The organism is Listeria farberi (genome assembly GCF_014229295.1).
Classification (GTDB): Bacteria; Bacillota; Bacilli; order Lactobacillales; family Listeriaceae; genus Listeria; species Listeria farberi.
The window spans coordinates 115343-170540 of sequence record NZ_JAARZL010000006.1 but is presented as its reverse complement, the minus strand read 5'-3'; the positions used below and the strand labels follow the sequence as shown (position 1 = coordinate 170540).

General features: G+C 37.7%; 67 protein-coding genes and 1 CRISPR repeat array (1 of these 68 only partly in view). Of the genes, 8 read left to right on the top strand and 59 right to left on the bottom strand.

What is annotated here, in order from left to right; translation table 11 throughout:
* Nucleotides 1–135: 135 nt before the first annotated feature.
* Nucleotides 136–1164 carry an Mrp/NBP35 family ATP-binding protein gene (locus tag HCB38_RS13985; protein WP_185319809.1) on the bottom strand — a complete coding sequence of 343 codons (1029 nt, stop codon included), beginning with the start codon at nucleotides 1162–1164 and terminating at the stop codon, nucleotides 136–138.
* Nucleotides 1165–1434: 270 nt separating this feature from the next.
* Here HCB38_RS13985 and HCB38_RS13980 point away from each other — a divergent pair, with 270 nt between their 5' ends.
* Nucleotides 1435–2961 carry a GW domain-containing glycosaminoglycan-binding protein gene (locus tag HCB38_RS13980; protein WP_185319808.1) on the top strand — a complete coding sequence of 509 codons (1527 nt, stop codon included), beginning with the start codon at nucleotides 1435–1437 and terminating at the stop codon, nucleotides 2959–2961.
* A 41-nt stretch (nucleotides 2962–3002) separates the two neighbouring features.
* On the opposite strand, the gene HCB38_RS13975 is transcribed toward HCB38_RS13980, so the two are convergent.
* The 13 genes from HCB38_RS13975 to HCB38_RS13915 all read right to left on the bottom strand — a co-directional run bounded on the left by HCB38_RS13975 (nucleotide 3003) and on the right by HCB38_RS13915 (nucleotide 16686).
* Complete coding sequence (locus HCB38_RS13975; protein WP_185638820.1) at nucleotides 3003–3854, bottom strand: aldo/keto reductase; 852 nt, start codon at nucleotides 3852–3854, stop codon at nucleotides 3003–3005.
* Between the two features lie 21 nt (nucleotides 3855–3875).
* The gene (locus HCB38_RS13970) at nucleotides 3876–4298 is read right to left on the bottom strand and encodes a MerR family transcriptional regulator (protein WP_185638818.1); all 423 of its coding nucleotides are present in this window, start codon (nucleotides 4296–4298) and stop codon (nucleotides 3876–3878) included.
* A gap of 120 nt (nucleotides 4299–4418) precedes the next feature.
* Nucleotides 4419–4775, bottom strand: a complete 357-nt coding sequence (locus HCB38_RS13965; protein ID WP_185638816.1) for an outer membrane protein assembly factor BamD — start codon at nucleotides 4773–4775, stop codon at nucleotides 4419–4421.
* Between the two features lie 378 nt (nucleotides 4776–5153).
* Nucleotides 5154–5980: a CRISPR direct-repeat array (repeat unit 36 nt; unit sequence GTTTTGTTAGCATTCAAAATAACATAGCTCTAAAAC).
* Nucleotides 5981–6106: 126 nt separating this feature from the next.
* Nucleotides 6107–6769 carry a type II-A CRISPR-associated protein Csn2 gene (csn2, locus tag HCB38_RS13960; protein WP_185638814.1) on the bottom strand — a complete coding sequence of 221 codons (663 nt, stop codon included), beginning with the start codon at nucleotides 6767–6769 and terminating at the stop codon, nucleotides 6107–6109.
* Entirely contained in the window at nucleotides 6759–7100 is a 342-nt protein-coding gene (gene cas2, locus HCB38_RS13955) for a CRISPR-associated endonuclease Cas2 (protein WP_045554502.1), read from the bottom strand. The genes csn2 and cas2 overlap by 11 nt, the downstream gene beginning before the upstream one ends.
* Nucleotides 7097–7963 (bottom strand): type II CRISPR-associated endonuclease Cas1, encoded by an 867-nt coding sequence (gene cas1, locus HCB38_RS13950; protein WP_185638812.1) that lies wholly within the window; start codon nucleotides 7961–7963, stop codon nucleotides 7097–7099. The genes cas2 and cas1 overlap by 4 nt, the downstream gene beginning before the upstream one ends.
* A complete protein-coding gene (gene cas9 / locus HCB38_RS13945; RefSeq protein ID WP_185638810.1) occupies nucleotides 7964–11968 on the bottom strand; it encodes a type II CRISPR RNA-guided endonuclease Cas9 in 4005 nt (1334 codons plus the stop codon). It lies immediately after the preceding gene.
* Between the two features lie 438 nt (nucleotides 11969–12406).
* A complete protein-coding gene (rpsI, locus tag HCB38_RS13940) occupies nucleotides 12407–12799 on the bottom strand; it encodes a 30S ribosomal protein S9 (RefSeq protein ID WP_003726075.1) in 393 nt (130 codons plus the stop codon).
* Between the two features lie 21 nt (nucleotides 12800–12820).
* Nucleotides 12821–13258 carry a 50S ribosomal protein L13 gene (rplM, locus tag HCB38_RS13935; RefSeq protein ID WP_003764106.1) on the bottom strand — a complete coding sequence of 146 codons (438 nt, stop codon included), beginning with the start codon at nucleotides 13256–13258 and terminating at the stop codon, nucleotides 12821–12823.
* A 194-nt stretch (nucleotides 13259–13452) separates the two neighbouring features.
* The gene (truA, locus tag HCB38_RS13930) at nucleotides 13453–14199 is read right to left on the bottom strand and encodes a tRNA pseudouridine(38-40) synthase TruA (protein WP_185638808.1); all 747 of its coding nucleotides are present in this window, start codon (nucleotides 14197–14199) and stop codon (nucleotides 13453–13455) included.
* Nucleotides 14200–14204: 5 nt separating this feature from the next.
* Nucleotides 14205–15002: an energy-coupling factor transporter transmembrane component T family protein gene (locus tag HCB38_RS13925; RefSeq protein WP_185619621.1), complete on the bottom strand. Its 798-nt coding sequence runs from the start codon at nucleotides 15000–15002 to the stop codon at nucleotides 14205–14207.
* A gap of 2 nt (nucleotides 15003–15004) precedes the next feature.
* Nucleotides 15005–15871 carry an energy-coupling factor ABC transporter ATP-binding protein gene (locus HCB38_RS13920; protein ID WP_185319802.1) on the bottom strand — a complete coding sequence of 289 codons (867 nt, stop codon included), beginning with the start codon at nucleotides 15869–15871 and terminating at the stop codon, nucleotides 15005–15007.
* Complete coding sequence (locus HCB38_RS13915; RefSeq protein WP_185638806.1) at nucleotides 15847–16686, bottom strand: energy-coupling factor ABC transporter ATP-binding protein; 840 nt, start codon at nucleotides 16684–16686, stop codon at nucleotides 15847–15849. Before HCB38_RS13915 ends, HCB38_RS13920 begins: the two co-directional genes overlap by 25 nt.
* A 132-nt stretch (nucleotides 16687–16818) precedes the next feature.
* On the opposite strand from HCB38_RS13915, the gene HCB38_RS13910 reads away from it, so the two are divergent.
* Together HCB38_RS13910 and HCB38_RS13905 are read left to right on the top strand one after the other, a co-directional pair.
* Nucleotides 16819–17481 carry an MgtC/SapB family protein gene (locus tag HCB38_RS13910; protein ID WP_185319800.1) on the top strand — a complete coding sequence of 221 codons (663 nt, stop codon included), beginning with the start codon at nucleotides 16819–16821 and terminating at the stop codon, nucleotides 17479–17481.
* Between the two features lie 117 nt (nucleotides 17482–17598).
* Nucleotides 17599–18498 (top strand): acetamidase/formamidase family protein, encoded by a 900-nt coding sequence (locus HCB38_RS13905; protein ID WP_185619617.1) that lies wholly within the window; start codon nucleotides 17599–17601, stop codon nucleotides 18496–18498.
* Nucleotides 18499–18538: 40 nt separating this feature from the next.
* Here the strand turns inward: HCB38_RS13905 and HCB38_RS13900 are convergent, their stop codons facing one another.
* The 34 genes from HCB38_RS13900 to pplA all read right to left on the bottom strand — a co-directional run bounded on the left by HCB38_RS13900 (nucleotide 18539) and on the right by pplA (nucleotide 38623).
* Entirely contained in the window at nucleotides 18539–19633 is a 1095-nt protein-coding gene (locus HCB38_RS13900) for a winged helix DNA-binding domain-containing protein (protein WP_185638804.1), read from the bottom strand.
* A 242-nt stretch (nucleotides 19634–19875) separates the two neighbouring features.
* On the bottom strand, nucleotides 19876–20283 hold the full coding sequence (rplQ, locus tag HCB38_RS13895) for a 50S ribosomal protein L17 (RefSeq protein WP_003768456.1): 408 nt from the start codon (nucleotides 20281–20283) through the stop codon (nucleotides 19876–19878).
* Between the two features lie 16 nt (nucleotides 20284–20299).
* Nucleotides 20300–21244: a DNA-directed RNA polymerase subunit alpha gene (locus HCB38_RS13890; protein ID WP_003723676.1), complete on the bottom strand. Its 945-nt coding sequence runs from the start codon at nucleotides 21242–21244 to the stop codon at nucleotides 20300–20302.
* 109 nt (nucleotides 21245–21353) lie between these two features.
* Nucleotides 21354–21743, bottom strand: a complete 390-nt coding sequence (gene rpsK / locus HCB38_RS13885) for a 30S ribosomal protein S11 (protein ID WP_003720926.1) — start codon at nucleotides 21741–21743, stop codon at nucleotides 21354–21356.
* Between the two features lie 22 nt (nucleotides 21744–21765).
* Nucleotides 21766–22131, bottom strand: coding sequence for a 30S ribosomal protein S13 (gene rpsM, locus HCB38_RS13880; RefSeq protein WP_003723677.1), 366 nt, complete (start codon nucleotides 22129–22131; stop codon nucleotides 21766–21768).
* Nucleotides 22132–22149: 18 nt separating this feature from the next.
* Nucleotides 22150–22263 carry a 50S ribosomal protein L36 gene (gene rpmJ, locus HCB38_RS13875; RefSeq protein ID WP_003720928.1) on the bottom strand — a complete coding sequence of 38 codons (114 nt, stop codon included), beginning with the start codon at nucleotides 22261–22263 and terminating at the stop codon, nucleotides 22150–22152.
* A gap of 103 nt (nucleotides 22264–22366) precedes the next feature.
* Complete coding sequence (gene infA / locus HCB38_RS13870) at nucleotides 22367–22585, bottom strand: translation initiation factor IF-1 (protein ID WP_003720929.1); 219 nt, start codon at nucleotides 22583–22585, stop codon at nucleotides 22367–22369.
* 387 nt (nucleotides 22586–22972) lie between these two features.
* The gene (locus HCB38_RS13865) at nucleotides 22973–23620 is read right to left on the bottom strand and encodes an adenylate kinase (protein ID WP_185638803.1); all 648 of its coding nucleotides are present in this window, start codon (nucleotides 23618–23620) and stop codon (nucleotides 22973–22975) included.
* A gap of 59 nt (nucleotides 23621–23679) precedes the next feature.
* Nucleotides 23680–24975: a preprotein translocase subunit SecY gene (gene secY / locus HCB38_RS13860; protein WP_185319797.1), complete on the bottom strand. Its 1296-nt coding sequence runs from the start codon at nucleotides 24973–24975 to the stop codon at nucleotides 23680–23682.
* A complete protein-coding gene (gene rplO / locus HCB38_RS13855) occupies nucleotides 24975–25415 on the bottom strand; it encodes a 50S ribosomal protein L15 (RefSeq protein WP_003764125.1) in 441 nt (146 codons plus the stop codon). The genes secY and rplO overlap by 1 nt, the downstream gene beginning before the upstream one ends.
* A gap of 57 nt (nucleotides 25416–25472) precedes the next feature.
* A complete protein-coding gene (rpmD, locus tag HCB38_RS13850; protein ID WP_003720933.1) occupies nucleotides 25473–25652 on the bottom strand; it encodes a 50S ribosomal protein L30 in 180 nt (59 codons plus the stop codon).
* A 16-nt stretch (nucleotides 25653–25668) separates the two neighbouring features.
* Complete coding sequence (rpsE, locus tag HCB38_RS13845) at nucleotides 25669–26172, bottom strand: 30S ribosomal protein S5 (RefSeq protein WP_003723681.1); 504 nt, start codon at nucleotides 26170–26172, stop codon at nucleotides 25669–25671.
* 21 nt (nucleotides 26173–26193) lie between these two features.
* Complete coding sequence (gene rplR, locus HCB38_RS13840; RefSeq protein WP_003739848.1) at nucleotides 26194–26553, bottom strand: 50S ribosomal protein L18; 360 nt, start codon at nucleotides 26551–26553, stop codon at nucleotides 26194–26196.
* Nucleotides 26554–26592: 39 nt separating this feature from the next.
* Complete coding sequence (gene rplF / locus HCB38_RS13835; RefSeq protein ID WP_003726442.1) at nucleotides 26593–27129, bottom strand: 50S ribosomal protein L6; 537 nt, start codon at nucleotides 27127–27129, stop codon at nucleotides 26593–26595.
* Between the two features lie 30 nt (nucleotides 27130–27159).
* A complete protein-coding gene (gene rpsH / locus HCB38_RS13830; protein ID WP_185319796.1) occupies nucleotides 27160–27558 on the bottom strand; it encodes a 30S ribosomal protein S8 in 399 nt (132 codons plus the stop codon).
* A gap of 30 nt (nucleotides 27559–27588) precedes the next feature.
* Complete coding sequence (locus tag HCB38_RS13825; protein WP_003723684.1) at nucleotides 27589–27774, bottom strand: type Z 30S ribosomal protein S14; 186 nt, start codon at nucleotides 27772–27774, stop codon at nucleotides 27589–27591.
* A 31-nt stretch (nucleotides 27775–27805) separates the two neighbouring features.
* A complete protein-coding gene (rplE, locus tag HCB38_RS13820; protein WP_003720938.1) occupies nucleotides 27806–28345 on the bottom strand; it encodes a 50S ribosomal protein L5 in 540 nt (179 codons plus the stop codon).
* A 26-nt stretch (nucleotides 28346–28371) separates the two neighbouring features.
* On the bottom strand, nucleotides 28372–28683 hold the full coding sequence (gene rplX, locus HCB38_RS13815) for a 50S ribosomal protein L24 (protein ID WP_003720939.1): 312 nt from the start codon (nucleotides 28681–28683) through the stop codon (nucleotides 28372–28374).
* A gap of 37 nt (nucleotides 28684–28720) precedes the next feature.
* Nucleotides 28721–29089: a 50S ribosomal protein L14 gene (gene rplN, locus HCB38_RS13810; RefSeq protein ID WP_003723686.1), complete on the bottom strand. Its 369-nt coding sequence runs from the start codon at nucleotides 29087–29089 to the stop codon at nucleotides 28721–28723.
* Between the two features lie 79 nt (nucleotides 29090–29168).
* The gene (gene rpsQ / locus HCB38_RS13805) at nucleotides 29169–29432 is read right to left on the bottom strand and encodes a 30S ribosomal protein S17 (RefSeq protein WP_003720941.1); all 264 of its coding nucleotides are present in this window, start codon (nucleotides 29430–29432) and stop codon (nucleotides 29169–29171) included.
* A gap of 27 nt (nucleotides 29433–29459) precedes the next feature.
* Entirely contained in the window at nucleotides 29460–29651 is a 192-nt protein-coding gene (gene rpmC, locus HCB38_RS13800) for a 50S ribosomal protein L29 (protein WP_003720942.1), read from the bottom strand.
* Complete coding sequence (gene rplP, locus HCB38_RS13795) at nucleotides 29641–30075, bottom strand: 50S ribosomal protein L16 (protein WP_003720943.1); 435 nt, start codon at nucleotides 30073–30075, stop codon at nucleotides 29641–29643. Before rplP ends, rpmC begins: the two co-directional genes overlap by 11 nt.
* Nucleotides 30076–30077: 2 nt before the next feature.
* Nucleotides 30078–30734, bottom strand: a complete 657-nt coding sequence (rpsC, locus tag HCB38_RS13790; protein ID WP_003720944.1) for a 30S ribosomal protein S3 — start codon at nucleotides 30732–30734, stop codon at nucleotides 30078–30080.
* Nucleotides 30735–30737: 3 nt separating this feature from the next.
* A complete protein-coding gene (gene rplV, locus HCB38_RS13785; RefSeq protein ID WP_003727697.1) occupies nucleotides 30738–31094 on the bottom strand; it encodes a 50S ribosomal protein L22 in 357 nt (118 codons plus the stop codon).
* Nucleotides 31095–31114: 20 nt separating this feature from the next.
* A complete protein-coding gene (gene rpsS / locus HCB38_RS13780) occupies nucleotides 31115–31393 on the bottom strand; it encodes a 30S ribosomal protein S19 (protein WP_003720946.1) in 279 nt (92 codons plus the stop codon).
* An 87-nt stretch (nucleotides 31394–31480) separates the two neighbouring features.
* The gene (gene rplB / locus HCB38_RS13775; protein ID WP_003739849.1) at nucleotides 31481–32314 is read right to left on the bottom strand and encodes a 50S ribosomal protein L2; all 834 of its coding nucleotides are present in this window, start codon (nucleotides 32312–32314) and stop codon (nucleotides 31481–31483) included.
* A gap of 40 nt (nucleotides 32315–32354) precedes the next feature.
* On the bottom strand, nucleotides 32355–32639 hold the full coding sequence (rplW, locus tag HCB38_RS13770; RefSeq protein WP_003728540.1) for a 50S ribosomal protein L23: 285 nt from the start codon (nucleotides 32637–32639) through the stop codon (nucleotides 32355–32357).
* Nucleotides 32639–33262, bottom strand: a complete 624-nt coding sequence (gene rplD / locus HCB38_RS13765) for a 50S ribosomal protein L4 (protein ID WP_003727695.1) — start codon at nucleotides 33260–33262, stop codon at nucleotides 32639–32641. Before rplD ends, rplW begins: the two co-directional genes overlap by 1 nt.
* A gap of 25 nt (nucleotides 33263–33287) precedes the next feature.
* Nucleotides 33288–33917 (bottom strand): 50S ribosomal protein L3, encoded by a 630-nt coding sequence (gene rplC, locus HCB38_RS13760; protein WP_012986496.1) that lies wholly within the window; start codon nucleotides 33915–33917, stop codon nucleotides 33288–33290.
* A 34-nt stretch (nucleotides 33918–33951) separates the two neighbouring features.
* The gene (gene rpsJ / locus HCB38_RS13755) at nucleotides 33952–34260 is read right to left on the bottom strand and encodes a 30S ribosomal protein S10 (RefSeq protein ID WP_003720954.1); all 309 of its coding nucleotides are present in this window, start codon (nucleotides 34258–34260) and stop codon (nucleotides 33952–33954) included.
* A 359-nt stretch (nucleotides 34261–34619) separates the two neighbouring features.
* Nucleotides 34620–35420 (bottom strand): FAD export ECF transporter transmembrane subunit FmnA, encoded by an 801-nt coding sequence (gene fmnA, locus HCB38_RS13750; protein WP_185319795.1) that lies wholly within the window; start codon nucleotides 35418–35420, stop codon nucleotides 34620–34622.
* Between the two features lie 19 nt (nucleotides 35421–35439).
* Entirely contained in the window at nucleotides 35440–36399 is a 960-nt protein-coding gene (gene menA, locus HCB38_RS13745) for a 1,4-dihydroxy-2-naphthoate polyprenyltransferase (RefSeq protein WP_185319794.1), read from the bottom strand.
* An 80-nt stretch (nucleotides 36400–36479) separates the two neighbouring features.
* Nucleotides 36480–37562, bottom strand: a complete 1083-nt coding sequence (locus HCB38_RS13740; protein WP_185319793.1) for an FAD:protein FMN transferase — start codon at nucleotides 37560–37562, stop codon at nucleotides 36480–36482.
* A gap of 161 nt (nucleotides 37563–37723) precedes the next feature.
* Nucleotides 37724–38623, bottom strand: a complete 900-nt coding sequence (gene pplA, locus HCB38_RS13735) for an extracellular electron transfer flavoprotein PplA (RefSeq protein WP_185638801.1) — start codon at nucleotides 38621–38623, stop codon at nucleotides 37724–37726.
* Nucleotides 38624–39068: 445 nt separating this feature from the next.
* Here pplA and HCB38_RS13730 point away from each other — a divergent pair, with 445 nt between their 5' ends.
* From HCB38_RS13730 to HCB38_RS13710, 5 genes are all read left to right on the top strand, one after another.
* Nucleotides 39069–40955: an FAD-dependent oxidoreductase gene (locus HCB38_RS13730; RefSeq protein ID WP_185319791.1), complete on the top strand. Its 1887-nt coding sequence runs from the start codon at nucleotides 39069–39071 to the stop codon at nucleotides 40953–40955.
* A gap of 176 nt (nucleotides 40956–41131) precedes the next feature.
* Nucleotides 41132–41566 carry a flavin-based extracellular electron transfer system protein EetA gene (eetA, locus tag HCB38_RS13725; RefSeq protein WP_185319790.1) on the top strand — a complete coding sequence of 145 codons (435 nt, stop codon included), beginning with the start codon at nucleotides 41132–41134 and terminating at the stop codon, nucleotides 41564–41566.
* A 32-nt stretch (nucleotides 41567–41598) separates the two neighbouring features.
* Nucleotides 41599–42141, top strand: a complete 543-nt coding sequence (eetB, locus tag HCB38_RS13720) for a flavinylation system FAD exporter subunit EetB (protein ID WP_003723627.1) — start codon at nucleotides 41599–41601, stop codon at nucleotides 42139–42141.
* Nucleotides 42142–42162: 21 nt separating this feature from the next.
* The gene (locus HCB38_RS13715; protein ID WP_185638799.1) at nucleotides 42163–43143 is read left to right on the top strand and encodes a polyprenyl synthetase family protein; all 981 of its coding nucleotides are present in this window, start codon (nucleotides 42163–42165) and stop codon (nucleotides 43141–43143) included.
* An 89-nt stretch (nucleotides 43144–43232) separates the two neighbouring features.
* Nucleotides 43233–44564, top strand: a complete 1332-nt coding sequence (locus tag HCB38_RS13710; protein ID WP_185319788.1) for a metallophosphoesterase — start codon at nucleotides 43233–43235, stop codon at nucleotides 44562–44564.
* Nucleotides 44565–44611: 47 nt separating this feature from the next.
* Here the strand turns inward: HCB38_RS13710 and HCB38_RS13705 are convergent, their stop codons facing one another.
* The 11 genes from HCB38_RS13705 to tuf all read right to left on the bottom strand — a co-directional run.
* On the bottom strand, nucleotides 44612–45598 hold the full coding sequence (locus HCB38_RS13705) for a DUF4003 family protein (protein ID WP_185619613.1): 987 nt from the start codon (nucleotides 45596–45598) through the stop codon (nucleotides 44612–44614).
* Nucleotides 45599–45624: 26 nt separating this feature from the next.
* Complete coding sequence (locus tag HCB38_RS13700; RefSeq protein ID WP_185638797.1) at nucleotides 45625–46437, bottom strand: SMI1/KNR4 family protein; 813 nt, start codon at nucleotides 46435–46437, stop codon at nucleotides 45625–45627.
* Nucleotides 46438–46515: 78 nt separating this feature from the next.
* Complete coding sequence (locus tag HCB38_RS13695; protein ID WP_185607910.1) at nucleotides 46516–47259, bottom strand: SIS domain-containing protein; 744 nt, start codon at nucleotides 47257–47259, stop codon at nucleotides 46516–46518.
* Nucleotides 47260–47979 (bottom strand): KDGP aldolase, encoded by a 720-nt coding sequence (locus tag HCB38_RS13690; RefSeq protein ID WP_185319784.1) that lies wholly within the window; start codon nucleotides 47977–47979, stop codon nucleotides 47260–47262.
* Nucleotides 47939–48688 (bottom strand): creatininase family protein, encoded by a 750-nt coding sequence (locus HCB38_RS13685; RefSeq protein ID WP_185619609.1) that lies wholly within the window; start codon nucleotides 48686–48688, stop codon nucleotides 47939–47941. Before HCB38_RS13685 ends, HCB38_RS13690 begins: the two co-directional genes overlap by 41 nt.
* A 12-nt stretch (nucleotides 48689–48700) precedes the next feature.
* A complete protein-coding gene (locus tag HCB38_RS13680) occupies nucleotides 48701–49693 on the bottom strand; it encodes a phosphotriesterase family protein (RefSeq protein WP_185619607.1) in 993 nt (330 codons plus the stop codon).
* 69 nt (nucleotides 49694–49762) lie between these two features.
* Nucleotides 49763–51061: a PTS ascorbate transporter subunit IIC gene (ulaA, locus tag HCB38_RS13675; RefSeq protein ID WP_003733048.1), complete on the bottom strand. Its 1299-nt coding sequence runs from the start codon at nucleotides 51059–51061 to the stop codon at nucleotides 49763–49765.
* A 26-nt stretch (nucleotides 51062–51087) separates the two neighbouring features.
* Entirely contained in the window at nucleotides 51088–51360 is a 273-nt protein-coding gene (locus tag HCB38_RS13670; RefSeq protein WP_003726309.1) for a PTS sugar transporter subunit IIB, read from the bottom strand.
* A 2-nt stretch (nucleotides 51361–51362) separates the two neighbouring features.
* On the bottom strand, nucleotides 51363–51797 hold the full coding sequence (locus tag HCB38_RS13665) for a PTS sugar transporter subunit IIA (RefSeq protein ID WP_003728554.1): 435 nt from the start codon (nucleotides 51795–51797) through the stop codon (nucleotides 51363–51365).
* Nucleotides 51798–51990: 193 nt separating this feature from the next.
* The gene (locus HCB38_RS13660; RefSeq protein WP_185638795.1) at nucleotides 51991–54057 is read right to left on the bottom strand and encodes a BglG family transcription antiterminator; all 2067 of its coding nucleotides are present in this window, start codon (nucleotides 54055–54057) and stop codon (nucleotides 51991–51993) included.
* 154 nt (nucleotides 54058–54211) lie between these two features.
* A protein-coding gene (gene tuf, locus HCB38_RS13655; protein WP_003739865.1) for an elongation factor Tu crosses the window boundary here: on the bottom strand, nucleotides 54212–55198 show its 3' portion. Its footprint extends 201 nt past the window's final position; the window shows 987 of its 1188 coding nt (coding positions 202–1188); its start codon lies off the right edge, out of view; the stop codon is at nucleotides 54212–54214.

The window sequence follows — 55198 nt, the reverse complement described above, 5'->3', positions numbered from 1 at the left end:
TCATTGCTTTTCGTCTTCTTCTTTGTTCAGTTTTCAAAGGTCAATTTCTTTTGCTGCTAAAGCGTTTGTCCGTATCAGCAACGTTTATAAATATACCAAGATTTTTGCCTTTCGTCAATACTTTTTATGAAGTTTTTATAATAAATATGGAATTATTTTTCCTGCTAAAGTTTTATAAGCTTCTCCCAACTCACTTGTTTCATTATAGATAGCTGATGTATAGCCATTTTTATTGCCATCTGGTTGTTCGATTGGCAATTGAATTAAAAGTTGTGTTGCTAGGTCAGCAGCAACTTTTTCTCCACCACCTTGTCCAAATATCTTTAAAATCTGCCCATTTTCAAGTTTGAGGTAAGACATATTTTCAATTATACCAATAATGTTATGGTTGTTTTTTGCGGCCATATACCCAGCACGTGAGGCAACTGACGCTGCAGCAAAATGTGGTGTTGTAACAATGAGTTCATTGCATTTTGGTATTAAGGTGTGGATATCTAAAGCCACATCTCCAGTCCCAGGTGGTAAATCGATTAACAAATAATCTAATTCTCCCCATCTCACTTCTTCTAAAAACATCTTTATCATTTTCCCTAACATCGGACCGCGCCAAATAACTGGTTCGCCAGACTCTACAAAGAAATCCATCGAAATCATTTGAATACCATTTGTTTCTACGGGGATGATTTGGCCATTTTCTTTACGCGGAGACTCTGTTACTCCAAGTAATACCGGGATACTGAAACCATATATATCTGCATCTAGTAAGCCTATTTTTTTACCTTGGCGTGCGAGAGCAATCGCTAGGTTAGCAGCGACTGTTGATTTCCCAACGCCTCCCTTACCACTTGCTATTGCTAAAAATTTAGTTTGACTAGTTTCTGCAAGAATATTATCTCTTGCTTGAAAAATGCGATCAATTACTGCAGCAGGTAAGTATTCAAGTTCAATATTGATTTCTTTTACACCGAATTGCGTTAGAAGTTCTTCTATATTATGAACAAAATGGTCTGTTTCTATCGCTGGATCTGCTAAAGCAATTTTAATATTTGCGCTTTCTTCAAGGGCTTGTACTTCTAATACGCCTTCTGTTTCTTCCAAACTAGCCTCCAAAACAGGATCTTGTAGGCGATATAATAATCTAGTAATTTGTTGTTCATTTAACATATTTACAAATCCCTCCATAAATGAATGCGCTGACATAATGAATATTATAGCATGCCTCCTTCTTTTTTTCACATATTCATTGTTTTAGTTCTTTCCTTTATGCTATAAATAATTTCACAAATTTTACACATTTAGAAAATCATCGTTGAAGCTATATGTACCAACTCTTCCAAAAGTTTGTCTTCGTTTCGTCATGGAATTGTAATAGAATAATTTCTTTATTTCTTGCTAAAATAAGCGCAGATATAGTAAAAAGGAGTGCGTTTGATTTTGGAAAGAAAGTTCATAAAACCAGGAATTATTGTGCTTATCGTGGCATTTTTAGTAATTTCTTTAAATGTTGGAGCAGAAACGAGTAATTCAAAAGTTGCTCAAAAATCATTAACTTCTTCGCAACAAGCTTTCATTGACGAGATTCTACCTGCTGCAGAAGAAGGTTACCGAGATGGCAAACTTTTGACTAGCGTAACGCTTGCCCAAGCTATTTTAGAATCTAATTGGGGCGAAAGTGGTTTAAGCAAGAACTCTAATAACTTGTTTGGCATTAAAGGGAAATTTGAAGGGAAATCTGTTTCCATGGGTACAATGGAAGCATCTGGGGCAACTACGGCAAATTTCCGAGTTTATCCGAGCTGGAAAGAGTCAATTGATGACCATACTGATTTAATTACCCAAAACGCTCGCTATCAAGGTGCTGTAGGCGAAACTGATTACCGTAAGGCCCTACAAGCGATAAAAGATGGTGGTTATGCCACTGATCCTAACTATGTTTCTAAACTAGTTGCTATTATTGAACGATATAATCTAGATCAATATGATATTGTCTACGATAAAATTGAGCACCAGAATAAAATCGCAGCGATAGGTACAGTAGCTGCAAATAAAGAACAAGAAACTATTTGGTCTGCGCCATTTAACACTACTAACTCACAGGAAATAGGAGAATTGACGAACTATACAAATCGCAATTTAGAAATTTCTTGGGAAGCGAAAACAGAAAAAGGTTTGTGGTATTTTATACGTGAAAACAATAAAGACATCGGCTGGGTAAATAGTTCGGCGCTTACTTTGAGTTATCATCAAAATAACGATGAAAATGTAGATACAACAAAATATGTAGATGATTTAAATGCTCATATTTATCGTTTACCTAATCCGGAACAGCAGTTTGACAATGGTACAATTGCAAAATATGACCGAAAAGCACTTCACGCTGATAAGAAAATAACACGCGATGGTTATGCGTGGTTCCGTCTTTCCGAAAGTAACAAAGTAATTGGCTGGGTTCGCTCAGATAAACTAAACGACCGTTTATACGATCGTATCACTGAACAAATTAGCTTTGATGGTTATGCAACCGTAAGTAAAGCAGCAACCGATAATGTTTGGAGTGCTCCTTTTAATACAAAAGACGCGGAAAAACTCGGGTCTCTTAGTGACTATGATACTTCAAAACTTGAGTTAGTAACACGTGCCAAAGTTGGCAATACGCTATGGTATGAATTCAAACTAGAAGGCGAAATAGTTGGTTGGGCTAGTGAAAAAGACTTAAACATCATTTACACACCTGAATCTGAAAAACCAACGACCCAAGTAGCCTACTTAAAAAATCCTACAGCAATGCTCTACAACAAACCAGTTGAAGCACCAAGCACTCAAACAAAAGCGGTTGGGTTCTATTATGGTAAATTGCTATTAGTAGACAAAGAAGCGACAATCCAAGCCGAACAATGGGTGCATATTAAAGAAAATAATAATTCCCTTGGTTGGGTTAAAGCAACAGACATTCAAAATTAAAAAAGAGTCCTCAGATACACACTGAGGACTTTTTTCATGTATTAAATATTTATTTTGCGACTTGCCATCCATTTAACCATTTCTGGATCCGCGTGGGAGAAAAATTGACTTTCCCCTTGGTTAAGCGTCGCAATTGCAAGCTTATCTTCTTTTGCTAGTTCAAAATCAAATACATCTAAATTTTCTGCCATTCGTTCCGGCTTTACAGATTTAGCTAAAACAATAATATCTTGTTCGATTAACCAGCGTAAAATCACTTGTGCTACTGATTTCCCGTATTTTTTGGCAATTTTAGTCAAAATCGGATTAGTGAAAATATCATTTTTCCCTTCCGCAAAAGGAGCCCACGCTTCAACAGCCACGCCTTCTTTTCGTAATGCTTCAATACTCTTTGTTTGTTGTTGGAAAGGGTTGATTTCGATTTGATTAACTTGAGGTGTTGTATCATTGAAGGCTGCTAAATCAACCACCCGGTCTACACCAAAATTCGAGACACCAATAGCTTTAATTTTACCTTGAGCTTGTAGTTCTTCCATCGCCATCCAAGCACCGTACACATCATTATATGGTTGGTGAATTAGTAATAAATCAATATAATCTAGCCCAAGACGTTTTAATGAGCGATCAAATGAGCTCATGACTCCTTTATAACTAACATTTTCCACCCAAATCTTTGTTGTGATAAATAACTCTTTGCGATCCACACCAGATGCGGCTATCCCGCGCCCTACCGCTTCTTCATTCATATAACTTTGCGCAGTATCAATATGACGATACCCAGCAGCAATCGCCTCTTTGACCGCTTGTTCCGCTTCACCAGCATCAGTAATTTGGTACGTTCCAAAGCCAAGAATAGGTACTTCTACACCATTATTTAATTTTACTGTTTTCATTTGAAAATCCTCCTCTTATCTTTAAAATTTGTCCCGTTCCCATAATTTTTCTACGTTATCTGCAGTTAGTTCGCCTGTCTTAAACTGGGCAATGTGACTATCGTACGTATCGATTTTGTATACAAGTAAATCTCTCACTTGTTTCATCTCAGCTAGTTTTTCGTCTAATTCTTTTAGTTGGTCAATTAAAACTTGTTTTTGCGCAGCTTCGACATTCTCTGTTTCTCTTAGTTGGGCAAGTGTTGCAAACTCTATTAACGACTCCACCGACAACCCCGCATTCCGCAAATTCTTCACTAGATAAACCCAGTTCAAGTCGCTTGTCTTATAGTCTCGGTAGCCACTTTCATTACGATGGACAGGCGGAATAACTCCAACCCGCTCATAGTAGCGTAATGTATCGACCGTAAGCCCAAACATCTCGGCAGCTTGTTTGATATTCATCATCAATCACCTCACTTCGTCTTTACATATTGAATTATAAACCCTGGAGTTCACACCAAGGCAAGGATTATAGGTTTATTTTTTTGAGGAAAGAAAAAACTCTCTGCGGGTGAGAGAGTTTTATTTGTTTAGTAGGATAATTTTTTGAATGTATTTGGGGTCTATTTGTCCCGGTGAGGTTTCTTGGATTGGGTAATCCTTGGTTAAAACGATTTTTACGTTGTCGTTTTTGTTTAGTTCGGTTAGTTTTATTTTGTTTCCGTTTTTGTCGTAACATTTGTCTGCTATGTCAAAACGTATGGCGGATTCCGGATTATCCTTATCATTTTTCTCTTTGAAATTGTTAATTAAAATTGCATTCGTTTCTACTTGCTCTATTGTCCCTGTTGCTTCTGTATATTTTTGTTTTTCGGCGGTGGAGCATCCTGTTAGTAGTACGGTTATACATAAAATAAAAATGATTGAGGTTTTTTTCATAAGGTTTCTCCTTTTTATTTTAAGTGCTGTATGTAAATGTCTTATTTTTAATTATTAATAGTTCTCTGTCTCTTAAAACCAACTTTTCTGGTGTTAAAATTTCTATGGCTAATTCTGTTTTATTCGTCAAAGGTAAGTTTTCTTCGCCGTTCCATGAAGTGTATAGTTCAAGGGTATTGCTTTCTTTACTAGCTTTTATAATGTAATCGTGTAGTATTTTCAAACTTTTAGATTCCTAATCATTCTTTTGCTCTTCGCCTTTTAACGGTAATTTCCCTTCACTTATAGCGACTTGGAAATTGCAGGTTGGGTTAAAATGTTTGGAGTCCCTCTTTCATAATGGTGTAACTCTTTCTAGCTGGAGTAGATTGAGAGATGTGGTTTTTAGTATTCGAAATAGCATAGCTCTAAAACATTTCCGATTATTTAGAGTTCATCCTCTCTGTTTTGTTAGTATTCAAAATAACATAGCTCTAAAACAAAAAGACGCGAAAGGTCGCATCAAAGTTCGTTTTGTTAGCATTCAAAATAACATAGCTCTAAAACATGCTACTGCGGGAAACAAAGGGATTAGCGGTTTTGTTAGCATTCAAAATAACATAGCTCTAAAACAAGTACGAAACATGAAATCTAGCATTGCTGGTTTTGTTAGCATTCAAAATAACATAGCTCTAAAACTCGTTATCTTCGTAATTTCGAGTCTGTATGGTTTTGTTAGCATTCAAAATAACATAGCTCTAAAACAAACATTGCTTTTAGTTTTACTATTATTTTGTTTTGTTAGCATTCAAAATAACATAGCTCTAAAACTACGGCACAATTAAATCGTTGCGACTGCCAGTTTTGTTAGCATTCAAAATAACATAGCTCTAAAACTGTGATTGAATATTTTTTGCAAAGCGACAAGTTTTGTTAGCATTCAAAATAACATAGCTCTAAAACTATCGATAAGTTTGTTTTCCACTCATGCTGTTTTGTTAGCATTCAAAATAACATAGCTCTAAAACATAAAAATCGTAACATTTCAGCTGATGCGAGTTTTGTTAGCATTCAAAATAACATAGCTCTAAAACCCTACCACAACGGCGCTCGCAGACAACTTAGTTTTGTTAGCATTCAAAATAACATAGCTCTAAAACGCTGGCAAGTATGAGATCGGAACACGCACGGTTTTGTTAGCATTCAAAATAACATAGCTCTAAAACCTCGTAGAATTTTTTATTCTCCTAGATTTCGTAATCGCGCCACTTATCCATAGCAAGATTTCAATTTTGAATGCTTATTTTATGGTTCATATAAAATCTATTTAGTTTTCAAAGATCATTTGAAATCTATATTCCTTTTTCCACTTGTAAAAAATAATCTGAATCTAGAATAACTTGCGAAAATCCTTCTACTTTTCGAGGTTCAACAAATAAAACTTTTACTTGGTTTAACGAGATATAGCGCCTTAGCTCTAGTAACTCATCTTCTGTTAAATAGGCACATACATTAATAAAAACCAACAATTTTTTCTTTGATAAGTATTTATAGACTTGTACTATTTCAATTAATTTTTCAAAAACGGTATCACTTTTTGTCTCTATCTTGATACCCAAAGCTTTGAATAATTCAATAACCGTAATTTCATCTTCCTCTAAATCCAATTCATGCTCCAGAAGCTCATAACCAATCAACTCACTAATCGTCGCGGTCAGCTTATCAATCATTGATTTTACTTCCGGCTTTTCATTAAGTTGCTGTTCTAAATCAGCATAAATTAATTTTAAAGTTGCCAGAGAATTAATGTCATGTCCCAATACATCGGTAACTAACATCAATTCACTACTTTTTAAAGGCTGCTGTTTCGCACCAAAAATCGTTAATTCTTCTGTCTCGTCGTATTGATATAACCACTTAGTAACATTGGCAAAAACACGCACATCTTCTATTGCAAATATGGTCGAATCTTCAATAATTACAGGCTCGTCAAGCAGTTTGAAATTAAAATTCATCCATATCATCTCCCAAGAAAATAAGTCTCGAATCCGAATTACCTACACTTTTATTCTGTTCTCCACTTAAATACACCATGCGCGCGAATTGTTTTTCCGTCACAGTTAATAAAGTAATCAACCCTTTTTTAGGATTTTGTTGTTTCAAGCGAGCGAGCATAGCTTTACTAGCTGTGCCATTTAATAAAATTTTACTATAAACGGAATATTGATGCATAATAAAGCCTTCACTTAATATGAAGCGTCGGAATTGACGATAGGCTTTTCTTTCTTTTGCGGTATCTGTTGGCATATCAAACATTAATAACATTCTCATATATCGATAACTCATATCCTAAATTCAGGAACTCCTTCCCTTTCTTCATTTAAGACCTTTACTATCTTCTTAGTATAATCACTTGCAATATTGGTTAAAAACATATGCTGGTTATTATAGTCAAACTGCTTGATGAACATTTCGAATAATGAGCGTTTGATTACTTGAAAATCCTCGTTGCGTTTTTCATACACGATTTGATCCACTAGTGGTCTAAAAGGTTCCATTAAATCACTGGCAAAATTGAAATCGTTAAACTGATTAGAATGCTTTAAACCAAATTGCGTCATACATCCTGATTTCACCAATTCTCTCGCAAAAACACTTAGCAACAATGTATAACCATAATTCAATCCGCTATTAATGTCATTTTCCTGTTCCCTCGTAAAATCATTTCCAAAAAGTTGATTAAAATATATTCTAGCTGCGTGTCCTTCCCGATTGGTCGGATCAAATATCTCTAAAGTTTCATGTAGCTTTATCAATGAATCTGCCTTCTCATCGTAATTCAACATAGATAAAAATGTACTCTGATTTAAGATTTTTTGAGAAATAATTTCAGTCCATACAGATGCCTTCGTCTCAAACTCCCATTCTAATTGCTTCGATAATTGCAAGCTACTATCATGCCGCCCATAAAAAGGAAGTATCTTCCCAATAGGCAATCGCTTATCATCACAAAAAAGAATCAAAATATTTTCAGCTACTAAGCAGTTAATTAACATCGTAGTCAAAGTAATATCTGTTGTCTCTAATATAAGTACATCAATTTCTGATAGATGAATCATTTCCTGTTGATAGGCAGATTTAAAAACAAGATGTTGGTTTTTGTACGATAGCTTCGAATGAGAATTTACAACAACTGTCCGCCATCCCATTTAATCATCCAGCCTTTTTCGCGATTCATATAGTCCTGTGATTGATTGGTAGATTATGGTGGAATTTAATAGTTCTTTGAGATTGTTATATCTTTTACGCTCAATAGTAGTTTCAAAAAATTTAAAACTTGCCGGCGCGCCCATCGCATTGAATGCCATTAAATCAACAAAAGATTGTGCAATTGTCTTGATGTCACCTTCTTTATTCTGCTCAAAAAGTTTATTAATTTTGTTTAGATTAGCTTCAGCTAACGTATATCTTTTGGCAAATTCTGATACGTGTGCTAGTAGTTCAGCAAACATTTCTCTATTACTTTCAATATAATCAAGGCTTTTCCCATCACTTGCCTCACAACTTTCCGCATGGTGTAGTAATGTTACCAGGTGGTTTGGCAATACCTGCTGATTTCCTTTCTGAGCTTCATTAGCACTAGCCAGCATTCTCCGGCGTCCTTCCTCACATTCATATAACGTATATTTCGGTAATTTCGCGAGGACTTTAGGCTGACGATAACCTTGTTCTTCTAAAAAGGCTTTCTCATCTTTTTCAAATGCTTTACGTTCCATGATAGTAACACGGATAATTTTTTTCTCGAAAACTAATTTGTTTTTCCCCTTTGCACATTCAATAACGACTGCATATGCCATATTAGGGCTATCAAGACCACCATATTTCATCGGATCCCAATTAGCTTTTCTAGGAATTAATTTACTGGAATTTCCTTTGGGCTTAATTGTAGCTTTCGAAAATTCTCCTTTTTGAATTTCTGTTTTCTTAACAATATTCATTTGTCGATAACCCAGGACTTTTTTGACAGTATCCAAATATTTTTTATCCCAAAGAATTTCACCGTTTTCATCTATTATTCGATCTTTTTGTGCAAAGAATAACATGATGTTTGTATAAAATTGTTTTTTCGCCGTAGCTTTATTTGCTTTAAACCAGTCAAATTGGTGATAATCGCCGTAAACAAATTCCGGTTCTAATTGAGGATATACTTTTAGTAACGTATTCGCGACTACCCCATTTAAGTAAGCATCGTGGGCGTGGTGATAATCATTAACTCCACGCACCTTGTACAATTGAAATTGCTTACGGAATTGGCTAACCAGCGTAGATTTTAATGTTACAATTCGAACCTGTTTCATAGTATTTCCATGATTGTCTTTTTCATAATTAAAACGTTGATGTAAAATATTGGCTACATTCTTCGTTATTTGACGGGTTTCCACTAATTGTCTATGGATAAATCTCGCTTTATCCGCTTCTGTAAGACCACCACGTTCAGCTTTAGTTAAATAATCAAATTTACGTTTACTCATCAAATTCCCTTGGTATAACTTCTCCCAGAATACTTTTCTCTTCTGAACAATCTCTAGTGGTGGAACGTTATCCCCTTTTTCCCGATTCCCAGCCGAACTCGTTAACACAAGATTATCAATGGAGTTATCTGTTATAAAACTCTGTGGCACAATATGATCAATATCATAGTTAGAAAGATTATGAATATCTAATTCTTGTCCAGTATACATATCCTTGCCATTTTGCAAATAATATAAATACAATCTATTATTTTTTAATTCTTGATTATCAGTCGGATGCTCTTTTAGAATTTGACTACCAAATTCTTTAATCGCTTTTTCTAATGATTTATAACGTGGCCTAGAATTATTTTTTCCTTTTCCTGTTGTTTGATTTTCTCTTGCCATTTCCACAACAATAGTTTGAGGTGGGTAGCCCATTACACTAACAAGTTCATCGACAATCTTCAAGCTTTGTAGAATACCTTTTTTTATAGCCGGGCTACCAGCAAGGTCTGCCACAATACTTTGAATATCTTTATCTGCTGTAGTTACTTGTTCTTTTTCAATTATTGATTTAAATGATAAATTACTGTCATTTATAAGTTGCATCAGATTACGATTAAGTCCATCATCATTCATCAAATAATCTAAAATAGTTAGGTGAGATTGCTTATCACGAATTCCCATTAATAACTTAGCTGATAACCTTCCCCATCCTGTATAATGTCGTCGTTCTAATTTTTTCAGAATAACCCTATCTAAAACATCAGAAAATTGCTGTAACTGCTCTTTAATCATACGTTTATCTTCAAACACAGTTAAAATTTTAACTATATTTTCTAGCATTTCCGTATTTACTGGGTTATCAAGGATTTCTTGTTTTATCCCCACCTTGAGTAAATCATGGTAGGTAGAATAACTTGAATTAAACGAGTCTTCCAGCCCTTCAATAGTTGGACTTTCAACATGGCTCATATTGCGTAAGAATAGCTCTAAATCCTTCTTTTTAACTTTACGCTTTTGCTTAAAAAAGTCATTAAAAATCTGTTCTTTTTCCTGCCCAGAAAAATAGCTAGTTTTCCCTTGATCATTAATGTATCTAACTTTGGTTAATTCATTATAAACCAAATATTTTTGATAACAGAGACTATGTTTAGGCAATACATTTTCTTTAGGCAGATATGTATCTTTATTGGTCATCTTTTCAATAAAATCGACCGCTGACTTACCGAAGTCCACTTTCTCTTCTATATTCCACGGTCTAATCTCGCCATCAGCTTTTCTTGTTAACCATGCGAATTCGCTCTGTCCGTTAGCTAGTGGGCCAACAAAATAAGGAATTCTAAAAGTTACTAAACTTTTGATTTTATCATAGTTTTCTTTTAAAAAAGGATAATATTTTGCTTGCTGGTGTAAAATAGCTTCTAATTCTTCTAAATGTAATTGATGCGGAATAGCCCCATTATCAAAGGTTCGTTGTTTTCTTAAAAAGTTTTCTTTTTCTATTTTAGCAATAAAATAATCGGCACCTTCAATGTTCTCTAATGTCGTTTTCATGTATTTATAGAAATCTGCTTGCTTTGTTTTACCGTCTATATAACCTGCGTAACCATGTTTTTCGGTATTACTAAATATTTCTTCATAGTGTTTAGGTAGATGAAGCTTGATAAATGCTTTCAATTTCCCTAAATCTTCTTCATGTGTATCAAAACGTTCAATCATACTTGCGGATAACTTCGCGTTAGTTTCAGTCTCAGCCACTGTGATAATACTAGATAAGACCACAGCACTATATGCATTTTTCGTCGCAACAAAAAGTTCCGCATATTCATCTCCTATTAGCGCTAACAAGGACTCTAAATCTTCTTCATAGCTATCTTTCGCACATTCAATATCCAATTTCTCAATAAGCTCAAAAGGCTTTTGAAAATTCCCTTTACTGCCTACAATCAAGCTGATAAACTGAGCAAACATTCCGGTAGATTTTTCACCAGGATATAATTTTAAAATTCTCTCAAGTTTTTCTTTTCGCGTAACTTTTTCAACGAGAATTTTAGCTACATTCTTATTATCTTCCATTTTTTTTAGCGAACCATCTTCAATGCTACTTGCAAATACTTGATTATATGTTTGTATAAATTGCTTATATATTCCATCAATAGAAGTATTTTGAGTATCTAATGCTCCCTCAATTAAAAAGTTACCTCGATATTTTATAATATGAGCTAAAGCTAAATAAACTAATCTTAAATCAGCTTTTTCTGAAGAATTAACGAGTTCTTCTCTCAAGTGATAAATGGTCGGGTAGTTTTTGTGGTATTCTACTTCTTCCTCTATAGTCGCAAAAAAAGGATGTCGACTATTTCTTTTTTCGTTATCAACATAAAAACTATCACTTAATCGGCAAAAGAAATTTTTATCAGTCTTAGACATTTCTTCCGCAAATATCCCTTGTAAATAAGAAATACGATTGCGTCTTCTCTCTATTCTCCTTCTAGCTGTTCTAGTCATTCTTCTATCAGCTGCCGTTTGACCCTCATCAAATAATCTAACTCCCCAGAAATTTTTCTTTATCTGTTTTTTCTCAGAGTCTCCAGCAATTTTCATTTTCCTCTTCACTAAATCGTATTGATCTGTTAACACTGCCCATCCAACCGAATTTGTTCCTATGTCTAGTCCAATCGTGTACGGTTTGTTCATTTTTTTCATCCCTTCAACAATTTTTAGTTGCATTCTTTTTATAATTTGATACAATGTATATATTGTTAGTATTCAAAATAACATAGCGAGTTAAAATAAGGCTTTGTCCGTTATCAACTTTTAATTAAGTAGCGCTGTTTCGGCGCTTTTTTTGTGCACTTTTTTAAGAACTCAAAATCGCAACAATTCCTTATCTCTATGTATATTAAGATATACTATTTATACGAATGTTTACTTCATTCATCTATTTATCTAACTATTATGAACCTTGAATTATTATAGCATATTTCGATAAATTTGTTATAATAATCACAATAAAACATTCAAAACAAATTTTTCCGGAATCATGTTTCTATATGCTTCCTTTTTACTTTACTCGTATATTTATAAGGAAACAAAAAAAGCACCAGCAAAAGCTGGTGCTTTGAAACGATTTGATTAACGTTTTGAGAACTGAGGTGCACGACGCGCGCCTTTAAGTCCGTATTTTTTACGTTCTTTCATACGTGGGTCACGAGTAAGTAGGCCAGCAGATTTAAGTGCTGGACGGTACTCAGGAGCCACTTGTAATAGTGCACGAGCTACACCATGACGGATAGCACCGGCTTGACCAGTGTAACCACCACCGTGAACGTTTACTAGTACATCATAGTTACCTAAAGTTTCTGTAGCTACTAAAGGTTGTTTGATAACTTCACGAAGAGCTGCAAATGGGATGTAATCTTCCCAGTCTCTATTGTTAATAACGATTTTGCCGTCGCCTGGTACTAAACGTACGCGAGCTACAGAGCTTTTACGACGACCAGTTCCGTAATATTGTACTTGAGCCACTTAGTATTCCTCCTTTATTAATTAACCGCGTAATTCGTATACTTCTGGTTTTTGAGCTGCATGTTCGTGCTCAGATCCACCATATACGTGTAATTTTTTGAATAATTGACGTCCAAGAGAATTTTTTGGAAGCATACCTTTGATAGATAGTTCTAATAATTTCTCAGGATTGTTTGTACGCATTTCGCCTGCAGTACGAGATTTCAAACCGCCTGGATATTGAGAGTGACGGTAGTAAATTTTGTCAGTAGCTTTTTTACCAGTAAGACCAATCTTACCAGCGTTGATGATGATTACAAAATCTCCAGTGTCAATATGTGGAGTAAATTGTGGTTTGTTTTTTCCGCGAAGAATTGAAGCAACTTCACTGGATAAACGTCCTAAAGAAACACCAGTAGCGTCGATAACGTACCATTTACGTTCTACTTCGCCGGGTTTCGCCATATAAGTTGTACGCATGAATTACCCTCCTAAATAAATTGAAACAAATTAGCTCCCGAAAACTGTTCCTAATTCCCGAAATGCTATTCTATATTTTTATTGTTTAAACACAACAACCTTCCGGGGCTTATTGTGGGGCAAACAATACCATAGTCCATAATACAGTTTTTAGAGTAAAAAGTCAATGCGTTCTGTAAAAAAACATCCGATTTTTATTCATAGTCCACTCGCCATAAATATAACCCTTGTGGTGGCGCAGTTTTACTAATTAATTTTTGCCTATCACGTGCTAGTAAAGCTTCCGTTATACCGTCTGGAGTGATTCGACCTTGCCCTGCATCAAGCAAGGTCCCTGTCAAAATCCGCACCATATTATACAAGAAACCATTTCCTTGAAACGCAATCACTAAGGTCTCGGCATCCTCTTCATAAAAGTCGATACTATAAAGCGTCCGCACTTTAGAATCCCGTTCCGTTCTAGCCGAACAAAAACTAGTAAAATCATGCTCACCAATCAGACGGTTACTCGCGAGCTTCATTTTCGCGATATCCAGTTCATATGGATAATGCAGCGCAAAATTCCGACTAAACGGATCAAAAATTTTTGTCCTTTTTACGACATAACGATATTCTTTTCCAACTGTGCCAAATCTAGCATGGAAATCATCCGTTGCTTTCTCCACTGCCAAAAAGCTAATATCAAAAGGCGTCATAACTTGTAAAGCTTTTTGAAATTTTTCCGCAGTGATATCCAGCTCTGAGTCGAAATGAATAACTTGACCTTTCGCATGTACCCCGGTGTCTGTTCTTCCTGATGCGGTAATCCGAATGCTCTTACCTTTATGCATTTTTTTCAGCGCTTTTTCAATTTCTGCTTGGACTGTCCGAGCGTTCGGTTGCACTTGATAACCGTAAAACCCGCTTCCATCATAAGAAATTATCGATTTATACCTTGTCATTCATTTCAACTCCGCAACCAAAATAATAAACCACTTAACACTGCCAAGGAAATTAATAAGAAGGTATCCGCAAATCTCCAGTGCAGTATACGAAATCTCGTCCTACCTTTACCTCCACGATAACCACGAGCTTCCATTGCAATCGCTAAGTCCTCCGCTCGCTTAAACGCACTAATAAAAAGCGGCACGAGTAGAGGAATAATTGCCTTGATTCGGTCACTCCATTTTCCACTCGTAAATTCAACGCCACGAGCTTTTTGCGCTTTTAAAATTTTCTCCGTTTCATCCATCAATGTGGGAATAAATCGCAAGGAAATACTAAGCATTAAAGCCAGTTCATGCACTGGTAAATGCACTAAACGAAACGGGGCTAAAATCTTCTCAAGGCCGTCTGTCAGTTCAATCGGACTTGTCGTTAATGTTAGTAGCGTCGTCATAAAAATAATAAGAACAAAGCGACAAAACATCATCGCCCCATTTGCCAATCCTAGTGTCGTTATTTGTAAAAGTCCTAAATCAACTAAAACAGTCCCGCCTTTTGTAAAAAAGACTTGTAGCAATAAAGTAATTAAAATAAGCCAAAAAATCGGTTGTAAACCTTTAATAAAAAATAAAAATGGCACTTTCGAAGTTAGGACTAAATATAAAACATAAGCAAACATAAGTGCATACGTCAGCCAATTATTTGCTAAAAAGACAATTGCAATAAACGCCATAACAGCAGTGATTTTCGCGCGTGGATCAATTCGATGTAACCAAGAGTTCCCCGGGATATAGCGTCCGAGAATCATTTTATCCATCATAATTATGCCCCGCCCTTCGCTAAATAAGGCGCCATTTCGGTTGTTAATTCATCAATTGTTAAACACGTTTTTGTTAATTTTATATTAAATTTCCGTTCAAACAGACCTTGAAACCTCACTACATCCGGGACAGACAAGCCAAGGTCGACCAGTTCATCTGGCTTCGCAAAAATTTCACGTGGTGTGCCGATTTGAAGAACTGTCCCAGCTTTCATCAAGACAATTTTCTCCGCATAACGAGCAGCATCTTCCATACTATGTGTGACAAGGACTGTCGTGAGTCCTTTTTCTTTATGAAGGTTGTAGAACATCTCCATAATTTCTTCACGACCATGGGGATCTAGTCCTGCTGTCGGCTCATCTAACACAAGCACTTCCGGATCCATCGCTAAAACACCAGCAATCGCTACTCGGCGCATTTGTCCACCAGAAAGTTCAAACGGCGAACGCGACAAAATTTCTTCTGTCAGCCCTACTTCATAAATCACTTTTTTAGCACGAAGTTTCGCATCTTCCTCGGAAACCCCGAAGTTCATCGGTCCAAAGCAAATATCCTTCTCAACTGTTTCTTCAAAAAGTTGCGCTTCCGGAAATTGAAAGACAATCCCAACTTTTTTACGTAAATCGCGTAGTTTCTTTTGTTTAACTCCCGCGACAATTTCTCTATCGCCAACCGTTATTTTACCTTCAGTCGGCATCAAAAGCGCATTAAGATGTTGTAGCAATGTCGATTTCCCAGAACCCGTATGACCAATAATTGCAGAATAGCTACCAGAATCAAAAGAAACATTTACATCAAGCAATGCTCGCTTTTCAAAAGGGCTATTTTTTTGATAACAATAACCTAGTTGTTCGAGTTTAATTTCCATAATTGATCTAGTAATGCTCCTTCCGATAGCACGGTGCTTCCTGTTTCAAAGCCTCCTGCAACTAATTTTTCTTGTAACTCAATAATAAATGGAACCCCTAAACCAATTTCTCGCATCGCATCTGCTTGCTGAAAAATTTCTTGTGGAGTGCCTTCACTGTGGACTTCTCCGTTATTCATGACAATTACTCGGTCTGCAAAAAGCACTTCATCCAAGTCATGTGTGATGGAAATAACAGTAATATCTTCTTGTTCGCGCATAATCCGAATGGTTTCCATTACTTCTGCACGTCCTCTTGGATCAAGCATAGAAGTAGCTTCGTCCAAAATAATCACATCCGGCTGCAATGCCAAAACGCCTGCAATCGCAACACGCTGTTTTTGCCCGCCAGACAGTCTAGCCGGTTCATGTAACGCATAGCTTTGCATTCCCACCTCATTCAAGGCTGACTCCACTCGTTCCACCATCGTATCATGTGGAACTCCATGATTCTCAAGTCCAAATGCGACGTCATCTTGCACAGTTGCACCGACAAATTGGTTATCTGGATTTTGAAAAACCATTCCTACTTGTCGTCTAATTTCCCATATATTTTTTTCGGACAAAACAAAGTGCCCGATTTTAATTAAACCATCTTCCGGAAAAAGCAATCCGTTGAGTAATTTCGCAATAGTTGATTTACCTGAACCATTATGACCAACTAGCGCGACCCATTCCCCTTTTTGAGCAGAAATAGATACATCTTTCACTGCATATTTTTCCGTATCTTCGTATTTATAAAAAACGTGCTCCAATCTCACAAAACTTTCTGCCACGCTTAACACCTCACTTTTTGACCATTCATTGTTTATTATAGTATAAACATCCTTCTGGCGCAAAATTTCCTTTTTTCAATTGTTTTGCTTTCCTGTGAAAGGGAATATATTATCGTTAAGGATGTGATAACTATGTTAGCAGATTTTATTTTACGACTTGTTGTTGCTGGTCTCCTTGGAGCCGTTATTGGACTTGACAGAGAAATCAGGGCGAAAGAAGCGGGGTTCAGGACACATTTTCTTGTTTCACTCGGTAGCGCTTTAATTATGATTGTGTCCCAATACGGTTTTTCCGAAATCGCCACCATGCAAACTATATCATTTGACCCTAGTCGTGTTGCTGCCCAAGTGGTAAGTGGCATTGGCTTTATTGGCGCTGGTACGATTATCATTCAAAAGAAATTTGTTCGCGGATTAACTACAGCGGCTGGACTTTGGGCTACAGCCGGGATTGGCCTCGCAGTTGGGGCAGGAATGTATTGGGTCGGTATTGCGGCTACACTGCTCACATTAATTGGTTTAGAATTTCTCAGTATTATTTTTAAATCCGTCTCGCTCCATACAACTTCATTCATTTATTCAACCGACAATCAAGAAAATCTAGTAAAAATTACTGATAAAATTCAGCAAAACAAACAACAAATAATTTCATATTCAAGTGAAAAAGAAATGATCGGAAATAGTCTATTTATTCGTGTTAATATTGTTGTAAAAACAAAGAATAAGAACGACGAATACGAACTATTTCACTATATCCAGACGCTTCCTGATGTTACTATTGAAAAAATGGAATAAATTAGCCTTTTATTGCACATTTCAATTAATTTGTTCACAGAATATCCATTTACTTACCTCTTCTCGTTTTGCTATAATTCACCCGTCAACACTAACTGAATAGAGAGAAGGGATGAGATGAAAAATTTTGTAACCTCAGAACGTTCGATTCATAAGATGGATGAATCAACAAAACCTGTGATTACAGTAAAAAATGGCGCTGTTGTGACAATAAAAATAAAAGATCACTTCAATGGCCAAATCAACCAAGATCAGCTTCATTACGGGGAAATAGATTGGAAGCAATTCTCACCAACAACAGGTCCAATCTGTATAGAAGAAGCACGCCCAGGAGATTTACTCGCAGTAACTATTGAAAAAATCACCCTCACAGACAAAGAAGTCGTTTTGTTAAACGGACCGAATATCGGCATAACAGATGATTTATTACCCCACAATTGCATCCGCCGTTACAAAATCGAACAAAACAAGATTATTTATTCCGATGAAATCCACATTCAACTACAAAAAACAATCGGTCTCTTAAAAACCGAATCCATTCATCAAACTAAACCATTTCTTATACCTACTAAACACGGCGGGACGCTTGACTCTTCTGATATAAAAGAAGACGCTACAATATTTTTACCAGTAGAAAAGTACGGGGCTATGCTCCACGTAGCTGATATAAGAGCCACTACAGGCTTCGGGAAAATAACAACTACAAGCGGAGAATCTCCTGCTGAAGTAACATTAAGGCTACAATTATTAAAAAACAAAACAGCTCCTACACCAATTATTATTCATAAAAATAAATTAATCTGCCTTGCCTCTGAACTTACTACCGAAAAAGCAACAAAAAAAGCATTACAGAACATGCTAAAGATGTTAATGGAATCAGATAAAATAACACTAGAAGATGCAATATTTTTATTATCTTTGCAAGCAGATTTTGAAATTTGCAAGCTGAACAAAGCAAGCGTCACAACAGCTATTAAACTTCCATTAAGTAGCTTTCCAGAGATGCCTTTCTTATAAAAAAGAGCCCTTTCGCAAAAGTTATGCGAAAGGGCTCTTTTTAAATTTGTTCAAAAAAACTTCCTTGATAATTTTTATGAAGAAATTCGGCTAATTTCCTCGCTTCTAATTCAACAAATTTTTGGTTTTTCTTTGTTATCTTTTTTGTTAGATAAAAAGTGAAAATTATTTTGTTCCCAGTTATTTTATATCTCCAAGTGCCGTAAAGAAAGCCATTTATAATTAAAACTGCCTCAATTTGCCCGGCCGGACGCCAAATTAAACTTGTTTCAGTTATATCAGCCAACCAATCTTTTTTTGCGTAGCTAACAAAAAGTGGATCGAATTTCCCTAATAAAAGTGGGCGTTGTTGTTCTAATTCAGCTTGAACTTCTGTTTTGCTATAGTAAATCTGACCGTCCTCACCTAAATAACTAAAATAATTTTCCAGAGCCGTTTCAAGCGTTTGTTGGAATTCAAACTTCCGGAGCCCTGTCCAATGTTTGAAATCCCGAATTGTAGCTGGACCATATGCGCTAAAGTAACGGTCAATCATTACTTCAAGCCCAGCTTCATCACGGCCGTTTTCTAGCCAATTAGCTTGTTTTTCTGCACTAATCCAATTTCTATGACTATAAAACCTTGTTTTAGGTGATTCTGGCACACAGAAAAGTGTACCATCAAGAGATCCTTGAATAAAAACTCCGCCCCATTGCATAAGTTCTTTAGCGTGCCCCCCTAATAATTTGGCAAATGCTTCTTTGGGGATTTTTTCTGTACTTAAGAGAAGTTTTTCCATTTCAACCAGTAGCTCATCCAAATCATGCCCCAGAGAGCTTGCATGCTTCTTTAACCAATTATTTTTATCCGAGTAAACATTGTGGACAAAAAACCAGTCAGAAGGTGTATACATATGCACAGTCATCCTTTGCCCCCATATCTTAATTAAATCTTTTTGATCGTAATCGTGTTGAAGTTTTTCTTTTGTGAGGTTAGTCACCCGATTAAACAAGCTGATTTCACCAAACTGTTGATACTGTGACTGAATGCCAAATAACGCACGAGAAGCTTCCGGTGCGCTAGAAAATTTATTTTGCAATAGACCTGAATTAGATAACCGATTTTGAGCTATTTGCGAGTTAGTGACTGATTGCATATCTAGTTCCTCCTCGAAACAAATCTTTGAGGTTTACTATAGATGCTTTCAGAATAAAAGGCAAGCAAAAAAATAAAGCTTTTCAAGTTTGACCTACTAATCGAAGCATATTCGTAAAGCAGGTCAAACAAAAAAAGCCTGCCTCCTAGCCTACGATTAAATAGACTAGGAAACACAGAGCTAGACAAAGAAACACGAAGTCTCCATATCATGACACTCCACTTGCTTTAAACGTTTTATTATTAAACTAATTCAATAATAACCATTGGTGCGCCGTCACCGCGACGTGGACCTTTTTTCAAGATACGAGTGTAACCACCTTGACGTTCCGCGTAACGTGGAGCAACATCATCAAATAGTTTTTGTAGAGCGTATACAGGACGGTTTTTCTTCACAGTAGAACCATCTTTACCTTTAGCATCTACTTGTACTACTTCTACAACTTCATGACGGATGAAAGCAGCTGCTTGACGACGAGCGTGCAAGTCTCCTTTTTTCCCAGAAGTGATTAGTTTTTCAACAACTTTACGAATCTCTTTAGCGCGAGCTTCTGTTGTTTCAATACGTTCATGTACGATTAAATCCGTTGCAAGATCACGTAGTAATGCTTTACGTTGTGAGCTTGTACGACCTAATTTTCTGTAACCCATGGAATTGCCTCCTTTATCAGTTTTCGTTTCTTAGAGATAAGCCAAGGTCAGCCAGTTTTACTTTAACTTCCTCAAGCGATTTACGGCCCAAGTTACGGACTTTCATCATATCGTCTTCGGATTTGTCAGCAAGTTCCTGTACTGTATTGATTCCAGCGCGTTTTAAACAATTATATGAACGAACAGACAAGTCTAATTCTTCAATAGTCATTTCAAGCACTTTCTCTTTATGGCTTTCTTCTTTTTCAATCATAATTTCAGCTTTTTGTGCTTCATCTGTCAAATTAACGAAGATACTTAAGTGCTCAGAAAGAATTTTAGCTCCAAGAGAAACTGCTTCTTCTGGGCTGATACTTCCGTCAGTTAACACATCAAACGTAAGCTTATCATAATTAGTTGATTGTCCAACACGTGTATTTTCCACTTGATAGTTCACACGGATAACCGGTGAAAAGATTGAATCTACTGGAAGTACACCAATTGGCATATTTTCGCGTTTATTTTGATCAGCAGGTGTGTAACCACGACCACGAGTCGCATTTAAACGCACATGAAATTTAGCATTATCACTTAATGTAGCAATGTGTAAGTCAGGATTTAAAATCTCAACGTCGCTGTCATAATTAATGTCAGCTGCAGTTACTACACCAGGACCTTGCATATCGATTTCTAATGTTTTTTCTTCATCAGAATAGATTTTTAGCGCAAGTTTTTTAATATTTAAAATCATGGTTGTTACATCTTCTACTACACCTTCAATTACAGAAAACTCATGTAAAGCTCCATCAATTTGGATAGAGGTTACTGCTGCACCTGGAAGAGAAGATAATAGAATACGACGTAAGGAGTTACCCAAAGTTGTACCATATCCACGCTCAAGTGGCTCTACAACAAACTTTCCATACTTGGCATCATCGCTGATCTCAATCGTCTCGATTTTTGGCTTTTCAATTTCGATCATTCAAATTTACCCTCCTTCAAAACGTCTAGAATATCAGTCTTTATGTCAAACTCTCTGCCTTGATAGTTAAGACAGTAAAAATCTACTATTGGCAAAAGAAAACGACCACTTATACGCGACGACGTTTTGGAGGACGACATCCGTTATGTGGAACTGGAGTTACATCTTTAATAGCTGTTACTTCAAGACCAGCTGCTTGTAGTGCACGGATAGCCGCTTCACGACCTGAACCAGGACCTTTAACAGTTACTTCTAATGTTTTTAAACCATGTTCTTGTGCTGATTTTGCTGCACTTTCAGCTGCCATTTGCGCTGCGAAAGGAGTAGATTTACGAGAACCTTTAAATCCTAGGGAACCTGCACTTGACCAAGCTAAAGCATTACCATGTGTGTCAGTAATCATTACGATCGTATTATTAAATGTAGAACGAATGTGTGCAATACCAGATTCGATATTCTTTTTCACACGACGTTTACGAGTATTTGTTTTACGAGCCATTCACTAACTACCTCCTTTACTATTATTTCTTTTTGCCTGCTACTGTTTTGGACGGGCCTTTACGAGTACGGGCATTATTTTTTGTATTTTGTCCGCGAACTGGAAGTCCACGACGGTGACGCATGCCACGGTAAGAACCGATTTCGATTAGACGTTTAATGTTTAAGTTTACTTCACGACGAAGGTCACCTTCAACTTTAATACGGTCTAAGATTTCACGGATTTTACCTAGCTCTTCTTCAGTTAAATCACGAGTACGAGTATCTTCAGAAACACCAGCTTCAGCAAGAACTTCTTTAGCTGTTTGTTTACCGATACCATAAATGTAAGTCAGGGAAATAACAATACGTTTTTCACGTGGAACGTCCACACCTGCAATACGTGCCATTTACTTAAGCACCTCCTCTTATCCTTGTTTTTGTTTATGTTTTGGATTTTCACAAATTACCATTACTTTACCTTTACGACGAATAACTTTACATTTTTCGCACATAGGTTTCACTGATGGTCTTACTTTCATATAGATATACCTCCTTGTTTATTAGAGAAAATGTCTCTATAAACCGATAATTTCTAAGCTGGATAAACCAGACCGGTATATAAATTCAATTTCGGAGTGCAAATTATTTGAAACGATAAGTAATTCTTCCGCGTGTCAGATCGTATGGAGAAAGCTCAACTGTCACTTTATCTCCAGGTAAAATACGAATGTAATGCATGCGAATTTTACCAGAAACAGTTGCCAGTACTTTATGACCATTTTCGAGTTCAACGTTGAACATCGCGTTTGGTAGAGTTTCTTGCACAACGCCTTCTACTTCAATAACATCTTCCTTTGCCATATGTTTGCTACCTCCTTCTTGTATTCTTGGATTTGTTCCTGATGCAGGCCTAATCCTTTCAGTGTAACTATTTCTCTTACATGAAAAAAACGTAAAACATGCAAAAATGGATGCACTTCATTAAAAGGCAACACATTTCGCCAGCTTTGCAGACAACCTGTAAAAGTGAAATCCGTAAAAACCAGAAGAACTGTCACTCGCAAAAACATTGCGGCTGAACAGATCAGGGTAGAACATATACGTCATTCGGATGATCTTCAAACGGTTCTCTCGTTCATCATGATTTGCTTAGATGCCTTTAATTCCACTGCCAATTATCCATTATACTACAAATCAAACCAATTTGCACGCATTGATTTTGACAGTGATTTCAGCACAGCTTACTCCTCAAAAAGAAGCAAGAATTTTTTCCACATCTACAAAAACGTCATTAATATCTTGCTCGCCGTTTATGCTATGAAGTTTACCTTTTTCAGAGTAAAAATCAAGAAGCGGCTTGGTCTGTTTCATATTGACATTTAGTCGATTTTCAACAGTTTCTTTTTTGTCATCCTCGCGTTGGTAAAGTTCTCCACCATCTAAATCGCATTTCCCAGGAACTTTTGGCGGGTTATAGATTTCATGGTAAGTTTTACCGCAAGTCTGACAAATCCAACGACCTGTAAGACGTTTCATTAAAACATCTTTATCAACTTCAATGTTAATGACAGCATCAAGTTCTGTCCCTAAATCACTTAGAATATTTTCTAACTCTTCTGCTTGTTCCACCGTACGCGGAAAACCATCAAGCAAGAAACCATTCTTAGCATCATCTTCGGCCAAACGTTCACGAACGATACCATTTGTTACTTCATCAGGAACAAGATCGCCATTATCCATAAAGGATTTAGCTTTCTTTCCTAATTCCGTATTATTTTTCATAGCTGCTCGGAACATATCTCCAGTGGAAATATGAGGAATGTTGTATTTCTCAACAATCTGTTCCGCTTGTGTGCCTTTTCCGGCGCCGGGCAGTCCCATTAATACTAATTTCAACTGTTTCGCCCCTTATTACGCGCTAGCTCCTGCTAGGAAGTCCTAACAAGAACTGCGTGTTATTTGATAAATCCCCGATAGTTCCTTTTTACAAGTTGTCCTTCGAGTTGTTTCGTAGTATCTAATGCTACCCCGATAACAATTAGTAGGCTTGTACCACCAACGGCAAGTGACTGCGGTAAACTAAACACAGTAGTACCGATAGTTGGAAGTATAGCAACCGCTGAAAGGAAAATTGCACCAACAAATGTTAGACGGTAAAGTACCGATGTAAGATAAGCTTGTGTTTCCCGACCAGGACGTTTACTAGGAATATACCCACCTTGCTTTTTCAAGTTGTCCGCAACTTTCTCAGGGTTCACTTGAATGAAAGCATAGAAATAAGTGAAAGCAACAATTAGTGCAACATATAAAATCATACCAATTGGTTTTGTGTAATCAAACACGTCTTTCAATACTTTTACAACATCGTTACTTTGATCAAAGAAAGTAAGGATAGTTTGCGGTGTAATAATAAATGCACTTGCAAAGATAACTGGGATAACTCCGGCAGAGTTAAGTTTTAATGGCAAATGAGTTGCTTGCGCGCCCGATTGTTTTGCTCCTGCTACACGTTTAGAGTATTGAATTGGAATTTTACGAAGTGCTTGTTGGAAGAAGATAACAGCTACAACAATAGCTAGAATTGCAACTCCCACACCTGCTAACGTTAAAATGTGTAAGAACAGTTGATCACCAGCGTTTTCAATTTGCGAAACATATAATTGACGCACTCCATCAGGAATACGCGCAACAATACCTGCAAAGATAATAATAGAAACACCATTACCAACGCCTTTAACAGTGATTTGTTCACCTAACCACATTAAGAACATTGTACCGGTAGTTAAAACGATTGCAATAATCGCATATCTACCAATGGATGGTTCAATAACCAAACCAGCAGATGACATGCGGTTAAATCCGTATGCCATACCGAATGCTTCGATTAAACCAAGTCCAATCGTCATGTATCTAGTAAGTTGATTGAGTTTTTTACGACCCATTTCCCCTTGCTTAGACCATTCAGTTAACTTGGGAACAACATCCATTTGAAGTAACTGAACAATAATGGAAGATGTAATGTAAGGCATTACACCCATAGCAAAAATTGAGAAGTTTTTTAAAGCCCCACCATTAAATGTGTTTAAGAACCCCAAAATACCGCCATCCATACTAGACTGTAAAGCAGCTGCGTTAACTCCCGGTACTGGCACGAATGTACCAATACGGAAAATAACTAGCATAGCTAATGTAAATAGTATTTTTTTACGGATATCCGCTACTTTGAAGAAGTTCGCTAACGTTTGAAACATTAGATCACCTCAGTTTTTCCGCCAGCTGCTTCAATTGCTTCTTTAGCAGCTGCAGAGAATTTGTTCGCTTTCACAGTAAGTTTTTTCTCGATATTTCCATCAGATAAAATCTTGATCCCGGATTTTTCGTTGCGAATAATTCCAGTTTCAATTAAAAGTTCTGGTGTTACTTCTGTACCATCTTCAAAGCGGTTTAAAACATCTAAGTTCACGATAGCAAATTCTTTACGGTTGATATTTGTGAATCCACGTTTTGGAATACGACGGAAAAGTGGAAGTTGTCCACCTTCAAAGCCTAAACGTACGCCACCACCAGAACGAGCTTTTTGTCCTTTATGACCGCGTCCTGAAGTTTTGCCGTTACCAGAGCCTGTTCCACGACCAACACGATTACGTTCTTTACGAGAACCTTCTGAAGGCTTAAGTTCATGTAGTTTCATGTCAAGCACCTCCTCCTATTTAACAAATTCTATCAATTACATATTATTATATTAAGCTTAAACTTCTTTGACGTCCACTAAATGACTTACTTTAGTGATCATCCCACGAATTGCAGGATTATCTTCTTTAACCACTACAGAATTTGTTTTACCAAGACCTAATGCTTGAACAGTTTTGCGTTGTGGTTGAGGGCGTCCGATTAAGCTACGTTTTAAAGTGATTTCTAACTTCGCCATAACGATAATTCCCTCCTTATCCTAACAATTCTTCTACTGTTTTGCCACGAAGTTTCGCAACATCTTCAGCGTTTTTAAGTTGTTTAATTCCGTCGATTGTAGCACGTACCATGTTAATTGGTGTATTAGATCCAAGCGATTTGGAAGATACATCAGCAACACCAGCAAGTTCTAGGACCGCACGAACGGGACCACCAGCAGTTACACCGGAACCGGCACTAGCTGGTTTAAGAAGAATTTCTCCGCCACCAAAATGTCCGACTACAGTGTGTGGAATAGTTGTGTCTACAGTTGGTACAAGCACCATGTTCTTTTTAGCATCCTCAACAGCTTTGCGGATTGCATCTGGAACTTCTTGTGCTTTACCAGTACCGAAACCAACATGACCATTTTTGTCTCCAACAACAACAAGTGCTGTGAAACGGAAACGACGTCCACCTTTAACTACTTTAGCAACACGGTTGATTGTAACAACGCGTTCTTCTAAATCTAATTTGTTTCCATCAATTTGCTCAGGCATGTAATATGTCCCTCCTTCTTATTAAAATTCTAGTCCATTTTCGCGAGCTGCTTCAGCAAGAGCTTTCACGCGGCCATGATATAAGTATCCTCCACGGTCAAAAGTGACAGAAGTAATACCTTTTTCGGAAGCACGTTTAGCAACTAGTTCGCCAACTTTGCTTGCTGCATCAACTTTGGATTCAGCAGAACCGAAATCTTTATCTAAATTAGACGCACTTGCAAGTGTCACACCATTTACATCATCAATAATTTGAGCATAAATGTTTTTGTTTGAACGGAATACGTTTAAACGTGGACGACTTTCAGTTCCAGAAATCTTAGAACGAACACGAGCATGTCTTTTTTTACGTACTTTATTTTTGTCGATTTTGGTAATCACACGACTCACCTCTTCTCTCATTTGCCTAATTAAGCGGCATTATTTACCAGTTTTACCTTCTTTACGGCGTACATGTTCGCCTTCGTAACGAATACCTTTACCTTTATACGGCTCTGGTGGACGTACAGCACGAATGTTTGCAGCTAACTCGCCAACGTGTTCTTTGTTGTAGCCTTTAACAATCACTTGTGTGTTTGCAGGAACTTCAATATCTACGCCTTTAGGAGCAACAAACTCTACTGGATGAGAGTACCCTACGTTAAGAACAAGTTTATCTCCTTGTTTTTGCGCACGGTAACCAACACCGATAAGTTCTAATTTCTTTTCATAACCCTCGGAAACTCCGACAACCATGTTATTAAGAATAGCACGAGTTGTACCATGAAGTGCACGGTGGTTTTTATTATCAGTCGGGCGAGAAACGTTAATTTCATTGCCTTCAATATTAATAGTAATTTCTGGGTTGAACTCTTTTACAAGTTCACCTTTAGGACCTTTAACTGTTGCTGTTGATCCATTAAGTGTAACTGTTACACCTGCAGGAATCACAATAGTTTTTTTACCTATACGGGACATTTATTGCACCTCCTTATGGTTTACTTTTTCTTACCAAACGTATGCTAATACTTCTCCGCCGACTTGTTTAGCACGGGCTTCTTTGTCGGTTAAAACACCGTGGGAAGTAGAAACGATTGCGATACCTAGACCGTTAAGTACTTTAGGCACCTCAGTTGATTTTGCATATACACGTAAACCTGGTTTACTAATACGTTTCAAACCAGTGATTACACGTTCGCCAGTCGCTCCATATTTTAAGAAAACACGGATTGTTCCAGCATTGTCATCTTCAATATACTCAACGTCACGGATAAAACCTTCACGCTTCAATATCTCAGCAATTTCTTTTTTGATTTTGGATGCAGGCAGTTCTAATTTATCATGTTTAACCATGTTTGCATTACGAATGCGAGTTAGAAAATCTGCAATTGGATCTGTCATCACCATGTATAATACCCTCCTTCCTTAAACTCTTTCTTACCAGCTTGCTTTTTTCACGCCGGGAATTTGACCTTTATAGGCAAGTTCACGGAAACAAATACGGCATAATTTAAATTTGCGAATAACGGAATGTGGACGACCACAACGTTCACAACGAGTATATGCTTGAACAGCGTATTTTGGTGTACGTTTTTGCTTCGCGATCATGGATTTCTTAGCCACGTTTTCGCCTCCCTACTAAAATTAGTTTTGATTACTTTTGAAATGGCATCCCTAGTTGAGTAAGTAACTCATGAGATTCTTCATCACTTTTGGCAGTTGTAACGATTACTACGTCCATACCGCGTACTTTTGATACTTGATCGTAATCAATTTCAGGGAAAATAAGTTGCTCTCTTACACCCAACGTATAGTTGCCACGGCCATCGAAAGCTTTTTTCGATACACCACGGAAATCACGAACACGTGGAAGTGAAACAGTAACTAATTTATCTAAGAAATCATACATGCGTTCACCACGTAAAGTTACTTTAGCACCGATTGGCATTCCTTCACGAAGACGGAAACCAGCGATAGAATTTTTTGCTTTTGTAATTACAGGTTTTTGACCAGTGATAAGAGCTAACTCCTCAACTGCACTGTCTAAAACTTTTGCATTTGCTGTAGCGTCACCAACACCAGTGTTGATTACGATTTTATCTATTTTTGGAACCTCCATTACGGAGTCATAATTGAATTTGCTCATTAAAGCAGGAACAATTTCCTTAAGATATTGATCTTTAAGGCGATTCATGTAATATTCCCTCCTTCCTACGACTATTATTTATCTATTACTTCACCGGATTTTTTTGCTACGCGTACTTTTTTATCACCTTTAACTTCGTAGCCTACACGAGTAGGTTCGCCAGTTTTAGGGTCAATTAGCATTACGTTTGAAACATGGATTGGTGCTTCAACATTCAAGATTCCGCCTTGCGGGTTGATGTTGGAAGGTTTAGTATGTTTTTTAACCATATTGATTCCTTCGATAAGTACACGGTCCTTTTTCGGAAATGCTGCGAGCACTTTGCCGGATTTGCCTTTATCTTTACCAGTAATAACTTTTACTTTATCACCTTTTTTGACATGCATTGGTATAGCACCTCCTTGATTTCTTGGAACTTAATTTTTAAAGAACTTCTGGAGCTAAAGAAACGATCTTCATAAAGTTGTTTTCACGAAGTTCGCGAGCAACAGGTCCAAAAATACGTGTTCCACGAGGACTTTTATCGTCACGGATAATGACACATGCATTTTCATCAAACTTGATGTAAGAACCGTCTTGACGACGTGCTCCACTCTTAGTACGAACGATTACTGCTTTAACAACTTCACCTTTTTTGACAACGCCGCCTGGTGTTGCTTGTTTAACGGTACACACGACAACATCACCAATGTTAGCAGTTTTGCGTCCTGATCCACCTAGCACTTTAATAGTTAACACTTCACGTGCGCCAGAGTTATCAGCCACTTTCATACGACTTTCTTGTTGAATCATTAGGACACCCTCCTTCCAGAATAACGGGTCGGAAAAATTGCGCTCGGCAACTCTTCACAATCTATTTTTAACTTTTGATTTAGATAATTACTGCTTCTTCTACAACTTCTAATAAACGGAAATGTTTAGTTGCAGATAATGGACGAGTTTCGGAAATACGAACTACATCGCCAGTTTTTGCAATGTTATTTTCATCATGCGCTTTGAATTTTTTAGAATACTTCACGCGTTTACCGTACAAACCATGTTTCTTGTACGTTTCAACAACCACGGTAATTGTTTTATCCATTTTATCGGATACAACACGACCAGTATAAACTTTACGTTGGTTACGGTCAGCCATGTATTAAAACCTCCTTACGATTCTTTTTTAAGCAAGTTCTCTTTCTCGAACGATTGTTTTCATACGGGCAATTGCTTTACGAACCTCACGAATACGTGCGGTGTTTTCTAATTGACCAGTAGCTAATTGAAAGCGCAGGTTGAAGAGCTCTTCTTTCAAAGCTTTTTCTTGATCTTGGATTTCGGTAGTGGATAAATCACGGATATCATTAGCTTTCATTTGCTTCACCACCAATTTCTTCACGTTTAACGATCTTAGTTTTGACCGGCAGTTTGTGTGCTGCTAGACGTAATGCTTCACGCGCTACATCTTCAGGAACACCTGCGATTTCAAACATAATTTTGCCACGTTTAACTGGGCTTACCCAACCTTCCGGAGCACCTTTACCTTTACCCATCCGAACCCCGATTGGTTTAGAAGTGTAAGATTTATGAGGGAAAATTTTAATCCAAACTTTACCGCCACGTTTCATGTAACGAGTCATTGCGATACGAGCTGCTTCGATTTGACGGTTTGTGATCCAAGAAGCTTCAACTGCTTGAAGACCATATTCACCAAATGCAACTTCAGTTCCGCCTTTCGCGCGTCCACGCATGTTTCCGCGGAATTCACGACGGTATTTTACACGTTTAGGAACTAACATTATTATTTTCCTCCTTCCACATTGTTTTTCTTCGTAGGAAGGACTTCACCACGGTAGATCCAGACTTTAACGCCTAGTTTACCATAAGTTGTGTCAGCTTCTTCCCATGCGTAGTCGATGTCGGCACGCAATGTATGAAGAGGTACTGTTCCTTCGCTATAGTGTTCAGCACGAGCGATATCCGCTCCGCCAAGACGACCAGATACTTGAGTTTTGATACCTTTTGCTCCAGCACGCATAGTACGTTGGATAGCTTGTTTTTGCGCACGACGGAAAGATACACGACCTTCCAATTGACGAGCGATGTTTTCAGCAACCAATTTTGCGTCTAGGTCAGCACGTTTGATTTCTACGATATTGATATGAACACGTTTTTGAGTAAGTTCGTTTAAGTTTTTGCGTAATGCTTCAACTTCAGAACCACCTTTACCGATAACCATACCAGGTTTAGCAGTATGAATAGTGATATTCACACGGTTAGCTGCACGTTCGATTTCTACGCGAGAAACAGAAGCGTCAGATAAACGTTTTGCAACATAATCACGGATGCGTAAATCTTCATGTAAGAAGTCCGCATAATCTTTTTCCGCGTACCATTTGGAGTCCCAATCACGGATGACACCGATACGCATACCTATTGGATGTACTTTTTGACCCACGAATTATCCCTCCTTCACTTCAGATACCACAACTGTAATGTGGCTAGTACGTTTGTTGATTGCACTTGCACGACCTTGTGCACGTGGACGGAAACGTTTAAGTGTTGGACCTTCGTCAACAAATGCTTCCTCTACTACAAGGTTGTTAATGTCTAAATCATAGTTATGCTCTGCGTTAGCAATAGCGGATTTTAATACTTTTTCAATAATTGGGGAAGCCGATCTTGGAGTATACTTCAAGATTGCAATTGCTTCGCCAACTTGCTTGCCTCGAATTAAATCAATGACGATTCTAGCTTTGCGAGGAGCAATACGAACCGTTTTGGCAACGGCTTTTGCGCTTGTAACTTCACTTGCCATTAGGATATCCTCCTCTCAAATTAGCGTTTAGTTTTTTTATCGTCGCCCGCATGACCGCGGTACGTACGAGTTGGTGCGAATTCGCCCAGTTTGTGTCCTACCATATCTTCTTGAACATAAACAGGAACGTGTTTACGTCCATCATATACTGCGATTGTTTGTCCAACAAAAGTTGGGAAAATCGTGGAGCGACGAGACCAAGTTTTAATTACTTGTTTCTTTTCGCTTTCTGCTGCTGCTTCCACTTTCTTCATCAAGTGGTCATCAACAAAAGGTCCTTTTTTCAAACTACGACCCATGACGGAACCTCCCTTCGCATAGTCAGGAAGCTGAGAACGCTTGTCCTCGCTATCCTGCTACCAATTTTATTCAATCTATTAATCCGATTATTTTTTCTTACGACGACGTACGATAAATTTATCGGAGTTGTTGTTTTTCTTACGAGTTTTGTATCCAAGAGTTGGTTTACCCCAAGGAGACATTGGTGATTTACGACCGATTGGAGCTTTACCTTCACCACCACCGTGTGGGTGATCATTCGGGTTCATTACAGACCCACGAACAGTTGGGCGTTTACCCATCCAACGTGAACGACCTGCTTTACCAATGTTGATAAGTTCGTGTTGTTCATTACCAACTTGACCGATTGTAGCACGACAAGTAGCAAGGATCATGCGAACTTCACCAGAGTTTAAGCGGATTAATACGTATTTACCTTCTTTACCAAGCACTTGAGCACTTGTTCCAGCAGAACGTACTAATTGTCCACCTTTACCAGGTTTCATTTCGATATTGTGGATAACAGTACCCACTGGAATATCTTTTAATTCTAGTGCATTACCGATTTTGATGTCGGCTTCTGCTCCCGAATAAATTGTTTGACCTACTTCAAGGCCTTTCGCTGCGATAATGTAGCGTTTTTCTCCATCAGCATAGTTGATTAGAGCAATATTAGCAGAACGGTTTGGATCGTACTCGATTGTTGCAACGCGTCCTGGAATACCATCTTTGTTACGTTTGAAATCAATCACGCGGTATTGGCGTTTATGGCCACCGCCGTGATGACGAACAGTTAACTTACCTTGGTTATTGCGTCCGGCTTTCTTTTTAAGAGGACGTAGTAAAGATTTTTCTGGAGTACTTGTAGTAATCTCAGCAAAATCAGAACTAGTCATATGCCGGCGCCCGTTAGTGGTAGGTTTATACTTTTTGATCGCCATTGTTTCCCCTCCTCGTTAGATTTATTTAAAGTTAGTCGAATTATACTTCAAAGAATTGAATTTCTTTGCTGTCAGCTGTAACAGTAACAATCGCTTTACGGCGTTTGTTAGTGTAACCTGCATAACGGCCCATACGTTTAAGTTTGCCTTTGTAATTCATTACGTTTACTTTAGCTACTTTCACGTCGAAAATTTCTTCGATTGCGTATTTTACTTGCGTTTTAGTTGCGCGAGTATCTACTTCAAATGTATATTTCTTATCGTCGAGAATACTTGTAGATTCTTCAGTTACAACCGGGCGCTTAATGATGTCGCGTGCATCCATTATGCGAGCACCTCCTCTACTTTTTCGACAGCTGCTTTAGTGATAATTAATTTATCATGTTTAGCAACTTCTAGTACTGAGATACTTTCAGCTGGAATAACTGTAATGCCTTGTAAGTTGCGTGCAGATAATTCTACATTTTCACTTTCACCAGCAACTACGATTAGTGCCTTAGTATCTACAGAGATATTTTTAAGAAAAGCCGCAAATTCTTTTGTTTTAGGTGCATCGAAAGTCAAACCTTCAAGTACAACTAATTTTTCTTCATTTACTTTAGAAGAAAGAATTGATTTAATCGCTAAACGACGAACTTTCTTAGGTAATTTGTAAGCGTATGAACGAGGTGTTGGGCCGAATACGACACCACCGCCGCGCCATTGTGGGGAACGGATTGAACCTTGACGGGCACGACCTGTACCTTTTTGACGCCATGGTTTACGTCCGCCACCACGTACTTCTGAACGATTTTTTACTTTGTGTGTCCCTTGACGTAGGGATGCACGTTGGCTCAAAATCACATCAACAACAACTTTTTCATTTGGTTCGATACCGAAAACAGTGTCGTTTAAAGTAATTTCGCCAGCGTTTGTTCCATCTTGTTTAAGTAAGCTTAATTTTGGCATTCGTTAGTCCTCCTTTCCAAATGAATTATTTTGCTTTAGTAGCAGTTTTAATTTGAACTAATGCTTTTTTAGCGCCTGGAACGTTACCTTTTACTAAAAGAACGTTCTTTTCAACGTCTACTTTAACGATTTCTAGGTTTTGGATAGTGATTTGCTCTCCACCCATACGACCTGGAAGTAGTTTATTTTTGAAAACACGGTTAGGTGCTACAGGACCCATTGAACCTGGGCGACGATGGTAACGGGAACCGTGGGCCATAGGGCCGCGTGATTGTCCGTGGCGTTTAATAACACCTTGGAATCCTTTACCTTTCGATACGCCTGTCGCGTCGATGATGTCACCTTCTGCGAATACGTCTACTTTTACTTCTGCACCAATCTCATACTCGTCTAAGTTTACATCGCGGAATTCGCGAATGAAGCGCTTAGGAGTAGTATTGGCTTTTGCTACATGACCTTGTTCGGGTTTGTTTGACAATTTTGCTCTCTTATCTTCGAAACCGATTTGTACAGCTTCATAGCCGTCAGTTTCAACAGTTTTCTTTTGAAGTACCACGTTTTGTGCTGCTTCGATTACTGTTACTGGAATAAGTTCGCCGTTTTCAGTGAAAACTTGTGTCATCCCTACTTTTCTACCTAAGATTCCTTTGGTCATGAGTCACACCTCCTGTTAATTTAATTTATTATTATTATAGTTTGATTTCGATGTCCACACCGCTTGGCAAGTCTAAACGCATCAAGCTATCAACTGTTTGTGGTGTTGGATTAACGATGTCGATTAAACGTTTGTGTGTACGCATTTCGAATTGCTCACGAGAATCTTTATATTTGTGGACCGCACGCAAGACTGTGTAGATTGACTTCTCTGTTGGAAGTGGAATCGGACCAGATACGGAAGCACCTGAGCGTTTCGCTGTTTCTACAATCTTTTCTGCTGATTGATCCAAAATACGGTGATCATACGCTTTTAAACGAATACGAATTTTTTGTTTTGCCATTACTTTCCCTCCTTTTCGCCTACTTTTAAAATAGACATTCTCCGTGAAAATTACCTGAACATCCGCCATGGCAAAGCGGCCGGGTGTGTCAGCAACCTTTCACTTCATCACATGGGCATTCCCAGCAATACCGGGGTGCTCATTGTCAAAAGGGCAGACCAATGCCTGTCCATTTGCACTTTATCTATTATACACGGGTTAGGGGTAGTAATCAACCGCTTTTTGAAAAAAGTTTTAAGTTATTTTCATAGAAGCTATTATATAGAAGAATCTAGTTTGGTTAGAAGACGAAAAACCTTTCATAGCAGTATTTCCCGCATTTTCAATAAAACAAAAAAACACTCGTTAGTCGAATGTTTTTAAGAAGTTCGCAGCAATATAAGCCCGGCGGTTAGAAGTAACATGATACAAAAAGCGACAAAATCGATAAAGTGCCAGTGAAGAATTCGAAAACGAGTTCGCCCTTCTCCTCCTTGATAACCCCTAGCCTCCATCGCATCAGCTAACTCTTCAGCTCGATTAAAAGAACTAACGAAAAGCGGAATAAAGATCGGGACCACTACCCTCATCTGTTCGAATATGTTCCCTTCGCCAAAATCGACTCCACGCGCGCGCTGAGCTTTCATAATTTTATCCGTTTCGCCCATGAGCGTCGGAATAAAACGTAAGGCAACAGAAATCATCAGGGCGATGTCATTAACAGGTACTTTAAGTATTGCAAAAGGACGAAGAATATACGCAATTGCATCTGTTAAGTTCATTGGGGTAGTTGTTAAGGTGATAACTGTTGACATAATGATTATTAATACAAAGCGTAAAAATACAAATACACCATTCAAAAGGCCAAAAGAAGAAATTGTAAAAGGACCCCAATCGAAATAAATCGTTCCACCACTCGCAAATAGGATTTGCATCACAACAGTGAATAAGATTAACCATATGAGTGGTTTAACACCTTTTATAAAAACTTTCAATTTTATCCCTGTCATTTGGACAACTATTAGTGTAAACAAAACCATTAAAGCATATGTCCACCAGTTATTTGCTAAAAATAAAATTCCAATATAATAAAATCCAGCTAGTAGTTTTGTTCTTGCGTCAAGCCTATGAATCAAGGACTCCCCTGGAACAAAACGACCTAATATCAGTTTTTCTATCATTCAAAGAAGCCCCCTTCACTCACGCCAATTGTTGAATGACAACGCTAACCGCCATCAAAAAGGTTAAAGTTGCATTAATCAATACAAAATTACGTATACCAATAACAAATGTTTTTGATTTTACTTGTTCTTTATTAAATTTAACTAAATTACGATAAATCGGATAAACTGCTAGGAGCGACACCAACATGATTGGATGCAAGAAATGAATTAACACAGAAACAATCACGGCTAAGAACGATGCATAGTATAGCGTATTAAAAAGGAGAACTCCCATTTTTCTACCTATATAATAAGGAAGTGTATACCGATGATTTCTAATATCCTCATCTAAATCACACAAATTATTAGCTAACATAATATTTGCTATCGTGAAAATACATGGTAAGGATACCACACCTATCCGAATAATTTCTATCAGATTAAACTGGATAGTTACCATTTCACCTTGCCAAAGTAAATTCGCAATTCCAGCATCGTATGCATTTACATACACAGCTAAGAAGAAAATACCAAACCCCATAGTAACCCCAGAAAAAATCTCTCCAAGCGGCATCCGAGAGAGTGGCACAGGACCAAATGTATACAAAATGCCAATACAAAAACATACAAATCCAATTAATAACACAAGCAAATCTGTGCGGAAAACAAGCCAAACACCTAAACCAGTCGCAATGAAAAACATTAGAAATATAGTAATAATAACTGTCCGTTCTGGAATTTGTTGCTGCCCAATAACATTACTTGTCGTTCGGTAATCGTAGTCATGATTATCAGTTGCTTTACGGTAATCCATATAATTATTAATCGCGGTAGTTGTTAAATCAAAAATTAACATGGAACCAAAAAATATCAATGTGTTAATAGGCTTAAACATATCATATTGATATACAACGAATAACGTTCCTAACATAAACGGAAATACACTAGCTATCTTCGTCTGGATTTCAACCAACTTTAGGAATGACGATATTGACATAACACCTTTTTAACCCCTTTCTATCATACTTGCGAGCAGACTTCAGTTAAAAGCCTGCTCACTTTCTACTATATATTATTTTACTTTTCCAAAGTATCCATTTGGAAGTTTTTATCTGTTAATTCAAACTGTCCTTTTAGTCCGGATGTTTCGTATACTTTTTTCTCTTTACTAATAAAAATAGCGTCTACACCTTTAAACTTCTCAATGTAGTCCATTCCGCCTTGAATGCCTTTAGAGAAAGTAGCTGTTGATAAACCATCACCATCGATAGATTTTTTAGATACAATAGACACACCCGCAATATCATTGTCAAACGGATACCCAGTTTTCGGGTCTAAAATGTGATGATATGTTTTGCCATCCACTTCTAGGTAACGTTCATAAATCCCAGAAGTTACAATAGACATGTCGGATTCCGGAAGTTTTCCGATAACACTACCGCGCGGGGAAAACGGATCTTGAATTCCAACATTCCATTTATTTCCATTAGGATTTTTTCCTTGAACATAAATATTTCCACCTAAATCAATAATGGATGTAGTTACTTTGTTATCTTTAAACACTTTTAATGTTTCGTCAGTGATGAATCCTTTAGCAATTGCTCCTAAATCAAGTTCCATGCCTTCTTTTTCTAGGTAAACTGTTTGCTCTTTGTCATTCATTTTTACATCTTTATAATTAATCAATGGTAATACTGCATCAATTTCTGCTTGAGAAGGTTTGCGAGCATCGGAAAAACCAATATGCCATAAAGAAGTAAGTGGTCCAATGGTAATGTCAAAGCTACCACCAGAGTTTTCCGAGTATTTCAGTCCTTCTTGGATTAAATAGTAGACATCTTTAGAAACTTTTACCGGCTTCTTCCCTGCTTGTTCGTTTATTTTATCCACTTCTGATGTTTTTTCTGAATCGCTTGTAGTAATTTTTGCCGCTAAATCTTTAATGCGATCAAAACCTTTATCTAGAACGTCTTCTTTGCCTTTGTCATAGATTTTAAGTGTAACTACTGTTCCCATTAGGAAATCAGTTTTAGAATAAGGTTGTTCCAAAAGTGTTTTAGAGTCACTTGGTTCTTTTTTTGAATTGTTATTAGAATTTCCGCATGCTGACACCACAAGCGCGAGTACGATAACTGATAATATTATTTTCCATTTCTTCATTAGCTTTTCACCTTTCTAATCCGTGATCTTTACTTGAATAACTATAGCGTAAAAAAAAGAATAAATCTACAATAAAAAGGCTTAATTTCTCTGTTTTGCGATAAAAAAATCGGCTAGCCCCAGAATTAGGGCCAGCCGTTTTGTGCATTTCATTGTACTAATTATTCAGCTTCTACTAGGTTGTACACTTTGATAGTGTCAGTATTACCATTTTGTGCAGCATTTTGAAGTTGAGCTGCGTAGATTTTGAATTGGTTAGAAGAGTTAGTAGCACCAGAAACAGTGTCTACTGCAGCAACGTCTTGTTTCTCTACTAGAGATTTATTAAGTGCTGGGATGTATTCTTTTGGACCAGTACCAGATTTAGCTTTCATGTTTTTCTCGTAATCAGCGTCGTCTGATTTAAGTTTGCCGTCTTTGTCAACATAGTTGTAGTCAGATTTAGTGATTTTGCCATCTTTAACGTCCATGTTGAATACTACACGGTAACCATGTGCGTAGTTTTGTTCTTCAAGTTTGTAAGTTCCATCTTCCATTTTAGCTAGGTTGTTGATGGAAATTGTAGTTGTATCAGCTTTTTGAGCTGCTTGGATTAATTGGTTAGCATAGTTGATGAAAGCGTCAGAAGAATGAGTCGCTCCTGAAACTACTTCTACAGATGCTGCAGATTGATTTTTAACTAAAGAATCACTTAATTGTTTCAAGTATTCTTGAGGACCAGTTCCTACTTTATCTTTCATTGCTTTTTCGTAGTCTGCATCTTCGGATTTAAGTTTGCCGTCTTTGTTTTTGTAATCATAGTTAGCTTTAGTGATTTTACCATCTTTAACTTCGATTGACATGAAACCTTTCCAGCCTTTGTCGTCGAAATTCTTTTCTTCTAATTTGTAAGTACCATCAGTCATAGTACCATCTGTTTTAGCTGTTTTCTTTGTTTCTGTTTGTTTTGTGTCTGTGCTCTTCTTGTCTTTGCTGCTGTCGTCGCTACTACCGCAACCTACTAGTAATAAGCTTGAAGCCATTACTACGGTAATACCCATTGCTACTTTTTTCAATTTCATATTTGCTCCCACCTTTTGTTTTATTAAAACCTTCTTTGTGATAACGTGAACACAAACGAATAGTCTGCGAAAGCGATATCACTTTTACAATACAAATGATACCACCAGCTCGTGCTTTTGTCTACTGTAATTCTAAAGACATAATTCATCTAATTTTCAAAATAATGACTATTGATATATAAAACTTGGGTAAAACCATCATTTTCTAGCAAAATAGCATACAAAAATGTCTAACAACCTAGATAAAACAAGGACTTTTAGCCTGCTCAAATATATAAAATTTGTATAAAGTCCTATTTTTCGGTTTTTAGATTAGAATTGTTCTTTACTATCTAGACATTAGTAGGATGTTTCTGTTAAACTATGATAGGTTATAATAATACTGTGGGGAATTTTGGACTCATTTTATTTTTGTGAATAAACTTACAAGGAGTTGAGGAAGCATATGCCTGAAAAGAATATCGTTTTAATTGGGGCAGGATATGCAGGTGTACACGCTGCTAAGAAATTAGCTAAGAAATACAAGAAAGACAAAGACGTCAATATTACATTAATCGATCGTCATTCGTATCACACAATGATGACTGAACTTCATGAGGTTGCTGGTGGTCGTGTTGAACCAACTGCAATTCAATATGATTTACGTCGCTTGTTTAATAGAACAAAAGTTAATCTTGTAACTGATAACGTGACACATGTAGATCACGATAAGAAAGTTGTAACAACAGAACACGGAAGCTATCCGTTCGATTACCTAGTACTTGGTATGGGCGGAGAACCTAATGATTTCGGGACTCCAGGTGTTGGCGAAAACGGCTTTACACTTTGGTCTTGGGAAGATTCTGTTAAATTACGCAATCATATTGAAGAAACAGTAACTAAAGCATCCCGCGAACAAGACGTTGAAAAACGTAAAGCAATGTTAACATTCGTTGTTTGTGGATCTGGTTTTACTGGTATCGAAATGGTTGGGGAACTTTTAGAATGGAAAGATCGTCTAGCTAAAGATAACAAAATTGATGCATCTGAAATTAAACTGGTAGTAGTAGAAGCTGCTCCAACAATCCTAAACATGCTTGAAAGAAGAGACGCAGATAAAGCAGAACGTTACATGGTTAAAAAAGGTATTGAAATCATGAAAAACGCTGCAATTGTTGAAGTTAAACCTGAAAGCATCGTTCTTAAATCTGGCGAAGAGCTTCCAACAAGTACATTAATTTGGACTGCTGGTGTTCGCGCTAACTCTGATACAAAAGATTACGGTATGGAATCTGCTCGTGCAGGCCGTTTGAAAGTAAACCAATATATGGAAGCAGAAGGTCTTAAAGACGTTTATGTTGTTGGTGACCTTGCTTACTTTGAAGATGAAGATGGCAAACCAACGCCACAAATCGTTGAAGGCGCTGAACAAACTGCATTAACTGCAGCGAAAAGCATCATCGTTGAAATGAGCGGTACTGGCGAGAAAGAACCATTCCAAGGTAAATATCATGGTGTAATGGTTTCTATTGGAGCTAAATATGGTGTTGCTCACCTTGGTGGGATGCATTTATCTGGTTGGTTCGCTATTTTAATGAAACATATGGTTAACTTATATTACTTCTTCGGTATTCGCAGTGGTTATTACATGTGGCAATACATTATGCACGAATTCTTCCACATTAAAGACCACCGTAATATCTTCCGTGGATGGACTTCTCGTTACGGAAACGTACTTTGGGTTCTTCCTTTACGTGTATATCTAGGTTGGTTCTGGATTGACGAAGCACTTTCTAAAATCTACGGTGAAACTACATGGGATAAAGTAAGTTTTACTAATTTAAAACCTCTATTTAACGGGATTGGTTCTGATTCTTGGTTAACAGCAACAACTTCCAAAATGCCATTTGAATGGTTACAAACCGCTGCAACTTCTGGTGCTAGTCAAGCTGCTGGAGATGCTGCTGGTGCCGCTGCGACAAATGTAACTACACCAATTCTTAGTCATATGCCTGGTTGGTTTGAATGGATTATGAAACTTCTAATGCCAAACCTTGACGTTGCTCTAGTAATGCAAAAAGTTGTACCTTTTGTTGAACTTGCAATTGGTCTTGCTATGGTAGTTGGTTTATTCACTTGGCTTGTAAGTATCGGAAGTGCTGGGTTCCTAGTAATGTTCACTCTAAGCGCTATGCTTGGTTGGGACAAATTCTGGGCGTTACCAGCTTCTATCGCACTTCTAAACGGCGCTGGACGCACATTTGGTCTTGATTATTGGGCTGTTCCTTGGTTCCAAAAACATCTTGGTCACTGGTGGTACGGTAAGCCGAGATCCGTTTACAGAGACAAGTAATTTTGCTAGTTAAAATTTTAAATTAAAAATCGGGAGTGCATCCAAAAGCCAGTTTTGGCATAGGAGGTGCTTCCGTTTTTATTATTTGTTTATTTTTATGAACTTTTTCCTATTATATTTAGGCGTTATCCTTTAAAATAGGATTTGTACATGACATTTTGAAAGGAGGCAATATGGTGAAAAAGTACTTTTATATGGTAAAACGCTGGGATATTATAATTATTTTATCTCTTTGTATACTTTCCTTTTTACCAATTGCTATTTTTTCATATGTAAAAGCGAATGAACCTACTCCAGAAAATGGAACAAAGGAGCTTGTGGCGGTTATTTCTGTTGATAATAAAGAATATAAGACCGTTACACTCACTGGACATAAAGGGACTGAAAGCTTTGATGTGAAGCAACCAGATGGACATACTAACACGATTGAGGTTTCGGGAGAAGAAATTCGAATTAGTAAAGCCAATTGTAATGATCAGGTATGTGTTCGGACTGGAGCAATTGATAAACAAGGTGATACGGTCGTTTGCCTTCCGCATAAGTTAGTGATTGAAGTAAAAGCGAGCGACGGGAGTTCAGGCGATTCAGATGACCCAATTATCTCTTCCTGACCTTATCCTCTAATAGATAGGAAAGTGTTTTTATGACAAAAAACAGACGATTAGTATATATAGCACTTTTGGCTGCACAAGCTGTAGTCATTAGTTTACTCGAGCGGGCTATTCCGTTTCCATTTGCATTTGCTCCTGGAGCGAAACTAGGCCTTGCTAATATTATTACTTGTATTTCGCTTTATACCTTATCGGCAAAAGATACATTTATGATAATCTGCATTAGATTAGTATTATCCACTTTGCTTGGTGGGACTATATCGACTTTTATGTATAGTGCAGCGGGAGCTATTTTGAGTTTTCTTGGAATGTGGCTCGTACAACAACTTGGACCGAAACGTGTGAGCATCATTGGTGTTAGTGTTACTGGTGGGATTTTACATAATGTCGGACAACTCGTTATTGCAAGTTGGATTGCAGGAACTTGGTCGGTTATGCTTTATTTGCCAGTATTATCTTTTATCGGTATTCTTTCTGGAATCGCAGTTGGGATTGCGGCAAACTATTTGCTAAAAAACGTCCAAACTTTGCGAATGTTCGCTGATGCAAAACAAAGTCAAGCAGCACAAAAATAATTTTAAAAAAAGGAGTTCAATATGCAACTTCATGCTATGTGGGATGAGTATCCTGCACTTTCCAAAGATTTACAAGAAGTCTTACAAACAATTGAAGACAACATTAAAATTCGTGATAAACATGTAGAGCAAAACGTGAAAGATTTGATTCATGCCGGTGGAAAATTACTGCGCCCTGCTTTTGCGCTTCTTTCTGCTCAAGCTGGTCCTGACTATGATAAAGACCGCACTGTTTCTATCGCTGCTGCGCTTGAAGTGCTTCATATGGCAACATTGATTCATGATGATGTCGTTGATGATTCCCCATTACGTCGCGGCATCCCTACTATCCATTCAAAATATGGTCGTAATTATGCCGTTTATACAGGTGATTATTTATTCTGTATTTGTTTTAAAATTTTATCCGCGCATACTTCTTCCGTTGAAAATATCGAATTTAACAGTAAAAATATCGAAAAGATTTTAATGGGTGAACTGGATCAAATGCGCACAAGTTATAAAATGGATGTAACAGTTCGCGAATATTTATCGCGTATTTCTGGCAAAACAGCTCAACTATTTGCCCTTAGTTGTTATTCTGGTGCAACTGGCAGTAAAGCAACACGTATCACTGTAGCAAAATGTTATAATATTGGTCATTATCTTGGTATGGCTTTTCAAATTATTGATGACGTCTTGGATTACACAAGTACAGATGAAGGTCTTGGCAAACCTGTTTTAAATGATATGAAGCAAGGTATTTATTCGCTTCCCCTTATTTATGCAATGAAAGGTCACTTAGCAGAATTTGAACCGCTTCTTTCTCAAAAACTAGATATGACTGATGAAGCTTCCGAACAAGTTTTAGCACTTATCTCTAAATATAAGGGTGTCGAACAGGCATTCAAACTTGCCAACAAATATACAAATAAAGCGCTTCGTGAAATCAAAAAATTGCCAGCTGGCGTATATCGTGATGATATGTACCGCTTAACGAAAAGCATATTAGATAGAGATATTTAATACATTTAGAACATTGCTCTTTGCTTACTGAGTTCTGTTCTAAATTTTACCTCAATTTGTGAAAATACAAACATGAAAGCGTGATTAACGTGATTCAATTTTTAAAAATAGCCGCTCCTATTCTTTTATCTTTTACCTTAGTTGCCTGTAGTTCTGCAAGTGAAGAAACGAAGAAAATTACTGCTCCGATTGAAAAAGACCGTGATTTATCAATAATTGAAACGACCGATGTTCATTATTTTGCGCCATCACTCACTGATGGCGGGCGGGCATTCCAAAAATATCTAGCCGCTGGTGATGGAAAGCAATTGGCATATAGCGATGAAATAACCAATGCTTTTTTAACAGATGTCGAAACTAAAAAGGCTGATGTTTTAATTATTAGCGGCGATCTGACTAATAATGGCGAAAAAACTAGCCATGAAGAATTAGCAAAAAAATTAGCGCAAGTAGAAAAAACAGGTACCCAAGTATTTGTTGTTCCTGGTAATCACGATATAAACAATCCATGGGCTCGAAAATTCGAGAAAGACAAACAATTACCGACCGATACTGTATCACCAGCAGATTTCAGCAAAATTTATAATCATTTTGGTTACGAAGATGCTATTTCTGAAGATGATTTTTCGCTAAGCTATTTAGCAGCACCTTCATCCAAGGTTTGGCTCCTCATGCTTGATACAGCTATTTATAAAACCAATATGCAGCAAGGCTCTCCAACGACAGAAGGTGGTTTAACAGCTGGCACATTAGATTGGATTAAAGAATGTAGCGCCTTAGCGAAAAAAAATGGTGTAAAACTTATTCCAGTTATGCACCACAATTTAACCGATCATAATGATGTTATTCAAAAGGGCTACACAATCAATTACAACCAACAAGTAATCGATGCTCTTACAGCTGGCAATATGAAATTTTCTTTGAGTGGGCATATTCACACCCAAAACATCCGATCTGCCAAAAGTTCAGATGGTAAAGAAATTACTGATATTGTGACAAACGCTCTTTCTGTCTATCCCCATAAATACGGGAACCTTACCTACAGCGCAAAAAACAAAACGTTCACCTATCAATCTCAAAAATTGGACATAGAGTCTTGGGCAAAAGAAACTGGAACATCAGATAAAAATTTGCTTAACTTTGATTCTTATGATTATGAGACTTTTTATAATAGTGGTTATGATAAAGCTATGATGGACTTAATGACGAGTGAATCTTATAAAAACTATAGTCAAACTGATAAAGAAAAGATGGCCGATACCATGGCTTTAAATAACATGGCTTTCTTTGCAGGCATCGCCCCACCCAAATCGGCTGGAACGGATCTATGGGATAGTGCTCCTAATTCATTTTTAAAAGATTATGTTTTAAGTAGTTCTGTCCCTCCAAAACAAAGTAATGATTATTACGTTAGTCCTTAAATAATAAAAAAACTGGAAGCCTACTTATTATGCTTCCAGTTTTTTTATTAATTTGATGCCGCGGCCGCACTTGCTGCTGCGGCTGCACTCATTGCGGCTGCTTGTTCCATCGCAATTAAGATATGCACATTAACCATTAATCCTTCTAATTGTTCTTTGCTCATTTGGCCCGATTGTTTTTCTGTATAAAGACTGATTGCCAGTGCTGTTACGAACTCGCGACCAAACCGCAGACCCGGTTGATTTTGCAAGTCATCAATGAAGTTCACCAAGCCAGAGTCAATTTTACGTCCATCCATCACAAATGCTAAAATTCCGATACTTGAGTAATGTAATGGCTTGATTTTCACACCTTTTTGGCGTAATTCTTCTACCACATTGTCTACTCTTCTAATAAATTTGCTATCTTTTTCACCATATAAAAGTGTTCCTGTTGTAGCTAAAAACTGCAAACTATCATTTTTCCGGAAACCTTTTGCGGCAAATTCTTGGAAATAGTATTCTGTGACTTCAGCCAATTTTTCTGTATTCTCTTCTTTAAGATTAGCTAAGAAAACAGCTGTTGTTACGTCCTCACTTTTGGTTAAAAATGGATGGTCTTTTTTGAAAAGTTGGTGAATGGTTTTGGCTTTTTTTGCTGTCAGTGTTGGATTTTCTGATTCTAGTAATAAGTAAGCGGCGAAATAGGTGTATTCCGTGCGTTTAAAGCCTGCTTCGATGAGTGTGTTATAATTGGAAATCACTTGGCTAACACTATCCCGACTCGCATTATCACTTGCCATCAGCAAGCCAACAAGCGATGCGCGGACATTGCCATTCAATGCTGTAAACATACCTAGTTGTCGTTTGATTTCTTTATTAATTTCATAGAATTTTTCAGGTTGAACGATTTCATTATTTCCCGCAAAAAGACGAGCAATCAGAAATCGAATCCGCTTATCAATAAAACTGACGCCGCTTGTTCTAACTAACTCATAGTTCTTCATTAATAATTTTGTTGCTTCTTCGCTATCAAATACATATTCTGAATCCATCCGCCGCACTCCTTCTTGTTTTTGAATTAATATTCCTCTCTGTACAAACTCAAAATAAATTCTTCAAAATTATCAGCTAGCTTAATTATTTTATAATCACCTTCTTGATCAATATGAACGACTGCGGGCTCGCCTGTTTTTCCGCAATTTCGGTAATCCAAGAAAACCATGTCATGTCCTGCTGATGGGCAATCAGCAATAGCTAAACCAACATCGGGGTAACCCCATTCTTCTGTCCAAAAATTTGTGTTGTGCATACCATTTATTGTAGATATTCCGTGGTCTCCTATTCCCATAATACCAGTAATAGCTATACAATTCTCCGACCATGAACTTGGCTCTGTCGTGGGGACAGAGCCCGTTGATACGATACCTCCATTTTGGGTATGACGCATTAAGTAGATATAGGATTTAGGTAACTTATATCCTAGTTCAGCTTCGATTGCAGCCACTCTTTGTGGCGTAGGGTACACATCTTTATAGTCATTTTCAGAGTCAAACTTCAGCCAAAGCTCTGCTAAACTATTCCCTTGGAAAAATGTTCCTACCTCACTAAAATATTCATCTAACTCGGCGAAAATTTGCTTAGCTTTTTCACGTTCGAAATCGACTGCTTCTATATCTTTCATCTCTTCTAAAATTGACATGAGCTGTTGATAGATTTCTGGAAAACGTTCGCCGCTTTGGTATAGCACATCGCTAAGTAATACCGTTGCTGTAAATATATCTCTTCTATTTTCGGCAGTAACTTCTTGATTCCAACAAGTTTCAAGTAAGTGAATCGCCTCTTTTGTTTTTCCTTTGTCTAAATAATATAATGCTTTTCTTGTTGTAAGCATATTATTCCTCCACTAATCTTAATAACTTTATTATACTAAAAAAACCCTAGGGAAACAAAAACCCTAGGGAAGCTAATTTTATAAATTCATTCCAAGTAACGGAATTCGCTCATTATATTTATCAACAAGCGCCTTGTTATGCTCATCGGCATTTTCGACATTACCGCTAATAAATACTGGTGGTGTGAAATTATCATTTACCATTTTTTCAATGGCTTCTGCAAAAATTGATTGTAAGATAACTGCACCAGTTACGGTAGATGTTGGTGCAAATGCTATATCAAAGTTTGCTGATTTTAGTACTGCATCTCCTTTAACAGCACCATTATCAATCACAATGTCTCCTGTATCAGATAAACGTTTTCCTGATACGTGACGTGATTTTTGACTAGCTGAGTATTGAAGCGAAGTAATAACGACGATAAAAGCACCTTTTTCACGAGCAATTTCAGCAACATCTATTGGGACAGGATTACGACCAGATGTAGATAATACAATCATTACATCACCCGGACGAATATCTTCCTTAGCCATAAACGTTTTCGCATAATCATTTTTCCGCTCAAGTACAGATGACGCAGCAGCACCTTCGTGAAGCATAAGTGGTTCATGTAAAATCGGATGAATCGCCGCAAGTCCACCTGCTCGGTAAAATACTTCCTCTGTTAAAATGTGGGAATGGCCGCAACCGAATAAATGGATAACGCCATCGTTTTCAATAGATTCGGCTACTTTTTCACCGGCTTCTTTTACGTAGTTGGCTTCATTATCAAGAATATTTTCTAATAAGCGAATCGTAATATCGATATAGTTATTAATCATTTATCTCTCCTCCAAAGCTGCAAAAATTTTCTCGATTTCTTCAGGTTTGGTGCGACCTGTAGCTTTATCAATTGTTTTTCCAAAGATATGTGGCATGAAAAACGGAATGCCGGTCGTCTTGATGGCAGTTGTTATTTCAAGAATATTCTCGGCACCAATCCCACCTGCTGGCTCAATGCCGTATATCCCTTTATCTGCTGCAACTTTTGTTAAATAAACAAGTTCATCTAAATACTTTGTTCCTTCGATGCTCATAAATTTGATTGACGGAATATTTGCGGATAAACAATAATCGACTGCTTCTTCGGCAGTAATTTCATCTCCGGAAGATAATTTGACAATACCTACTTTTCCGGTTGGTCGAACGAGTGCATTGGTGTATGTTTCCGGAAGCAAGTCATTTGTTAATCCCGCTGTTTCGATTGGTTGGTTAATATGACTATTCGGTACGAGGCGTGCGATATGAAGAACATCACGCCAATTGTGCCAGTCGCCGCCGCCACCAAGACCAACACTGATGACCTCGGCCGTTGTTTGTAGTTCTTTCACCACAATTGCGGCTTCTTCTGGTGTTTTATAGTTTGTCGCCACAATTCCTGGTACTGCAAAACCGCGCGATGCTTCCATGACTTCTAGGCTATTTTCTTTATCTTTCGCTAAAAAATTAAATAGCGCAAAATTATTCCATTTCGGTAGATTTTCGAATTTTTTCTTGTTCAAGCTTTATCAACTCCACACATGTTTTTAACGTTTTTTCAATCAAGTATTCGCCTTTTTCTGCTGTTGCCAAAGTTGCTTCTCCTAGTACTGCTGTCTTTGTGAAGCTTTGCCAGGGTGTCGGGGTGAAATCCGCATCAATTGGTAAAATTGGTGGATCATCAATGGCACGACTCATATCGGCATTTTCCGGTGATAAGTAGAGCATGAGTGACGTTTCGATTTCACAAGCATGAATGTACGTATGATGGTTTGCTTTTCCTTCGCGCACGTCCATTGCAAGTTTTTGGATATTCGGGTAAAAAATGTGCAAGATAATCATATCTGGGTATTTGGCATATAGTTCACGCGCTGCATCTTTTAGCGCTGCCATGTTGCCAAGGTGTCCGCTCACTGGTACAAATAGTCTAAATCCTTGTTTATAAAGACTTTCACCAATTTCTACGACCACTTTTGTAACGGTCTCATTGGATAACGTTAAACTCCCTGGGAAATCTTGCAAACTCCAAACTTGGCCATAAGGTAATACCGGAAGCACAAAACCATCTGTTTCGGCCGCTATTCTCGCAGAATATTCAGACGCTAAAATATTGTCTGTCCCCAGTGGCAAATGCGGTCCATGGGCTTCAACTGCTCCTATTGGCAAAAGGACTGGTTTTGTTCTCGTGATTTTTGCGCCAATATCAAATGAATTTTCATCTGCATATAACACAGATTTCGCCTCCTATTTTTTAAATGTAAAGCATCTCGCCGGGTTATCTATGAAGAATTTTTTAACTAATTTTTCTCCGTCAAAGCCTTTTTCGTTTGCTTCGTCAATAAAGCGTGGCACCCATTTTTTGGTGATATATTCGAGTCCTGGTCCGTGGCCGTAATGTTTATAATATGTTTTGCGCGCTGTATCACCACTGACTAAAATTTGATCTTCAAAGCCTTCCGAAACTAGATATAGAATTGCTTTAATCCGAGCACTTTCTGGTGCGTATTTGATTTTTGCAATGCCATCAAATGACATGAATGCGCCTGTTTTAGCAACTTGCTTGTGATAATACGGATCCAGGTTACGGTCCATATGTCCAATTGATAGATATTCTAACGGTATATTCTCTTGTTTTAAAATTTCAATTTGCTCTAAAGCCATCGTTCCCGCTTCTGTATGAGAATGAATCGGCGCTTTTGTCTCGTGATGTGCTCTTGCAACCGCGCGTATCGTCTTTTCTTCTAAAGGTGTAATCATATTGTAGCCAGTGCCAAATTTCACCTGACCGGCCTTGTACGGTGTTCCTTCAAGTCCGTTTTCGACTTCATTTACAACGAATTCTGTTAGTTTTTCCGTTGAAGTATTTTCGATCCATTCATAATATGTTTCAAAGTCACCTATAATCGGCTTCAGTTCTGGTTTGATTTTTCCATCCCATAAGAAGCTTTTGTTAAATCCAGCTGTTCCAACGATTTGAATACCTGTTTCTTTGGAAATTTGCGCCACATCTAATACGCGTCTACCATAATCAACCGCGGTTGCATCAACAATTGTTTTACCACCTAAATCAGCAAAATCTTGTACATCAAGTTGCGATTTTTCTTTATCATCTAAAAGTAAATCATCGGCATCTCGCTCTTGCCAGTAAGCCGGTACACAGACAATGTGCTCGTGTGAATAAGTGAAGCCCAACTGATCCGGGGCGATATCTCCATAAAAAGTACGAATAAAACTCATTTTTTAAAACTTCCTTTCAAAAAACCTCTTCCTCTTGAATGCTAGACAAGGAAGAGGTTTAGATTTTACTTAAAAGAATAACTTCGCTAACATGCTGACTATTGGTCCTAGAATAAACATATCTGAGTCGGCTGCCCACATTGCTGTATCGGGAACAGTCGTATTAATAAAGAAAGTAACCATTATATATTGACCCCAGGCGACAACTGTTGCCGTTAGGAATCCACCTATCAAGGCTCCTCTAACCCCACCCGTCGAGTTACCAAATACCCCAGCAACTGCACCGTGGAAGAAGAGAACAATCATTGTTGGCACAAACACGTAACCAACTGTATTTCCAAGTACTACCAACCAGATAATCGCTCCAATGAATGCTCCTAAGAAACCGATAATTACGGAGTTTGGCGCATATGGATAAACGATTGGGGCATCTAGTGCTGGTTTCGCGCCCGGTACAAGTTTTGTTGCAATACCATTGAATGCTGGTACGATTTCGCCGATAAACATCCGCACACCTACAAGAACGATGGCGATACCAGCTGCAAACGTAAAGGACTGAACGATGGAGTATACGATGAAGCTTTGATTGCCAGCTTCTGCGATTAATTTTTCTGCTCCTGGTGTTTTCTTCACCATCAGAATCACTGCACCAACTACGAACAGAATCCCCATTGTAAGTGCTGTAATAACGTTTGAGTCACGTAAGAACTCTAATTTTTTCGGTAAGTTAATATGTTCTGCATCATTTTTCTTATTTCCAAATACTTTCCCTAGTAAAGCAGATAAAATCGCTACGCTGGATGAAGTATGCCCTAATGCGACATTATCATTTCCTGTAATTTTACGTAGGAATGGTTGTGTAATTGCTGGTTGTAATGTCCAGTAAAGACCCATGATTACTGCTAGGAATAGTACAAGACCCCAGAACGGAATATCGCCGCCAACAGCTTGTACAGTAATTCCTGCAAAGATCGTTGTTGTCCAGAACATCATATGACCAGTTAAATAGATATACTTAAACGGTGTAAATCTTGCTAATAATACGTTGACTAAAAATCCTAGAGTCATCGCAAGTGTTACTGCACTACCAAATTTAGCATTAAAGGCTTCTTGTCCTAAAAACCCTGCAAGTGGCGGTGTTTCAAGCCCGAATACTTCTTTCCACATTGGTTCGAAAATTCCAAGGGAACCAGTGATAACAGCCGCACCAGCGTTAATAATTAAGAATCCAATAATTGCTTTGAACGTTCCGCTAATAACTTGGCTTAAATTTTTCTTCTGTAAAAGTAACCCGAGAAGTACGATAAAACCTAAAAGTATGGCTGGGGTTCCAAAAAAGTTATTGGCAATCCACGTAATAATCTCCATTTTTTTCCCACCTTTTTTTGTCTTATTTAACTATTGATTGCTTCAGATAAAGCCGTTTTAATTTCCGCATTGTCAAAATAGTTATTGACGATGACTACTTTGGCGCTTGTATCTGTTCCAAGTGTTTCTGCTAATTCTTGACTTGTTACAATAATATCCACATTCATTGAGCGCGCAGCCGATACATCAATGTGCTCTACATCTGCGTCCACTCCCATGTCGCGTAAGACTGTTTCTACATTCATTCTTAAAATTAGGCTTGTTCCTTGACCAAGTCCACACACTGCTAAAATTTTCATCGTTATCCCTCCACTAATTCTCCAATTGCTTGATAATCTTCTGAATGAATCATTTTTTCAATGTTATCGCTGTTACTAAGCAAGGAGACAATTTTTTGAATGACTTTTAAATGTGCCTCACTTGATGTTGCTGCGAGCCCAAAGACTAATCGCACGGGATCATTTGCGGCGTGTCCGAAATTCACGCCTTCTTTTAGTACGACTAGTGATACCGCAGAGTTTTCAACACCATCAGTTGGTCTTGCATGAGGAATTGCTATTTGAGGTGCAATGACAAAGTACGCACCATTTTCATGATATGATTCCACCATTTTTTCTACGTACTGTTCGCTCACATAACCTGCATTCACTAATAATTCTCCTGCTTGCACGATAGCTTCGTCAGCATTTTTAGCTGAACCATGCAGATTCACAAGCTCTTTATCCAAAAAAGACATATCTCTTCATCCCTTCTAACTAATTGATAGCGCTATCAATAACTTACACTCTTATTATAGCTGTAGCCACTCTGTTTAAAAAAGCCCAATTCCTTTCTTTTCGAAAGTGCAAAGAATAGACTGTTACATTTTGTCGTTAGCGAGCATACAAAAAAGCCAGTGCGGCATTTGACTGCTCCACTGGCTTTATAGCTTATTTTATTGTTAACATTGCAGCAATTTCTGCTGCTGATTCAGCTTGTTCAATCTGCTCTAGCAAGTGATGTTTCATGATTAAATTAGTGAGTTGGCTCAGCGCATTAATATGTGTGTAGGAGTCAATGGAAGCGAGCACAATAATTAATTTAACCTGATCCTTCGCTTTACTTGAAAATGAAACCGGCTGGTCTAATCGCAACAGGCTCATTCCAACACGGTATGCGCCGTCATCCACCGAAGCATGGGGAAGTGCAATCCCTGGTGCAATAACGATATATGGCCCGAGTTTCTCAATATTGTCAATCATTGCATGTTGATAGTTCTTCGAGATATAACCTTCTTGCTGTAGTGGTTTTGAAGCCACTCGGATAGCTTCTTGCCAGTCCGTCACACTTTCTTTAAAAATAATTCGTTGTTCCGGTAATAGTTCATCAAGCGATGGCGATTTCTCTAGCTGGCTGTCTGGTTGCACTTGAAATAATACCGACTTCAGCTTGGCCGCTAATTTTTCGCGGTCTTCCACTTTGGCATATTGATCTACTACATCGAGCACGGATGATAACATGCGAGCATCTGAATCTTTTTGTAAAATGTGTGGGGCAATTGCCTTCATAAGTTGTTGCTTCTGCGCTTCTGTCAAAATTGGACTAACGATAAATACTGGTGCTTTTGGTTCCATAATTGGCAAAGTCGACACAATAAAATCTGGTGCGTATAACCCTTTTTCAAATTCACGGATGGAAATTGGTTCTAATATCTCAACACGTTCACCGAGCAATTGCGATAATTGTCGCTCAATCATCCGCGACGTTCCAACGCCTTTGGAACAAACGATTAAGAGCTTTTTTCGTTCCACTAAAGTATTGTTTTTGCGTGAAAGATAGCCACCGAACAAGATTGTTACGTACGCTATTTCATCCTCTGGGATCGTTTCACCAAGTAAATCTTCTAGCGGTTCGAGTGATTTTTTCGTAATCTCGTACACATCACTGTAGCTTTGTTTAATGTCTGTGCGCAGCGGGTTAATCCACTCGATTTGGAATTTAAGTCGGTAGTAGGCTGGCTGTAAGTGGAGCAATAAATCTTTCTTCAAACTGCGATGGTCTTCAAAATTCACACAAGCGAGGCGTTCAAATTCAGCAATGATTTTTTCAACGATGAGATCTAGTTTTCCTTCAGCAGCCGCATCATCATTCAAACGACTCGCTCCAAGCAAAAGTTTACCTAAATAAGTGATTTCCGCATGATTGCTCTTAAAATCCTCACCTTGTTGCAGTTGCTGATAAATTTTCTGGGCGATATCAAATGATTCTACTTCATGTTCTTCTTTCTCATTTAAATAACAATTGCGTTTCATTCGTTCCTTAAAAAAGAAAATCATAATACCAATACGCTCAATAACTTCATCTGTATAACGAATACCGATTTTTTTCTCTGTTACTGCTAAAATTTCAAAAATTGTATCTAAATGTGGGAAGAGTTCTTTATTTTTAATCATTGGATTAATTTTCATTAAATCGAGAAGCTGATCTGCGGTTGCGATTTCTTCGTTATTCATACAATAATGAATGAAAAACTGACGAATACTACGTTCATCACCAAGAACCATATTACCATTTTTCCGATCATAAGCGAGTTCTAAGTTAAACTGTTTAAGCGATAATTTTAATTGTTTAATATCCTGTAAACTGGTGTTGCGGCTGACTTCATTACATTCATTAATTGTATCGATAATTACTCGTGCATCTGTTACAAGTAGAAAAAATAAAATACGGATGCGACGTTCACTAGCTGAAAAGACTTTGTGGCTCGCTTCCCTATTTCCAAGGATTTCTTTAATTGTCGATTTTTCATCTTCTAATAAATAATAACCTTGTCCTCGAACGGATTGAATACCATCAAGCCCTATATTGTCTAATTCTTTATTAATTTTTTCCACATCATATTGAAGTGTTCGTTTCGAAATCCCTAATTCTTCTTGTAATTTCTCGGGTGCAAGATATACATTCGCCACGACGAGCGATTCGAGTAGCGTCATATTTCTAGCATCAAATTGTACCACTTGGCCTACCTCCTTGATTTCGGTCTAGAAGGTAAAAAGATATGTCTACTTTAAGGTTATGCGAAAATGTGATATTTTTCAAGTTAATTCTTATTTCAGGCACAAAAAAACCGACAAAGCCAAATGACTTTGTCGGTTTGAATCGTATCAGATATTATTTGCTGATGTTAGAAACAACGCCAGCGCCTACTGTACGTCCACCTTCACGGATAGAGAATTTAGTACCGTCTTCGATAGCGATTGGTGCAATTAGTTCAACTGCAAGCTCAATGTTATCACCAGGCATTACCATTTCAGTACCTTCTGGAAGTGTAACAATACCAGTTACGTCAGTAGTACGGAAATAGAATTGTGGGCGGTAGTTGTTGAAGAATGGAGTGTGACGTCCACCTTCTTCTTTAGTTAAAACATAAGTTTCAGCTTTGAAGTTAGTGTGTGGAGTAATCGAACCTGGTTTAGCTAATACTTGACCACGTTGGATATCTTCACGAGCAACACCACGTAGAAGTGCGCCAATGTTGTCGCCAGCTTCAGCGTAGTCTAGTAATTTACGGAACATTTCTACTCCAGTTACTACTACTTTTTTGCTTTCTTCTTCAATACCGATAACTTCTACTTCGTCACCAACTTTAACTTGTCCACGTTCAACACGTCCAGTTGCAACTGTTCCACGACCAGTGATTGAGAATACATCCTCAACTGGCATCATGAATGGTTTGTCAGTATCACGTTCTGGAGTTGGAATGTAAGAATCTACAGCTTCCATTAACTCGTCAATTTTAGCTTCCCAGTCAGCTTCACCTTGAAGTGCTTTAAGAGCTGAACCTTTGATTACAGGAATGTCATCGCCAGGGAATTCATATTCAGTTAATAGATCACGAATTTCCATTTCAACTAATTCTAGTAATTCTTCATCGTCAACCATGTCACATTTGTTCATGAATACAACGATGTATGGAACACCAACTTGACGTGAAAGTAAGATATGTTCACGAGTTTGTGGCATTGGGCCATCAGCAGCAGATACTACTAAGATAGCTCCGTCCATTTGTGCAGCACCAGTGATCATGTTTTTAACGTAATCGGCATGTCCTGGGCAGTCAACGTGTGCATAGTGACGGTTGTCAGTTTGGTACTCAAC

Coding starts and splice junctions, on each gene's coding strand:
- ulaA (WP_003733048.1), bottom strand. CDS start 51,061: ATGGAGATTATTACGTGGATTGCCAATAACTTTTTTGGAACCCCAGCC.
- HCB38_RS13900 (WP_185638804.1), bottom strand. CDS start 19,633: ATGCAATCAGTCACTAACTCGCAAATAGCTCAAAATCGGTTATCTAAT.
- HCB38_RS13700 (WP_185638797.1), bottom strand. CDS start 46,437: ATGCTTACAACAAGAAAAGCATTATATTATTTAGACAAAGGAAAAACA.
- cas9 (WP_185638810.1), bottom strand. CDS start 11,968: ATGAACAAACCGTACACGATTGGACTAGACATAGGAACAAATTCGGTT.
- rplW (WP_003728540.1), bottom strand. CDS start 32,639: ATGGATGCACGCGACATCATTAAGCGCCCGGTTGTAACTGAAGAATCT.
- cas1 (WP_185638812.1), bottom strand. CDS start 7,963: ATGGGATGGCGGACAGTTGTTGTAAATTCTCATTCGAAGCTATCGTAC.
- HCB38_RS13965 (WP_185638816.1), bottom strand. CDS start 4,775: ATGAAAAAAACCTCAATCATTTTTATTTTATGTATAACCGTACTACTA.
- HCB38_RS13715 (WP_185638799.1), top strand. CDS start 42,163: ATGCAACTTCATGCTATGTGGGATGAGTATCCTGCACTTTCCAAAGAT.
- cas2 (WP_045554502.1), bottom strand. CDS start 7,100: ATGAGTTATCGATATATGAGAATGTTATTAATGTTTGATATGCCAACA.
- HCB38_RS13680 (WP_185619607.1), bottom strand. CDS start 49,693: ATGAGTTTTATTCGTACTTTTTATGGAGATATCGCCCCGGATCAGTTG.
- rpsS (WP_003720946.1), bottom strand. CDS start 31,393: ATGGGTCGTAGTTTGAAAAAAGGACCTTTTGTTGATGACCACTTGATG.
- menA (WP_185319794.1), bottom strand. CDS start 36,399: ATGTCAATATCGTCATTCCTAAAGTTGGTTGAAATCCAGACGAAGATA.
- rplX (WP_003720939.1), bottom strand. CDS start 28,683: ATGCATGTCAAAAAAGGTGATAAAGTAAAAGTTATTACTGGTAAAGAT.
- HCB38_RS13970 (WP_185638818.1), bottom strand. CDS start 4,298: ATGAATATCAAACAAGCTGCCGAGATGTTTGGGCTTACGGTCGATACA.
- HCB38_RS13920 (WP_185319802.1), bottom strand. CDS start 15,871: ATGGAAATTAAACTCGAACAACTAGGTTATTGTTATCAAAAAAATAGC.
- rplP (WP_003720943.1), bottom strand. CDS start 30,075: ATGTTAGTTCCTAAACGTGTAAAATACCGTCGTGAATTCCGCGGAAAC.
- fmnA (WP_185319795.1), bottom strand. CDS start 35,420: ATGATAGAAAAACTGATATTAGGTCGTTTTGTTCCAGGGGAGTCCTTG.
- rpsH (WP_185319796.1), bottom strand. CDS start 27,558: ATGGTGATGACAGATCCAATTGCAGATTTTCTAACTCGCATTCGTAAT.
- rpmC (WP_003720942.1), bottom strand. CDS start 29,651: ATGAAAGCTAATGATATCCGTGATTTATCCACTACCGAAATCCAAGAT.
- rpmJ (WP_003720928.1), bottom strand. CDS start 22,263: ATGAAAGTAAGACCATCAGTGAAACCTATGTGCGAAAAATGTAAAGTT.
- rplO (WP_003764125.1), bottom strand. CDS start 25,415: ATGAAACTACATGAACTTAAGCCTTCAGAAGGTTCTCGTAAAGAACGT.
- rplM (WP_003764106.1), bottom strand. CDS start 13,258: ATGCGTACAACTTATATGGCGAAACCCGGCGAAGTAGAACGTAAATGG.
- secY (WP_185319797.1), bottom strand. CDS start 24,975: ATGTTTCAAACGTTAGCGAACTTCTTCAAAGTAGCGGATATCCGTAAA.
- eetB (WP_003723627.1), top strand. CDS start 41,599: ATGACAAAAAACAGACGATTAGTATATATAGCACTTTTGGCTGCACAA.
- HCB38_RS13730 (WP_185319791.1), top strand. CDS start 39,069: ATGCCTGAAAAGAATATCGTTTTAATTGGGGCAGGATATGCAGGTGTA.
- HCB38_RS13925 (WP_185619621.1), bottom strand. CDS start 15,002: ATGATGGATAAAATGATTCTCGGACGCTATATCCCGGGGAACTCTTGG.
- rpsQ (WP_003720941.1), bottom strand. CDS start 29,432: ATGGCTGACCGTAACCAACGTAAAGTTTATACTGGTCGTGTTGTATCC.
- HCB38_RS13910 (WP_185319800.1), top strand. CDS start 16,819: ATGTTAGCAGATTTTATTTTACGACTTGTTGTTGCTGGTCTCCTTGGA.
- rplB (WP_003739849.1), bottom strand. CDS start 32,314: ATGGCGATCAAAAAGTATAAACCTACCACTAACGGGCGCCGGCATATG.
- HCB38_RS13665 (WP_003728554.1), bottom strand. CDS start 51,797: ATGTCTTTTTTGGATAAAGAGCTTGTGAATCTGCATGGTTCAGCTAAA.
- rpsK (WP_003720926.1), bottom strand. CDS start 21,743: ATGGCTCGTAAAACAAATACTCGTAAACGTCGTGTGAAAAAGAATATC.
- truA (WP_185638808.1), bottom strand. CDS start 14,199: ATGACAAGGTATAAATCGATAATTTCTTATGATGGAAGCGGGTTTTAC.
- pplA (WP_185638801.1), bottom strand. CDS start 38,623: ATGAAATTGAAAAAAGTAGCAATGGGTATTACCGTAGTAATGGCTTCA.
- csn2 (WP_185638814.1), bottom strand. CDS start 6,769: ATGAATTTTAATTTCAAACTGCTTGACGAGCCTGTAATTATTGAAGAT.
- HCB38_RS13695 (WP_185607910.1), bottom strand. CDS start 47,259: ATGATTAATAACTATATCGATATTACGATTCGCTTATTAGAAAATATT.
- HCB38_RS13740 (WP_185319793.1), bottom strand. CDS start 37,562: ATGAAGAAATGGAAAATAATATTATCAGTTATCGTACTCGCGCTTGTG.
- rpsJ (WP_003720954.1), bottom strand. CDS start 34,260: ATGGCAAAACAAAAAATTCGTATTCGTTTAAAAGCGTATGATCACCGT.
- rplE (WP_003720938.1), bottom strand. CDS start 28,345: ATGAATCGCCTTAAAGATCAATATCTTAAGGAAATTGTTCCTGCTTTA.
- HCB38_RS13905 (WP_185619617.1), top strand. CDS start 17,599: ATGAAAAATTTTGTAACCTCAGAACGTTCGATTCATAAGATGGATGAA.
- rplQ (WP_003768456.1), bottom strand. CDS start 20,283: ATGGGTTACAGAAAATTAGGTCGTACAAGCTCACAACGTAAAGCATTA.
- HCB38_RS13890 (WP_003723676.1), bottom strand. CDS start 21,244: ATGATCGAAATTGAAAAGCCAAAAATCGAGACGATTGAGATCAGCGAT.
- rplN (WP_003723686.1), bottom strand. CDS start 29,089: ATGATTCAACAAGAAAGTCGTATGAAAGTGGCTGATAACTCTGGCGCA.
- rplV (WP_003727697.1), bottom strand. CDS start 31,094: ATGGCAAGTGAAGTTACAAGCGCAAAAGCCGTTGCCAAAACGGTTCGT.
- rpsE (WP_003723681.1), bottom strand. CDS start 26,172: ATGCCTGAGCAAATTGATGGAAACAAATTAGATTTAGAAGAACGCGTT.
- HCB38_RS13985 (WP_185319809.1), bottom strand. CDS start 1,164: ATGTTAAATGAACAACAAATTACTAGATTATTATATCGCCTACAAGAT.
- infA (WP_003720929.1), bottom strand. CDS start 22,585: ATGGCAAAGGAAGATGTTATTGAAGTAGAAGGCGTTGTGCAAGAAACT.
- rplF (WP_003726442.1), bottom strand. CDS start 27,129: ATGTCCCGTATAGGTAAAAAAACTATTGTGATTCCTGCAGGTGTAACA.
- rpsM (WP_003723677.1), bottom strand. CDS start 22,131: ATGGCACGTATTGCAGGTGTGGACGTTCCACGTGAAAAACGTATTGTT.
- HCB38_RS13705 (WP_185619613.1), bottom strand. CDS start 45,598: ATGGATTCAGAATATGTATTTGATAGCGAAGAAGCAACAAAATTATTA.
- rplC (WP_012986496.1), bottom strand. CDS start 33,917: ATGACCAAAGGAATCTTAGGTAGAAAAGTAGGGATGACACAAGTTTTC.
- rpmD (WP_003720933.1), bottom strand. CDS start 25,652: ATGGCGAAGTTAGAAATCACTTTAAAACGTAGCTTAATCGGACGCCCT.
- rplD (WP_003727695.1), bottom strand. CDS start 33,262: ATGCCAAAATTAAGCTTACTTAAACAAGATGGAACAAACGCTGGCGAA.
- HCB38_RS13670 (WP_003726309.1), bottom strand. CDS start 51,360: ATGAAAATTTTAGCAGTGTGTGGACTTGGTCAAGGAACAAGCCTAATT.
- HCB38_RS13975 (WP_185638820.1), bottom strand. CDS start 3,854: ATGAAAACAGTAAAATTAAATAATGGTGTAGAAGTACCTATTCTTGGC.